We start from the raw sequence: 57,671 nt of genomic DNA, 5'->3' as shown, positions 1-57,671 counted from the left end.
CTATGGGATCGCCGGAGCATTGATCTTGATTGTCTACGGCATTCTTCCGACATTCCAGTCCTTCCCTTCCTTCGGCCGTGTATACGCCGCTTATGGCGGGGTATTCATCGTGCTTGCGGTCCTGTGGGGATGGCTTGTTGACCGGAAAACACCTGATCTGTATGATTGGATCGGCGCATGCATTTGTCTCATCGGTGTCTGCGTCATCTTATTTGCGCCGCGCGGATAACAAAATGGCCTGCTTATGAAGCGGGCCATTTTTGTTTAATCCTCTTTTAAGCTTGTCAGCTGCACTTCATGCTCATCTTGCGGTTCGTCAAGCGGATAAATTCTTGCTGTTCCGTTTTCTTCATTCACGTGCTGAATGTAAATAGGAACACCGTTGTACGTTACTTTTTTCATATCGGGAGATTCTACAATTTCTTTCGCCCTTTGTATATTCATCGTAACACCCTCCTTCAATACATAATGTTTCCATTTCCTGAAGGAAGTATGCTTTATGATTCAGCGGACAAATTGAATTTTTTCAGGCGTTTGTAGAAAGTGCTTCGCGGGATCCCGCTGATTTTGGCGGCTTGAGAGACGTTTCCTTTTGCGGATTCAAGCGCTTTGATCATCATATCCTTTTGGATTTGCTCACGAAGTTTGAACACGCCGGCAGCAGCGGGCTGTTTTTCTGCAGTGCTGACCGGCAGTCCAGCGGCTTCCAGTAAAGCGGAAAGCGGCTCATCCCCAAGCCGGCCGTCCGGAAATCTGATGGAAAGACGTTCAAACACATTAAATAGCTCACGGATATTTCCCGGCCACTTCCAATGCTTCAGCACCTCACAAAAATCAGAAGGAAGTTCGCCTGGCCAATGATTCTTCTGTTTGTAGTACTCGAAGAGGTCCGGAATATCCTCGGGGCGATCGCGCAATGGAGGAAGTTCAATTGGATAGACATGAAGGCGGTAAAACAAGTCCTCTCTGATTTTTCCGCTTTCGGCAAGCTCGCGTAAATCACAATGTGTGGCGGCAATGACTCTGATATCAACCGGAATTTCTTTTGCCCCGCCTATTGGCGTAATCTTGCGTTCCTGAAGCACGCGTAAAAGCGCAACCTGCATCGAGTGGGAGATTTCTCCGATCTCATCTAAAAATAAGGTGCCTTGATTCGCTTTTTGAAAGGCGCCTTTATAGCCATTTCGCTTCGCTCCCGTAAAAGCGCCTTCCGCATAGCCGAACAGTTCGCTTTCAATCAAATCAGACGGAATCGCTCCGCAATTGACAGCAACAAACGGACCGTGCCGTCTCTCACTGTTCTCATGAAGCGCGCGAGCCGCGACTTCCTTCCCCGTACCCGTTTCACCCGACAAACAGACCGTTGCATCCGTCGCAGCTGCTCGTTCAAGGTGCATCAGCATCGCTTGCGATCGGCCGCTTTGCCCGATCACTCCATTGAATCGAAACGCCTTCTTTTTCTTTTGTTCCGAAAGATAAAAACAAGTGCCGCCATCTCCTATGGTGACAGCTTTTTCGATTGAATAGCCCCGTTCCTTCAACTCGTACAGGTGCCGGCCCTGCCAATCCGGCATTGAGGTTCGAATCGGCATGCTCGCACTGATGATGTGCTGCTTGGTATTACAGAGCACCATCGGCACACTGGATGCAGCTCTCTCCCCAAAACGGCTGATCAGCTCCAGCTCTTTCTCACGGCTTTTAGCTGCGAGTTCCCGTTCAGCGGCATAGGCAATCGCCGTGGCAATACCAAGCATATGAGGATGCGCGCCTGCCGCCGGGCATGATATGTCAATTACACCCGCAAGGCTGCCATCCTCATGGTGAATCGGAGCGGCTGAACAGTTCCAAAGATGGGAAGCGATAGAGTAATGCTCTGACCCTTGTATTGCAACCGGCTCGCTGATGTGGAGCGCCGTGCCAATCGCATTTGTTCCGACAGCCGTTTCTGTCCAGCATGCCCCTTCGACGAAATTGATGCGTTTGGCTTCATAGAGCGCGCGGGGATGGCCGTCCAATGCCAGTACAACACCATCTGAATCAATTAACAGCGCCATCATTTCCATTTCTTTTATGGCAGGCAGCAGTTTTTCGAGGTAAGGCTTTGCGGTCGTCAGAAAGAATGAATGCTTTTTTGACTGCTGATCCAGCTCCGTTTGCTGTAAAACCCTCGGGCCTTTTTCTAAATAAGGATTGACCTCAGCTTTTTTGCAGCGATGCCATGACTCGGCGATCCGTTTTCTTATTCTGGCTTCGTCAAGCACACCGTCTTTCACAAAACGTTTCCAGGTTTGCAAATCATTTGGGACCGAATTCATTTCCTTGATCGCTCCTCCCTTACACGCCGTTTTCATCTATTGTAGGGGAAAAATAAAGCGCTTTCAACAATAAAAAAGCAGGCGCTTATAACCACTCGCCTGCTTTTCCTCTTATTATGCATGTACTGCAAGCCCGATCGTGCTTAGCAGCGCCTCGTGCAATGTTTCCGATAAAGTCGGATGGGCGGCGATAAAATGCTCCGCCATATCAGCCGTCATCTCACCATTCATGATCGCTGCCGCCTGGCCGATAAGCTCGGTTACATCCGGACCAATCATCGAAACACCTACAATTTCGCCGAATTCCGGTTCAGCTATGATTTTGACCTTTCCTTCCGCTTGCTGTTTAATGAGCGCCTTTCCGTTTGCGGAGAAAGGAAATTCTCCAATCTTCACATCCCCGTATACGCTTCTTGCCTGTCGTTCTGTCATTCCGATACACGCGATTTCCGGGGACGTGTAGATGCAGCGCGGCACATGTTTCTCATTGATTTTGACATCCCTTCCAGAAGCATGAGAAGCAGCGATGATGCCCTCATGGAATGCGGCATGCGCCAGCTGGATGCCTCCTATTGCATCTCCGCACGCGTAAATATGAGACACGCTCGTCTGCATGTGTCCATTCACAGGAATGCCTGTTGGAGAAAAATCAACTCCCGCCTGCTCCAGCTGTAATCCGTCAAGACGGGGTTTTCTGCCGATCGCCACCAGTATATAATCGGCCTTCGTTTTAAACTCACGCTGGCCGCTTTTCCATATAGCCGTTTTCGCTGTTTGATCCACCCGCTCTAACCTGGATGAAATATGCACTTCAACACCGTCTTCCTCAAGCTTTTCTTGAAAGAGACGGGCGATATCTTCATCTTCAGCAGGGACCAGCTGTCCCGCTGTTTCAATGATGGTCACCTTCGATCCCAATCTGGCAAACAGCCCTGCATACTCACACCCGATGACACCGCCGCCGACAATGACAAGTGAAGACGGAATCTCGGAAAGAGAAAGCGCGTCTTTGCTGTCGATGATCCATTCGCCGTCAAAAGGAGCGAACGGCAGCTCGATTGGCTCTGATCCTGAGGCAATCAATACTTGGTCCGTCTCTCTGATTTCTTTTGCGTTTTGTCCTTCGATCAAAAGCTTTCTTTCAGAAAGAAAGGAGGCTGTTCCCTTTACAACCTGTATTTGATTTTTCTTCATTAGGTACTGAACGCCTTGAACAAGCTGTCTGACAACCTGCTGTTTGCGGTTTTGCATTTTACTCCAATCGACTGATATCGCACCTGCGGGGAGTTCGATTCCAAAGCTGCCGGCATGCTTGATTTTATCAAGAACGTTTGCGCTTTCTAGCAAAGACTTCGTGGGGATGCAGCCTTCATTCAGGCAGGTCCCCCCAAGCTTGCCTTTGTCAATGAGCAGCACGTTTCTGCCCTGCTGTGCCGCGGAGACCGCAGCCGCATAGCCTGCAGGTCCGCCGCCGATAATGGCTAGTGTCATGTCGTTTTCACCTGCTTTTCCTATAAAATTAATGCCGCGGGTTCTTCCAAATATGTTTTAATCGCCTTCAGGAATGCAGCTGCTGGAGCGCCGTCACACGCTCTGTGATCAAATGTCAGGCTGAGCGGCAGGATCGTGCTTCTGACGATCTCCTCCCCTTGGTACACCGGTGTGTCATAGCTTGCTCCGATGCCAAGAATGCCTGCTTCAGGCGGATTTAATATCGGTGTGAAATGCTCAACGCCAAAAGCGCCAAGGTTTGTAATGGAGAAGGTAGAGCCTTGCAGTTCTTCGCTTCCCGCACGTCCCTCGCGTGCTTTTTTGGCATTTTCTGAGATGGATTGAGCCAGTTCAATCAGCGATAGCTTTTCAGCATGGCGGATGACAGGCACCACTAAGCCATTTTCCAAGGCTACAGCCATACCAAGATGCACATGAGGATGTGTGATGATGCGCTCATTTTGATAAAAGCTGTTCAGCACAGGGTGAGCTTGCAGTGCGAGAACGGCGGCTCTTGAGACAAAATGAGTGATTGTCAGTTTTGTGCCGTACCGTTCTTCCGCAGCTGGTGAAAGCTGTTTTTGAAGAGTGGCAAGCTTAGTGATATCAGCCTTCATCGTAATCGTCAGCTGCGCGCTGTTTGCCAAGCTTTCCTGCATTCGGGCAGCGATGACTTTTCTCATGCCTGTCACCGGAGTTTCCTGCGCTTTCTGATCAGAAACAGGTTTTGCCTGAGCTTTTTTCTGTTCAGCCAGCGCCTTTGTCACGTCATCCTTCACGATTCTTCCGCCTGGTCCGGTGCCTTTCAGCTGTTTCAGGTCTAACCCCGCTTTTTCCGCTATTTTTCTCGCAACTGGAGATATTTTCAATCGATCTTTTTTGGAGGCTGCGGGTTTGTTTTCTTGTTTGACGGGCTGGACGGCTTGCGGCACGCTGTCTTCAGCAGCAGGCCTGCTTGCCTCTTCCTGCACCGACTCATTGGCGTCCCCGATGTAGCAGATTGCTGTGCCGGGCGGAACCTCTTCACCCTCTTTCACTTTGATGTCGATCAGCGTTCCTTTTTCAGGCGCTTCGATCTCCATTTCAATTTTCTCCGATTGAATGCTGGCAATGCTTTCTCCCTTTTCAACCGGATCGCCTACTTTTTTATTCCATATCGATACTTCCCCTTGTTTCATCGCCATTCCTAATTTTGGCATCACTACTTTTACTGCCATTTGTGTCCCCCCTTTAGTTCATTGCCGGCTCGCCAAGCAATTCAAGCGTGACGCTGACAATTTTATCTGGTGTCGGCAAATATTGATCTTCAAGAACCGGTGAAAACGGCACTGGTGTATGCGGTGCTGTAATCCGTTTAATCGGCGCATCAAGCAAATCAAAGCCTTTGTCTGCGACAATCGCTGCAATATCCGTGGCAATGCTGCATCGCGGATTGGCTTCATCAATGATGATCAGCCGGTTTGTTTTTTCCAACGATGTGAAAATCGCATCCTCATCCAGAGGAGACAGACTGCGGGGATCAAGCACCTCAGCTTCGATGCCTCTCTCTGAAAGCTGTGCAGCTGCTTCAAGCGCGGTATTGACCTGCTTGCCGACTGCAAATAGCGTGACATCATTGCCTTCACGTTTGATGTCCGCCTTTCCGAGCGGAATTGTATAATAATCTTCCGGCACCTCGCCCTTCATGTTGTAGGACGTCTTGTCTTCAAAGAAGAACACCGGATCATTGTCTTCTATTGCTGCAAGCAGCAGACCTTTGGCATCATACGGGCTGGATGGAACAACCGTCTTCAGTCCCGGGATGCTGGTGAAAAGGCCATACAGCGCTTGTGAATGCTGGGCAGCGGCCCGAAATCCCGCTCCGTATGTGGTGCGGACGGTAATCGGCACTTGCGCTTTACCGCCGAACATATAGCGGAATTTCGCCCCTTGGTTGATCACCTGGTCAAAGCATGTGCCGATAAAGTCATTAAACATTAATTCTGCAATCGGTCTCAGCCCGGTTGATGCCGCAGCCATAGCCGCACCCATGTAGCCCGCTTCAGAAATCGGTGTGTCCAGCACTCTTGTGCGCCCGAATTCCTGTACGAGCCCCTTTGTGACTCCTAATACACCGCCCCATGCTTCATCATCCTGCAAATGATCGACAGCCGCTCCGCCGGCAACATCCTCACCGATCAAAAGCACATTTTCATCTCTTCTCATCGCAAGCTTCATTGCTTCATTGATCGCGTCTGACATGCTTATGACTCTCGCCATCTCTTACATTCCTCCTTTTTCATATGACACGTACACATCTGTCAGCAGCTCCGAATCTTTTGGATATGGGCTGTCTTCGCTGAACGAGACGGCTTTTTCAATCGATTCGCTGACACGCTGTTCAATGTCTGACAGTTTATTAGCATCTGTTTCTTTTAAAAGGTAGTTTTTAAAGCCTTGAATGGCATCTTTTTCTTCAAGGTGCTCAACTCTTTCATCCTTCGTTTTATAGGTCTGGGCATCCCCTTCGAAATGGCCGTAGTTTCTGTAGGTTATACATTCAATCAAAGACGGGCCTCCGCCGTTTCTTGCTCTTTCTATCGCTTCCTCGGCTGCCTGGTAAACTGCTAAAATATCTTTCCCGTCAACTGTCACCCCCGGCATGTTATAAGCAGCCGCCCGATCGGCGATTGAATCACAGGCTGATGCGTACTCAAATGGGGTAGCTTCACCATAGCCGTTGTTTTCAGCAACAAACACGACAGGAAGGTTCCATACAGCCGCTAGATTCAGCCCTTCGTGGAAGGTGCCTTGGTTATTTGCCCCGTCTCCAAAAAAGCAAACGCTTACATTTTTAGTCTGTTTATATTTAGCCGTGAGCGCTGATCCGCACGCGAGCGTAAATCCGCCTCCGACGATTCCATTTGCCCCTAACATGCCTTTATTAAGATCCGCAATGTGCATAGAACCGCCCTTGCCTTTGCACAATCCGGTCGCTTTCCCGAAAATTTCCGCCATCATGCCATCCAGATCACAGCCTTTGGCGATACAATGTCCATGTCCCCTGTGTGTGCTTGTAATGCTGTCGCCATCATGTAAATGAGCGCACACCCCAACAGCCACGGCTTCCTCACCGGCATATAAATGAACGAATCCGGGAAGCACTCCCTGGGCGAACAGGTCATGCACTTTGTCTTCAAAGCCCCTGATCTCCAGCATCTTTTGGTACATCCACAGCGCTTTTTCCTCAGTTAATGACAAGCCTTCACGTTTTAACAATTCCATTTTGTGCGCCTCCTTCTATTTAGGGTTCACAATTATAAAAGCAAGAAGTGTGCCAGTATTTGAAGCCCGTCAAATCAGCTTTTTCATTTTTACACTGGAGACAGTTTGAGACGGGTGTCTCGTTTTGTCTCAAACTGATCCATTTGTCTCGTTTTACAGCATACAAAAAAGACCGGGCATCACCCGGTCTTTGACAATGATCGACGTATTTATTTCCTTGGAAATGATGTTAACTTCCTAGTTCCTCTGCATCGTTTGATTGAATAGCTGCTTTTGAAAGAAAATCAATTGAATATTTGACATATCCGATACCGCCGTCCCCGTCCTTCTGCATACAGTCTATCGTGCCGTTTGAGTATGTATATCCCTTTTCATTAAGCGTTTTTCTGACCGTTTCCGCCATCTTTGCGGCATCTGTTTTTGATAACCCGCTGGCGTCTAACTGAATCGTCATGCTCATAGGCGCTTTTTCAGCCAGCTGTTTGTTCCATTTTGTATCTAACGTGAACTGTCCATTTTCGATACTCAAAGCAGCATCAGCTTTTATAAGTCGAGGAACCGCTTTTTTCAGATCTGCTTCGATTGCCTTCGTTGCTTCTTCATTTACATGTTTTGCTACTGATTCGGTATACGCTTCTTCAATCCCATCGCACGTTACTTTAGGATGTAGAAATCCCTTCGTACACATTGGGTAGCGATGAGATTGGGAGGTTGCTTCGAATACATATTCAGAGGTTTTAGCGTTATATACCCCATTCGTGATCTTGATTTCTTTCTTCGGATAGGTTTGTTTCACATAAGAGACTAGCTTCTGCTCTGCAGCATTTTTCGAAAATGGATCACCAAACCATACATGATAGATATATAGTCCGCATCCGAATAACGCAATGGCAAGCAAGCCAAACACAAGTTTTTTCATGTTCCCACTCTTTTCTTCATATGTACGTGCTACAGTTCATGCTTTTCTTCAACAGCCCGGTTAAGCGCTTGAAGCATATAGCCAATGCCTTTGTACGATGACAGCGGCCAGCTGATATGCTGATGCTCACCGACGACGGCGTTGAGAACGTTTCGATATTTTTTCCCGCCAAGCATGACTAGCTCTTCAATATCAGAAAAGTCCTTTTCGTAAAATTGGCGGCCCAGCTCCTCCGCTGTCATGATTTCCGGATGACCGGTGCCAAAAGTGACATCGTAATTTTCCGATACGATATCATCAGGGCGAAGAAAGCCGTGCTTCGCCGACAAAATCACCCACTCATCGAAAAATGCTTTCGCATACCGCTCGCACGCCTGATGAAACGGGCTGAGATAAGCGTCCGCCGCTCTTACCGGCCCGGCATCAGGCTGGACATCCCAGATTTTTTTCTTGCCGCAGGGGATGATGCATAGCCGTTTCATGTTTCTCTCCCCCTTTATGAGATATGTTCACTAAATGCACCATTATTTTCTTACAATAACGCTGAGTAAAAGCTGCGTACAAAAAAGACCCGGAAATCGGAATTGTTTATTTTACCGAACATCCAGGTTTATTTTAGTCAAGAATGGTGTGAAAATCCCTTTATTTTGTTAGCCTTTTTTGAATCAAGCACTGCTGTTACTCTATCCCATCAAGATACTTCCTCTCAAATTCATCGAGCAATGCACGCACTTCATCTGTTGACTTTGTGTTCATGCATTGATTTCTTAATTCACTTGCTCCTCGGAACCCGCGAAGGTAAATCTTGAAAAAGCGAGGAAGAGGTTTGTACGGACGTGCTTCTAATGCTGAATACTTATCATGGAGATCCAGATGCAGCCTTAAGAGATCAAGCAATTCCTTGCTGCTATGCTCTTTCGGCTCCTTTTCAAAAGCGAAAGGATTCGTAAAAATACCGCGCCCTATCATAATTCCATCGACGCCGTATTGTTCAGCAAGTTTCAAGCCAGTTTGACGGTCAGGAATATCCCCGTTTATTGTTAACAATGTATCTGGTGCTACCTCGTCACGAAGTTTCTTAATCTCCGGGATGAGCTCCCAATGCGCATCTACTTTGCTCATTTCTGCTCTTGTACGCAAATGAATAGAAAGATTGGCAATATCCTGTTTCAAAATGTGTGTCAGCCACTCGCGCCATTCGTCTACATCCGTGAAACCAAGTCTTGTTTTTACGCTTACAGGCAACCCCCCCGCTTTTGCTGCTTGTATTAACTCTGCTGCAACTTCCGGCCGGCGAATAAGACCGCTTCCCTTACCGTTCTGTGTCACATTAGGCACAGGACAGCCCATATTGATATCTAGGCCTTTAAATCCTAACTCTGCCATGCCAATACTCATTTTACGGAAGTTTTCAGGCTTATCTCCCCATATATGGGCCACCATTGGCTGTTCATCCTCTGTAAAAGTCAAACGGCCGCGTACGCTATCCTTCCCATCCGGGTGGCAATAGCTCTCTGAGTTTGTGAACTCTGTAAAAAATACATCCGGTCTGCCTGCTTCACTTACTACATGCCGGAAAACAACATCTGTCACATCTTCCATTGGTGCCAATACAAAAAATGGCCGTGGTAATTCACGCCAGAAATTATCTGTCATCATACATTCAAATCCTTTCATGATGGGATACAGTCAAACCTTTATCCCAAAATTAAAAACTGACCATGCTTTCTTTTTACACTTATAGCATGCGAAAGCATTTCTTATCAAACTATAGTAAATTTTGAACATTTCACTTTTTAATCGATAAAAAGTGAAACAGCAAACTGAAATAGAATAGATAAGATAGAACACCTTAATCGAATTAACGTAATGAAGTGTCGCTATAATTATCCCCATATAGTTCATCAACTTCTGAACCTTATAATCGGTTCGAGAGAGAAAAAAGTGTGATGATTATCTACACCTATTTTTTATATCTATATTGTGGTTTATTAATATTACCGCTGACCTTCATCTTTCTTAGTGGCCTTACTTTTGAACTTTTTGGATAAAAAGTATTCCAACCTAAATAGAATATCATATGAGTTCTCCCTATTACAAAAGCAAAATAATTGTACTGTTATTGAAGATAAGATATTTAACGCTACACCATATCCGTATCTCAATATCATTTGTGGAAAAACTAATTTCAAGAGATAGCCTGATTAAGTAAATTGAGTTGGGATGGCATATCTGAGTACTCGAGAGAATGAAAAAGCTTTAACTTACCGCTTGAGGGTGAGGACGGTAATCCTGATCCAGAACCAATAAAATAGACTGCTGACTAAGTGTCGCAGTCTCACTCATAAGATAATTAAGAAAGTGTACATTTTCTTTCATCATTAAATAAGGCATTGCTTTAATTTCGAATATCCTTTGTGATCCCTGTGATTATTTGTATAATAGTGAAAACTCCCAAGAAAACAGTAATAATATTAAACCATGGATGATCATAGAATGAAAGATATGTTTGAAAGAAATCCAGTTCAACTATGTTTGCTGGGAACCCATTCATTTCTCTATACTTAGGGCCCCATCCCGTTAATTCTACAACATTAAAATAAAGCTGCGAAACTAAAAATGCCAAAAACGTTTGAAACCAACTTCTTTTATATAACGGTCGTTTTTCGCACACTTTATCCATCTAATTCCATACCTTTCCTTACATTTCCATAAACAATATTTCACACATAATAACTGCAAGTCAATATACGATTTTACAAATTATGAAAATACATCTTTTATTTTACATTATTCTACTCATGAAATTCAATCATACTTAAGCTAATTTTTTCGGGATAATTACTGCTAATTAGAAAAATATATATTTAATGTTTTGCTTATATTTTATTTTTTAGAAGGGGGACAAATTATATACAATCTTATTATTTAATAAAATGCATAAAGGAAATAGAGTATAAAAAATGAAGAATTTCGATGGTTTTCATATTTGTAATTGTATCCAGTCAGCCTATAAGCTCACGCTGAAGAATCAAATTATGATGAAGATAATACACAAGACTTTTATGGGCGTTGATATGAACGTAATTAATTTAAGTTTATCTACTTTCTTATCAAAAAAAGATAAAGAAGATAGAGATCGCTAAGTAAGTCACTAGTGAATTGAGAAAGACAGTCAGAACTAGGGCTGCACATGAAAAAGACCCGGAAGTCGGCAATGTTCATTCTACCGAAATCCAGATCTGATTAGGACTTAATGAGACGATTTTAATACAAGCCTCGCCACTGCTTCAACATGAGCCGTCTGCGGAAACATATCGACAGGCTGAATATAGTCCACGCGATAGTCCTTCGAGAGCGTCTGCAAATCCTTCGCAAGCGTGGATGGATTGCAGGAAACGTAGACGAAGCGTTTCGGTTTGACTTTTTTGATCGTGTCCAGGAACGTTCTGTCACAGCCGGTTCTTGGCGGGTCTACGATGACGACGTCCGGGCGGAAGCCTTCTTTCGTCCATTTCGGGAGCCAGTGCTCGGCTGTTCCTGTTACGTATGTGGCATTTGCCATGCCGTGTTTTTTGGCGTTTTTCTTGGCATCGTCAATTGATTCCTTGATGACGTCCATGCCGCGGACTTCCTTCGCTCCGTCCGCCACCCACATGCCGATAGTGCCGACGCCGCAATACGCATCTACGACTTTTTCTTTTCCGGTCAGCTGCGCCGCTTTTTTCACTTCGTCATACAGCTTGACGGTCTGTTCGGGATTGAGCTGGAAGAAAGCGCGGGCGCTCAATTCAAAGGATACATCGCCGAGCACTTCTTGGATCACTGTTTTTCCGGCGAGCGGTTTCGTTTTCTCACCGAAAATCACTGAGGTTTTCTCCCCGTTTACATTCTGAATAATGGATTTGACCTCTGGCAATCGCTTTTGAATGGCTTTGACGATTTCTTCCTTGTGCGGAAGCGTTTCTTTTGCGGTTACAAGTACGACCTGCACTTCGCCTGTTTCAAAGCCGACTCTCGTCACGATCGTGCGAACGTCACCTTTTCGTTTTCTTTCATTATAAACAGACACATTGAAGTCCTCTAAAATGCGGCGGACAATGCCTGTTGTTTTGTTGGTTGCCGGATGCTGAACGATACAGTCTTTAATCGGAACGATGTCATGAGAATCAAGGCCGTATAAGCCGGCGATGATGCTGCCGCTTTGCGAGCGCCCGATCTGGAATTGGCTTTTGTTGCGGTAATTCCACGGATTGTCCATGCCAATCGTTTCTTTAATTTCCATGTTCTCTACTTTAAACTTCGTATGGCGTTCAAGAGACTGAATGACGATGTCGCGTTTTTCCCGAAGCTGCTGGCTGTATGCAAGGTGCTGGAGCTGACAGCCGCCGCATTGTTCGTACACGGGGCAAGGCGGTGCCACCCGGTGCTCAGACGCTTTGCGGATTTTCTTAATGCGGCCCTCCGAAAACTTAGGCTGGACCTTTGTGGCCTGCACCACAACCTCTTCACCAGGAAGCGCGCCGGGCACGAAGACGACTTTTTTCTTAAAATAGCCGACACCTTCTCCGTTAATGCCGAGACGCTTAATCGTCAGCGGAAAGGTTTGTCCGACCTTCAGTTCGACGGGCGCCTGTTTCTTTTGTTGGTTCACGTTTTTCTCTCCGTTTCTATATGAAGCTTTCTGCGGATGGCAGAAAGTGAAATGTTTTTTCACATCTAACTAGTATAACACGTTTGCAGGTTTTCCTTCATTGTCAGATGAATTATTCAATACTCCTCCACAAATATAAAGACGCATAGCTTAAATAAGGCTCCCACTCCTTGCTCATCGCCAGCATGACATCCTTTGCCGGCTTATCGTCCAGCTGAAAATGGCGTTTGATGGCATTCTGGAGGCCGATATCGGCAAGCGGGAATAAATTGGGACGGCCAAGTCCGAACATGAGGACGTTTTGCACGGTCCACGGGCCGATGCCCCTGATTTTGATCAGTTTTTTCATAATGTCTTCATCCGCCATATGCGTCAGTTCTGACAAGCTGAGTGCGCCTTCTGCGATCATCCTTGATGTATCAATGGTGTATTCCGCTTTTCTCATGCTGAATTGCAGATCACGCAGATCCTGATAATCGAGTTTTGCAATCGTTTCCGGCTTTGGATAGCACCACACGCCATCCTTCTGCTCGCCAAATGCATGAACAAACCGTTCTGTTAGCGTGTAAGCGAAGGACAGATTAAGCTGCTGGTGGATGATGCATTTCATCATGCAGTTGTACACACTGTAGTCCAGAACAAGCGGTGTCCCGGCATGCTCTTCAAAAATGGCGGACAGACTCGTTTTTGAAAAATGATCCAGAACGTGCTGCAAATGATGTTCCCATTGAAAAATCCGCTTGATTTCCTTCATCATCTCATCCTGATCCGTTTCCCCGCTAACGTGAAACTCAGGCTCGTCAGCATAGCCTAACGCCTGTACTTTTACAATACATACGTCTCCCGCATGATTTCTGATCGGCACGCGGACTTCTCTCGCCTCTCGATCGACAGCATTGAGGGGGTCTAAAGACAGCCTGTCCAATACGCGGTCAAAATGATACGGCGGCGTGACAGATACTTTTTCCTTCCACATGTGATCCACCCTTTTTCCGTTTTTGTTCAGTATAACATGCCGCTGGAAACAGGCAGAGAGTAGCGTATACTTTTCTCATAAAGACCGCATGATATAATGGCAGGTGGAGGGTTGTTTATGATCAACATTACCGCAATCACAACAGAGCATCAGCTGCTGAAAAATATACCGATTGAACGAGTGGAACAGCCTGATATTGCATGGTACTGGGTTGATTTTTACGGCCCGGAAGATACGGAAACGGCGTTATTGAGAGATTTTTTTCATTTTCATCCGCTTGCCATTGAGGATTGCTTCCAGCACATGCAGCGGCCGAAGCTTGACCATTATGACGGCTATCGTTTTTACGTGATTCATGCGCTGAATAAGGAAACACTAGAGACGGAGGAAGTCGATATTTTTCAGGGCGAACAATTTATCGTTACCTTTCATTTACACGAAACGCCCGGTATCGCCAAAGTCCGGGAGCGTTTGTATGCTTCACCGGACATATTGAAAAAAGGGCCTGGGCATATTTCTTATATGATCATGGATCAGCTTGTCGATGAATATTTTCCCCTCGTGTATAAAATTGAGGACCGGCTGAATGAAATTGAAGAAAGCCGCCCCCACAAAACGTATGGAACGCTGATGAACGAGGTGTTTGAACTCAGAACAGACCTATTGCATTTGAGACGGACGATTATCCCGATGCGTGATTTGCTCTATCGGATTTTAAGCCTTGACCATGTGAAAGAGCAGCGGGAAACGAAAGCCTACTTCAGTGACATATACGATCATTTGTTAAAGTTGTCTGAAATTGTGGAATCCAACCGGGACATGACGTCCGATTTGCGTGACAGCTACGTGACGCTAAACTCAAACCGGATGAATGCGATTATGATGACACTGACGATCGTGTCGACCATTTTCATCCCGCTCACCTTTATTGCCGGTGTATACGGTATGAACTTCGACTTCATGCCGGAGCTGCATTGGAAATACGGATATTTTGCTGTACTTGGCCTGATGGCCGCGCTTGTGATCGGGATGCTGATTTGGTTTGTACATAAAGGATGGTTCAATATTTTTAAATGAGGGCAGCGGGAAGCTGTTCTTTTTTGTTGTAAGCCGATTGCTATGCATATTCTGTTTATATTGTTTATAATGGAAAAAATATTCAGGGAGTGATCAGATTGAAAATTGCTGTCATCGGACTCGGCAATATGGGACAGCCCATTGCCCGAAATGTTCTTCAAGCAGGCTACGAATTGACTGTATATAACCGGACGAAACAAAAGACGGAAGAACTTGTCACAGCAGGCGCACAGGCAGCTGATACGCCGCGGCTGGCGGCAAAGTCCGCTGATATTGTCATGACAATGCTTGCAGATGATGATTCTGTCAGCGCCGTGACATTTGGAGAAGACGGGCTGCTTGAAGGATTAGCAGAGGATGGCATTCACATCTCGATGAGCACGATCAGTGTTGAATTCTCAGAGAAGCTCGCAGCGGCTCATGCAGAGAAAGGACAATCCTTTCTCGCCGCTCCCGTCCTTGGCAGACCGGATGCCGCAGCCAAAGCCGCGCTTCGCATCATAACAGCAGGACCGGCGGAAGCGAAGCAAACCGCCAAGCCTCTGCTCAATAGCCTCAGCCAGCAGGTATTTGACGTCGGCGAAGAAAGCAAGATAGCAAATGCAGCGAAAATCAGCATCAATTTCTTACTCGTGTCTATGCTGGAGGCGTTATCTGAATCTTTCTTAATGATGGAGAAGTACGGCTTAGAACAAAAACAATTTTTAGAAATTGCCAGCGCGCTTTTCGGCTCCCCTGTCTACCAAAATTACGGAACCATCATGGCCGAGCAGAAATTTGAGCCGGCCGGTTTCAAAATGTCATTAGGGCTGAAGGATACCAATCTGGCACTCGCCGCCGCAAAACAGGTTTCTGCAAATCTTCCTCTTGCCGAGCTGGCCAAGAGCCATTTTGAAAGCGGGATTGAACAAGGCTTCGGAGATCTGGATTGGGCCGCACTGATTAAATGTATAAAATAAAGAAAAGCCTCTCCGTTTCAGGAGAGGCTTTTCTCATTACAAGGACGGCATCTTCATTTCTTTCTCAAACATCAGATCATCAATGCTTTTAAAAGTGTAGCCTTGTTTTTTCAGGTCTGTGATCGCATCATCCAGTGCTTCAGCATTGTCCCTTGATACAGTGTGAAGCAAGTAAATAGCTCCCGGGTGCGCCTGCTTGATCATATGATCGTAAGCATATTTCTTCCCCTTCTGGTTATTGATTTTCCAATCAACAAAAGCGACCGACCAGAAAACGGTTTGATAGCCGAGGCGTTTCGTTTCTTTCAGTACGTACTCACTAAACACGCCGCGCGGCGGGCGCAAGTACAGGTTGTCCTGCTTTCCCGTAATTTTATAAACCTCTTCGTTGACTGAATCAAGCTCATCCTGAATCTGATCAGCTGTTTTTGTCGTTAAATCCGGATGGTGAAAGGAATGGTTGCCGATAATATGGCCCTCATCTGACATTCGTTTAATCAGCTGAGGCTGGTCCTTTACGAAATGCCCGGTGACAAAAAACGTTCCTGTTACGCGATGTTTTTTTAAGACATCAAGCACTTTTGGCGTATAGCCATTTTCATACCCGTTATCAAACGTTAAGTAAATCGTTTTTTCCTTTGTATTCCCTAAATAAAACGCATCATATTTTTCAATTAAGCGGTTCAGCTGCTTCCCGGCATCTGGCGGCTGATGATTGACACTTCGTTTAAAGCCCCAATTAATCGGCTCATTCGGCACCGCTTCCGCCTGTGCTGCACCTCCGGCAAGCAATACGGCGGCGCAGCATATTGAACACATCCACTTCATGGCCAGCGCTCCTTCTGCATTTTTTCTTATTTTACAGATAGGGGCTTTGTTTTATACTGTTGCTTTATGCCAATAGAAAAAACCGCGCGGCGCGCGGTTTTATTCCCAATCTTTTTTAAAACGTTCGTATTTGGCTTCCAGGTCATCAAGCATGCTGATGAGCCTGTCTATATCTTCAACGTCGGTTGCTTCAGGGTCTAATGAATCGATGACGTTCATAAACATGTCAAGTCTGTTCTTTAAATAATCAATCTGCTGATCTTTATTGTTTACGGCGTTCCCCATGCTGTTCCTCCATTCATTTTTTATTATGGTAGCTTATTTTTTGCGGTTTTTCAATTGCCGCGCTACTTGCGATCTTGGCAAATCAGGTCTAAAATTAACTGTTGGCAGCGTTAGTATGCCCATTTATAAAGGAGTTAGATAGTCATGACACAAAACACGAAGCTGCGTCCGATTACGCCTGAGTTTGACCCTTGGGAAGCCTATATGGATGTTGACCAATACGGAGACATGCAGCTGACAAACGTTGAATTCACAACGACGACACTTTGCAATATGAGATGCGAGCATTGTGCTGTAGGCTATACATTGCAGCCTAAAGACCCGAATGCTCTGCCAATAGATCTTCTGTTAAAACGGCTGGAGGAAATCCCTCGCCTGCGCTCCATCAGCATTACAGGCGGAGAGCCGATGCTATCGTTGAAATCAGTAAAGGAATATGTCGTTCCTTTATTGAAATACGCCCATGAACGGGGTGTGCGGACGCAAATTAATTCAAACCTGACCCTCGACATCGAGCGGTACGAATGGATCATTCCGTATCTCGATGTGCTACATATTTCTCATAACTGGGGTACAGTTGAAGATTTTGCTGAAATCGGCTTTGCCATGATGGACAGAAAACCGACCTTCGAACAGCGCGCGCGCTATTTTGAAAAAATGATCGAAAACAGCCGCACGCTCGTGGATGCCGGAGTAATGGTATCTGCGGAAACGATGCTGAACAAACGAACTCTTCCGCATATTGAGCATATTCACCGCCAAATCACAGAAGATATGAAATGTCAGCGTCATGAGGTCCACCCAATGTATCCAAGCGATTTCGCAAGCGCTCTTGAATCCCTCAGCCTGAAAGAGATGAGACAGGCCATTCACCGCTTGCTGGATATTCGTGATGAAAATACGTGGATGCTGTTCGGAACGCTGCCGTTTTATGCCTGCAGTCCGGACGAAGACGACCAAAAGCTGCTTCGCCGGCTTCGCTCGGCAAAAAACGTTACCGTGCGAAATGACCCTGACGGCCGTTCTCGCCTGAATGTAAACATTTTTGACGGAAACATTATCGTGACCGATTTCGGCGATACTCCGCCGCTTGGCAATATTCAGACGGACAGCCTCCCTTCCGCCTATGAAAAATGGAGAGAGACCAAGCTTGCACAAGAACTGAGTTGCCACTGCCCGAATGTCCGGTGCCTCGGACCGAATGTTCTTGTCAAAAACACTTATTATCAGGATACAGATTTCACAAAACGTCAAGCCAGGAGTTAGATGCGGATGGAAGAAACACTTACGGAGATTTTCCAGAATAAAATCGTCGATATTCTCCTCGTTGCCGTTATCCTTTGGATTGGTGTCTTTATCATCAACCGGCTGGTACAGCTGTTTTTTAAACGGACGGACTTTATTGAAGAAAAAAAGGAAAAAACGATTGAAAGCCTTGTCCGTTCTGTCACCCAATATACGGCGACGATTGGTTTTATCTTTTACGTTATTTCTTTATTTGTGCATGATTTCGGCAAGATATTAGCCGGAGCAGGCGTAGCAGGTATCGTGATCGGTTTTGGCGCCCAATCTCTGATCAAAGATGTGCTGGCCGGCGTCTTCTTAATATATGAACGCCAGCTGCACAAAGGCGATTATGTCACCGTCAACAACTTGTTTAACGGGACAGTGGAGGAGATCGGCCTTCGCTCGCTGCAAATCCGGGAATGGAGCGGCAAACTGCTCACCATCAGCAACGGCGAGGTCAGGCAGATAGAGAACTATAATATCCATTTTATGCGGATTATCGAATCCTTTCTCATCAGCTTTAAAGAAGATCCAGACCGCGTGTACAGCGTGTTGGAAGAGGCATGTGACATGCTGAATGAAGAGCTTCGTGATTCATTGAAGCGAGATGAATTCGGCAATCCGGCAGAACCGTTTCAAGTCCACGGCATCACCGCTTTGAATAAAATCAATCGCGGCGTCGAATTTACGGTGAAAGGCATGGTGAAGGATGATGATTATTTCAGCGCCAGCCTTGCAGCAAGACGAATACTCGTTCGCCAGCTGTACCAAAACAATGTGCAAATGCTTGAGGAAGCGGTCCGAATTGAGAGAACCCAATAAACAAAAAAACTGATTCCGAGTCGGAATCAGTTTTTTATTTATCTGATCAGTGAGGAAAGCTGAAAGCCAAACGTGACATGATCTTGAACCGGAATCCATGCGCCGATTCCCTGTGACGTGACATTTTTCACGACGAGTTTTCGTTTATTTCCTTTCAGCACTAAGTACACTTCTCCATAAGTCACTTTTCCTTTTTCATTCACAGCCGGTGCATATGCATGTAGATAACCGATTTTTTTAGGAGCGACTTTATAAATCTGATCCCGTTTTGTGCCAGCCCCGATGACCGTCTCAAATGCTAGCGGAAGGTTCGTTTTCTTCATCGCTTTTTGCATCATCATGCTTTTGACATCTTCAGCATTCGGAACTTTAGCTGTCAGGCCGCCCTTCACTTTGTACTGCTGTTCCTGGGCATAATGCATTTCAGCCGTTTCTTTCCCGCCGCGGTTATCCGCACGGTTTGTATTGATTTTTTTATATTCCCAGTTTGCGACTGTTTCATTTGATTCATAGCCGAGCGCCCATTTCCCGAGAAATATTGTCGCACGGTACCCTACTGCAAGCGGTGTGCCGGATATGTTGGATTCATTCAGCATTTTGATGAGATGCGGGTTTTCAATCTCCACCTCAGAATGATCGAGCAATTCCTTTGCCAGCTTGCTCGGCTGAAGCATTGGCTGATCCTGTGAAGCATTCGGATACGTGTTTTCCTTTGAAATGCTTGCGACAGAATTAGGAACCTTAAACTGCTTTTTCGCGTGGATAGGCTGAACGCCGAAAAAACTAAAGAATAACAACACAATAAGTGTGGAATGAAATAGCTTTTTCATCATATCACTCTTTCTATGGCATTTTCCCTTAGTCTTTTCATCCCGCTTTGTTGTTATCCAACATTTTTTCAGGTTAAAGAAGGAAAAAGCCGATCGCCATAATGACATATGCGGCAAGCAGTGTCGCCCCTTCAAACCAGTTGGAATCCCCGTCGTTCGAAATAGCGATCATCAAGAGAACCGCTGATACCATCGCGACGAGCTCCGGCAATGTAAAGACAAGCGGCATGCTTGTCGGAAAAAAGATAGAACAGATGACGAGCACCGGTGCGACAAACATAGCGATCTGCAGCGTAGAACCGACTGCGATTTCAACCGCTACGTCCATTTTATTTTTGAAGGCCATAATAATCGCTGACGCGTGCTCCGCCGCATTTCCTACAATCGCCACGATGATGACCCCGATAAACAGCTCGCTCCAGCCGAACTGCTCAGCCACCGAGTGGAATGTGTGGACAAGGTTTTCGGATATGTATGCCACGACAATCGTTGCCGCAAACAACACAATCGTCGCAACCTTCCCTGACCATTCCGGCTGTTCCTCCTCTTCATGCTGGGCGGCATTGTTTGGCTGATAAACTCCGCGGTGCGTGACGAGTTTAAAATACAGCGCCGCGACATATAACAGAATCATGATAATGCTGATGCCAATGCTTAAATTGAGCTTGCTCGCGTCTCCCATTCCAATAGAAAATACTTCGGGAATCACGAAGGCGACAATGACGGCAAAAATCAAAAGCCCTGAATTATGGCGCGCATCATGAATATTAAACTCTTGGCGCTTATACTTTAAACCGCCGACAAAAAACGATAGGCCCGCGACCAGCAGCAGGTTTCCCAGCACTGAACCGGTTAAAGAGGCAAGTACGATTCCTGTCAGGCCTTCCTTTAATGCAAAAAGGGAAATAATCAGTTCAACCGCATTCCCGAAGGTGGCGTTCAACAAACCGCCTATGCGGGGTCCTGCAATAATGGACAGTGATTCTGTCGCCCTTCCCATATAGCTTGCAAGCGCGATAATTGTCACGCAGTAAACGGCAAAAAGAACCGCGGAAGGCCAATGCATCAAACTGCCAATCACAGAAAGCGGAACACCGGCCGCCACTAAAATAAAAAAGATACGATTCATGGTGAAATGGCTCCTTTTTTATGACTTGTTTTATTTTTATTCTTCTCAAAAACCTTCATGATTACACGAGGGCAAATGTTTAGCGTGATATAGGCTTTTTTCAGGTTGCCTGCTTTTGGAAAACGTTGTACGATCAACATAGATTCCACATAAGGAGAACGACACGATGTCACGATTTCATTTCTTTATCCTTGTCTTGCTCGTTTCCATTTCCGGGTTTTCACAAGGCATGCTGCTGCCTGTCATTTCCATCATTTTTGAAACAAATGGAGAATCCGCTGCTGTCAACGGCCTGCATGCGACCGGACTGTATATCGGCGTTCTTTTGGCTTCGCCGTTTATGGAAGCGCCGCTCAGAAAACTCGGATTCAAGCCGCTGATCGTCATGGGCGGGAGCATTGTCATTTTAAGCTTATTCGGATTTATTTGGCTTCAGTCAGTTTGGGTCTGGTTCCTGCTTCGCCTGTTTATTGGAATCGGCGACCATATGCTTCACTTTTCTACGCAAACGTGGGTAACCTCCATGTCATCAAAACAAAATCGCGGAAAAAACCTGTCTATTTACGGGCTTTCCTTTGGCCTTGGATTTGCCGCGGGTCCGTTCATGGTGCCGCTTGTCAAGCTGAGCCCGTCGCTTCCTTTTATCGTGTCCGGCTGCATCAGTCTGTTTGCGTGGCTTTTTGTTTTCTTTCTACAAAATGCATACCCGCAAACCAGTCCTCATGAAACCAAAACTGACAATAGTTTCAGGCGGTTTTATCAGGCCATGCTGTTTGGATGGGTTGCCTTTATGCCTACATTTGGCTACGGGTTTCTGGAGACGGCGCTGAACGGAAGCTTTCCCGTTTACGCGCTCCGTTTGGGGATATCAGTAGACGCAGTAGCGATCATCCTTCCCGCATTTGCAATTGGAAGCATTATCTTTCAGTTTCCGCTCGGCATCCTCAGCGATAAATACGGCAGGCGGAATGTGCTGCTGGTGATTTTACTGACTGGGGCTCTTTGCTTTTTCATCGCCGGTGTATTCCCTTTGCCTTACGTGATCGGCGGCTGCTTTTTTATTGCAGGAATGGCAGTCGGATCAACCTTTACACTTGGCATCAGCTATATGACAGATCTTCTCCCGCCTCATCTCCTGCCGGCGGGAAACCTGCTTTGCGGCATTACATTCAGTCTTGGCAGCATTCTCGGCCCAATTGCCGGCGGCTGGTATATGCAGACATTTGAAAGCGCAAACTTGTTCTACTTCATTACTCTTACGCTTAGCGCTGTATGGCTGGCCCTTGTGCTGGGCAAACCGAAAAGCTGGTCACCGGCTGAAATCTATTCTTCATCTTCCTAATCAAAAAGCCTCCCGACATGATGTCAGGAGGCTTTGATGCTAATGGTAGCCGTTTTGTCCGTTGGCGCTTCCGCTTGTTTTATGGCTCGATTTGCTTTTTGAATTTTGTTTGTTATGGCTTCCGCCTTTTTTCGTATGCTTGGTCATCACGATATCCCCCCGACTTCTTTTTGAACCGAAGTTCGTTTATAGGATGCGCTAATGGTAGGGATTTTCATCAGGAAGCTTTTTACGTTTATGTAAAAGAGCGTTGATTTCTCCGCCTAGGATAATTAAGATACCGCTCAAGTAAAACCAAATCATCAGAACGATGATTCCCCCGATGCTCCCGTAAGTGGCGCTATAGTTCGCAAACGTGCTGACGTAAAACGAAAACAATGTGCTGACAATGATCCAGCCGAGGGTCGCAAAGACCGCACCCGGCATGACAAACCGGAGAGACAGCTTTTTGTTCGGTGCAATCACATACAGCGCGGAAAAAACAATCAAAAGCACAAGAGGGCTGACACCCCAGCGAATGGCGGCCCAGACGGATAAAAACAGATCCGACGCCCCGACAAAGTCAGAAGCGAGCCTTCCAATCTCCCGGCCAAATACCGGCAGAAGCAAAGCCACTAAAATCGTAAATACCATGGCAATCGTCAAAAAAATCGAGGTTAGACGAACAATGATAAAAGAGCGGTTTTCTTCCACATCATACGCGTGGTTTAACGACCGGACGATCGCGTTCATTCCATTAGACGCAGACCATAATGCGGCGATAATCCCGAAGGACAGCAAACCGCCATTTCGATTATTTAAGGTTTGATGGGTAATGGATTCAACGAGAGACATCGCACTGGCGGGAGCATATTGTTCTATGACTCCTAAAACATCATCGGTAGAAAGCGGAAGATACGCGGTGAGCGTCAGCATAAAAATCAAAAACGGAAACAGTGACAATAGAAAAAAATACGCCAGCTCCGCTGATTTGCTTTGTCCTTCGTGAAGGGTGTATCTGCTGAAAAGCTCTTTTAAAAAACTCATGTCGCCTCACCTCGCATGTTTGATCATTTTTTTGAAAAATGCTCTTTCGTTTCTTGCACAAGTTCCATCACTTGCGGTGTTGTTTTCTTCAGCTCTTTCACCTGCTGATTCACAAAGTCGACTTCCTTTGAAAGCGTTTGGGCGAGCTTTTTGGCCTCATCCACTTTTGTGATGACAGTGTTTTTTAACAGCTCCGGATTGCTTTTATACAGTGAAAGTTTATGCTTGCATGTCAGCCATCTCATGCCGCACGCCTGTCTTGTCGGCTTATGGAGCAGTGATAACGCCGCGCCTGCCGCAGCTCCGAGAAATATCCCTTTCAGCATTAAACGTTCGTTGTTCATGCAAATTCTCCTTTCACTCACAATTGTTTTTCTTTTTGAATCGACGCAAGCAGATGCTCACAGCCCGATTTGATTAATTGGCAAACCTCTTCAAAATTCCCCGTGTAGTAAGGATCGGGAACATCGGCTAGATCTGAATCTTCAACATAGTCCAAAAGCCTTTTGATATGCGGGGTGTTTTTAAATCCCGCCATGCTTCTGAGACTTCCGATATTTTCTGCATCCATTGCAATGATGTAATCAAAATCGGCCAGATCCTGTTCGCTGACTTGACGCGCCAGCATGCCATCAAAGCTGATTCCTTCTCTTCGCAATATCTCCTGCGTTCCCTCATGCGGGGGGTTGCCGATGTGCCAGCCGCCAATACCGGCTGAGTCCGTCTTGATTTTCCCCGCTAATCCTTTTTTGGCTGCCAAGTCCCGAAAAATCGCTTCCGCCATCGGAGACCGGCAAATGTTTCCTAAACAAACAAATAACACGCTTATCATGTTGTGCAACCTCCCTATTCTTTGCCCCTATTTCTCTAAAAAGAAACCTTCATGAATATCTTAGTAGGATGTTCATTTCCTTTTCAACTGATGTCTTCACTTTTTTGGAATAAACAGCCTGCTTTTAGAATAGGGTTTTTTTCTGAAGGAATTCTGTTAGAATAAAACATACCTATATTGCGCAAAGAAAGGATGGAATCATTTGTCCAGCCCAAATACAGAAACATTAACTCAAATGATTGAAGAGATTTCCCAAAAGCTGAACATGCTGAACGTCGGCGTGATCAAAGCGGAGGCTTTCAGTGATGAGAAGATCGAAGACCTCACGTACCTTCACCGCATGGTGATGAAAAAAGAATCATTCAGCCCAAGTGAAATGCAGGCAATTGCTCAGGAACTAGCCTCGCTTCGCAAATAATGGAGACTGGCCGGAAACTCGGCGAGTCTTTTTTATCATTGCCTCAAAACCAATTTTCCTTAACAGGCGCCATTTATATCTGCTTAATTTTTGCATTCGAAGAAACAGGCTGCCAAACATGATACTCATGACAGTGTTCGAATAAGTTGTGAAGGAGTACAAGCATGAAAACGTCACATATCAAAACAGCATCCGGAATGTATATCAACTACTTCTTTCTGGGGATGGTCAATATCATTCTCGCATCCAATATGCCCTCTTTAACAAAACAATGGAATACCGATCCGACCGGCATCAGTTATGTCATTGCCGCTATCGGGTTTGGCAAACTGCTGACATACGGCATTTCCGGGGTTTTATCTGATAGAATCGGCAGAAAGCCGCTTGTTGTCGCTTCTGCGGGAATTATGGCCGTCTTTTTAGTCGGTATTCCTTTATCACCGAGCTATGAGCTGGCGTTTGTGTTCGCCTTATTAGCGGGAGTTGCAAATTCAGCGATGGACGCAGGAACATATCCCGCCCTGACCGAACTCTTCCCGGCTGCTTCCGGTTCGGCGAATGTCTTGGTCAAAGCCTTTATGTCTGTCGGGGCAGCCCTTTTGCCGCTTTTGATCACATTTTTAGCAGACCACAGCATGTTTTACGGATTTGCTTTTTATCTGCCGGCAGCGGTCTATCTCCTGAATATTATTTATTTATCAACGCTTTCGTTTCCTAAAAAACATAAGAAACCAACTGATAGCGGCCAACAGGAATCTTCCGTTTTCTTGTCTGAACCTGTTTTTCAGAAAGAAGGCACCGCACTGATTATCATCGGTTTTACATCCACGGCTTTATTTACGGTTTCTCAAATCTGGCTCCCGAGCTACGCGCAAAAGGCAGCCGGGTTAGCTGAATCAGCATCCGTACAATTGCTGAGCTATTATAGTATAGGGTCTCTGGCATCTGTTTTATTATTAGCCGTTTTGCTGAACAGATGGGTCAAACCTGTCTTCATAACGCTCTTATATCCTATTATTACTTTATGTACGCTCGCAGTTATGCTGACGGTTCATACCCCAGTTGTGCTGGACATCACTGCCTTTTTCTTAGGCTTTTCTACTGCAGGTGTGTTTCAAATGACCATTACGTTAATGACAGAGCTGTTCTGGAAGCGAAAAGGAACCGTTACCGGAATTGTAGCGACCGCTTCAAGCCTTGCATCGATTCTGCTTCCGATTGCAACAGGCCTTATCGCAAAAGCTGGAGGCATCGCCCATATTTTCATATTCGACTTCGGCATTGCGGTCATCGGAACGGCTGCAGCGGCTTTCTTGTATTACAGGTACAAGAAGCTGACAGGCGCTCAAGCCTAAGCAACAAAAAAACGGACGCCCGTGAGCGTCCGTTTTTTCTTATTTCTCAAGCAATGCCAAAGATTCGCGGTTAAATGCCGGGATATCATCCGGTGTGCGGCTAGTGACCAATTGATCTTGGCAAACAACCACTTCCTTGTCCACAACGTCGGCACCGGCGTTTTCCATGTCAACACGAATGGACGTATAGCCTGTTGCTTTTCGGCCGTCGAGCGCTTTCGCATTGATTAAAAGCTGCGGGCCGTGGCAAATGGCGAATACCGGTTTTTTGTCAGTCATAAACGCTTTTGTAAATTGGACGAAACGATCGTCAGCGCGAAGCTGGTCTGGCGAAAATCCTCCAGGAATCAAAAGCGCATCAAAGTCTGAAGGGTTTACGTCGTCAATGGAAGCGTCAACTGTCACTTCCGCTTTCCCCTGCTTGCCTTTTACTGTTTTTCCTTTTTCAGTTTCGATGACAGTCAGTTCATGTCCCGCTTCTTTAAAAGCTTTCGTAGGCTCAGTGTACTCGCTGTCCTCAAAGTAATCTGTCAAAACAACTGCAATTTTTTTCCCCATGGTTCATAACCTCCCGCTTTAGATGTCTACATAAAACACTCTACCCCAGCCACAATAAAATAAACATTTTGCGAATATGGACAAGCGATAAGCATAAATACCCAGCATTTGTCGTTTGAAGCTGCTACATAGTACTCATTTTTCTCCCTTTTACAATAATCATAAAGAAACACCTACAAATAGTTACAAAATATTCTTACAATAGGAGCTGTAACACAAATTTCGTTGAAAGGTGGAGAACTGGTGAGAATACAGAAAAGACGAACACACGTCGGAAACATTCTCCGTATTCTTTTGCCCCCAATTATGATACTTAGCCTAATCCTCCCAACACCACCCATTCATGCAGAAGAAAGCGCGGCTCCTCAGGTGCATCTGAGTATTTTGGCCACGACTGATATTCATGCCAATATGATGGATTATGATTACTACAGCGACAAAGAAACGACGGATTTCGGGCTGGCAAGAACGGCGCAGCTGATCCAAAAGCACCGCGAGCAAAACCCTAACACCCTGCTTGTGGATAACGGCGACTTGATTCAAGGGAACCCGCTGGGTGAATACGCGGTGAAATATCAAAAAGACGACATTATCTCCGGCGCGAAAACCCATCCGATTATCAGCGTCATGAATGCGCTGAAATACGACGCCGGGACGCTTGGCAATCACGAATTCAACTACGGACTCGACTTTCTCGACGGCACAATCAAAGGAGCCGATTTCCCGATTGTCAATGCCAACGTCAAAACAACTAGCGGCGAAAACCGTTATACGCCGTATGTGATAAAAGAGAAAACGGTCACTGATGAAAACGGCAAGGAGCAGAAAATAAAAGTCGGCTACATAGGCTTTGTCCCCCCGCAAATCATGACATGGGACAAAAAGAATCTTGAGGGGCAGGTTCAGGTGCAGGATATCGTAGAATCCGCCAATGAAACAATCCCGAAAATGAAGGCGGAAGGCGCAGATGTCATTATTGCTCTCGCCCACACCGGCATTGAAAAGCAGGCGCAATCATCAGGCGCAGAAAACGCCGTGTTTGACCTTGCCACTAAAACGAAAGGCATTGATGCGATTATCTCGGGCCATCAGCACGGGCTCTTTCCTTCCGCGGAGTATGCAGGTGCTGCTCAATTCGATGTGGAAAAAGGAACGATTAACGGCATTCCTGTCGTCATGCCAAGCAGCTGGGGCAAATACTTAGGCGTGATTGACCTCAAACTTGAAAAGGCGGACGGCTCATGGAAGGTTGCAGATTCCAAAGGCAGTATTGAATCTATTGCCGGCACCGTCACATCCAGAAACGAAACCGTTACAAACACCATTCAGCAAACACACCAAAACACACTGGAGTATGTTCGAAAGCCAGTCGGCAAAACCGAAGCAGAAATTAACAGCTTCTTTGCCCAGGTCAAAGATGATCCTTCCATTCAAATCGTTACTGATGCGCAAAAATGGTACGCCGAAAAAGAAATGAAGGATACCGAGTACAAGGACCTGCCGATTTTATCAGCCGGAGCGCCGTTTAAAGCAGGCGGCAGAAACGGAGCCAATTACTACACAAACATTCCGGCCGGAGATCTTGCGATTAAAAATGTCGGTGACTTGTATCTTTACGATAATACTGTTCAAATCGTCAAACTGACAGGCAGCGAAGTGAAGGACTGGCTGGAGATGTCAGCAGGCCAATTCAATCAAATTGATCCATCTAAAGGCGGCGATCAGGCCTTGCTGAACGAGAATTTCCGCTCCTATAATTTTGACGTGATTGACGGCGTCACATATCAAGTCGATGTGACAAAACCGGCTAAATACAATGAGAACGGAAAAGTGGTTCATGCGGATTCATCCCGGATCATCAACCTTTCCTATGAAGGCAAGCCGATCAGCCCAAGCCAGGAATTTCTTGTGGTCACCAATAATTATCGTGCGTCCGGAGGCGGCGGGTTCCCTCATCTGACGAGCGATAAAATTGTCCACGGCTCTGCGGTTGAAAACATGCAAGTGCTGATGGATTACATTATTGAACAAAAAACAGTCAATCCAAAAGCAGACAACAACTGGTCAATCGCGCCTGTTTCCGGTGCGAATGTGACGTTTGAATCCTCGCTTTTGGCCAAGCCATTTGCTGATAAAGCAGACGACGTCGCTTATGTAGGCAAGTCTGCGAATGAAGGCTATGGTGTGTATAAGCTGCAATTCGATGATGATTCAAATCCAGATCCACCTAAAGACGGACTGTGGGATCTGACTGTCATGCACACGAATGACACGCACGCCCATCTCGATGACGCAGCGAGACGAATGACGAAAATTAACGAAGTGCGCAGCGAAACAAACCACAACATTCTCCTTGATGCGGGAGATGTGTTTTCCGGTGATCTGTATTTCACAAAATGGAACGGTTTGGCCGATTTGAAAATGATGAATATGATGGGCTATGACGCCATGACCTTCGGAAACCATGAATTTGACAAAGGCCCGACAGTGCTTTCTGATTTTCTAAGCGGAAACAGCGCGACCGTTGATCCAGCGAACCGCTATCACTTTGAAGCGCCGGAATTTCCGATTGTCAGTGCAAACGTAGATGTGTCAAATGAGCCCAAACTGAAATCATTTGTCAAAAAGCCGCAAACCTTTACGGCAGGTGAAAAGAAAGAGGCCGGCATCCACCCTTACATTTTGTTAGACGTTGACGGGGAGAAAGTCGCCGTATTCGGACTGACAACGGAAGATACGGCCACCACCTCAAGTCCGGGCAAAAGCATCGTATTCAATGATGCCTTTGAAACAGCACAAAACACCGTCAAAGCGATTCAGGAAGAAGAAAAGGTAAATAAAATTATTGCTTTAACCCACATTGGTCATAACCGTGACCTTGAGCTCGCCAAAAAAGTAAAAGGCATTGACTTGATCATCGGCGGACACACTCACACCCTCGTTGACAAAATGGAGGTCGTAAACAACGAAGAACCGACGATCGTGGCGCAGGCAAAAGAATACGGCAAATTTTTGGGGCGCGTTGATGTCGCGTTTGATAAAAACGGCGTTGTGCAAACCAACAAATCAAATCTGAGCGTGCTGCCAATTGATGAACATACAGAAGAAAACGCAGAAGCAAAACAAGAGCTCGATCAGTTCAAGAGTGAATTAGAAGACGTCAAAAATGAAAAAGTCGGCTATACGGATGTGGCGCTTGACGGCCAGCGTGAGCATGTGCGTACGAAAGAAACGAATCTCGGAAACTTCATCGCGGATGGTATGCTGGCAAAAGCGAAAGAAGCAGCCGGCGCCAGAATAGCGATAACAAATGGCGGCGGCATCAGAGCCGGCATTGACAAAGGGGATATCACACTCGGCGAGGTGCTCAACGTAATGCCGTTCGGCAATACGCTTTACGTGGCCGATTTAACCGGAAAACAAATTAAAGAAGCCCTTGAACAAGGCCTAAGCAATGTGGAAAACGGCGGCGCTTTCCCTCAGGTAGCCGGAATCGAATATACCTTTACATTAAACAACGAACCTGGACACCGTGTGTTAGACGTGAAAATTGAATCGCCTAACGGAGACAAAGTTGCTATAAATACGGATGATACCTACCGCGTGGCAACAAATAATTTTGTCGGCGCCGGAGGAGACGGATATTCTGTCTTTACACAAGCCTCCCATGGTGAAGACCTTGGCTACGTTGATTATGAGATTTTCACCGAACAGCTGAAAAAACAAGGAAACAAGGTCTCTCCTAAAATTGAAGGACGGATCAAAGAAGTATTCCTGCCGACAAAGCAGAAGGATGGCACCTGGACACTTGATGAAGACAAATTTGCGATTTACGCTAAAAATGCCAACACGCCGTTTGTCTATTATGGAACACATGAAGGATCACAAGAGAAGCCTATCAATCTTAAAGTGAAGAAAGATCAGGTCCAACTTTTGAAAGAAAGAGAGTCAGATCCTTCATTGACGGTGTTCAACTACTGGTACAGCATGAAGATGCCAATGGCGAACCTTAAAACCGCAGACACTGCAATCGGAATCAAGTCGACGGGAGAGTTGGATGTGTCATTGGCAGATGTATATGACTTTACAGTAAAGCAAAAAGGAAAAGAGATAAAATCATTCAAGGAGCCCGTTCAGCTTTCGCTTCGCATGTTTGATATTGAAGAAGCCCATAATCCTGCCATTTATCACGTCGACAGAAAAAAGAAAGCTTTCACAAAGACAGATCACGGATCAGTTGACGATGATATGGTGACAGGATATACAAACCACTTCAGCGAATACACGATCTTAAATTCCGGAGAGAACAACAAACCGCCGGCATTCCCGTCAGATCAACCGACAGGCGGGGATGACGGCAATCATGGCGGCGGCTCCGACAAACCTGGCGGAAAACAGCCGACTGACGGGAACGGAGGAAATGATACGCCTCCTGGCACTCAACCGACTAACGGTTCGGGCGGGTCAGGAACAGACGGCCCGGCTGGCGGCCTGCTTCCCGACACAGCCACATCCATGTACTCGATCCTATTGGCCGGATTTCTGATTAGTGCACTCGGCACGGCATTGTACTTACATCAGAGGAGAAAACAGAATAGAGCGAATCAGGCATAAAAAAGAGCTGCTCGCTATGCGAGCAGCTTTCTTTATTTAAACCCACTTCACAACATCTTCAACAGCAGATCTTGTTTTCGGACGAGGGTCTCTCACTCGGTAGCCGAATGCCACCATCACAGAAATATCAAAGCTTCCGTTTTCCAGAAGCCCTTCTTCTTCAAGAATGCGGTGAATGTGATCATACTGGAAACCTTCGATCGGGCAGGAATCAACACCAATTTGCGCAGCGGCAGTCATCATGTTGCCAAGCGCAATATAGGTTTGTTTTGATGCCCAGTCAAACAATGTTCTGTCACTTTCAAGCAAATGCAAATCGTTTTTCTGGAATTCTTCTGTTTTGCTTAGATAGCCTTCATACACGTCTTGAGGCATTTGTTTTACTTCTTTTAAATGACGTTTGATGTAGTCCGCATTATATTTCATATCCTTCGCTGTACGTGCGAGAATCAGGACGAAATGGCTTGCGGTCGGCAGCTGCTTTTGCGCGCCCCATGTGTATTCGCGAAGCTTCTCGCGGAATTCCGGATTTTGGACGACGACAAATTTCCAAGGCTCAAGGCCGAGTGAGCTTGGAGACAGTCTTCCTGTTTCTAAAATAAATTCAAAATCGCTGTCTGACACTTTTTTATTCGGATCAAATTCCTTTGTCGCATGTCTGAAATGGTATGCATCCAAAATGTGTTTCTTTAGATCTGCCATGTTAAACACCTCTCCTTTAGGTTACTCTCATCTCTATTGTAGCCATTATGATAAAAAGTAAAAGTACGCACATTTTTGTTGGATAGTATCAATTTTGATACCAAACAAAAAAGCGCGCTGCCGCAGGCAGGCGCCTCTTTCACTTTCCCCGCCGCGCAAAATCGACAAACCGGAATTTGTCGAGGCGGTGTCTGCTTTCCGTATATTGAAACAAACTGGTATCCTCCAAAAAGACGTAGTTTCTCACCACAACCATATGGTCATAGCCGCGTAAATCGAGCAGCTCTCTGTCCTCGTCCGTACACGGCTCGGCGACAATTTCTTTTTGGGCGTAACTGATCGAAAGACCGAGTTCTCCTTCTATATATTCATATATGGAGTTTTCACAAATTTCTTTCGTCAGGTGAGGGACATGCTTTCTGAAAAAGTAATCCTTGTCCAAAATCACATGTTCCCCGTCAATCTTTCTAGACCTGATAACTTCCCAGATGTCGTCATCCGGATTGGCCCGGAGCTGCTTCTGGATCAGCTCTGACGGAGGCTCCAGCCCGAATTTGTGTACAGTTGTTTTCGTTTCTTTGCCGAGCGTTTGCGCGAGCTCCTTGAAGCTGACAAGACCCGAAACGGGAAACTGCATTTTTTCACGGTTGAGAACGATGGAGCCTTTCCCTCTGATTTTCTGAATATAGCCGTTTTGCGCGAGCATATGAAGCGCCTTTCGGACCGTTTCTCTTGATGTATCATACTGTGCGGTCAACTCATGTTCTGACGGAAGAATCTCCTCCGCTTTCCATCGGCCGCCTTCGATTTGCTGTGCGATGTCTTTATAAATTGTGATGAATTTATTCACCTTCATTATGGACCACCCAGCTTAGTTTAACACGGTTTCGTTAAACGATAAACAATGGACTCATACGGACGGAGCGTCATGTTCTGCAGCTCTTCCCTTGCTTCATCGTTCGTCAACAGCACCTCTGCCTTCCATTCGTCAGGCGCTAAAGAGTCCGGCACTGTAAAGGCCGCCTCTGTCCCGTAAAAATTATTGATCACGAGCAGCTTTTCATTGCGGCCGTGTCTGAGATACGCAAAAATGCTCGGGTCATCCTTTGCGATTAACTCATACGTCCCCTCTGTCACGATGTCATACATTTTGCGAATCTGAATTAATTTTTGATAATGGTAAAACACCGAATTTTGATCCCTCAGCGCCGCTTCAGCATTGATTTCCCGATAGTTGCCGGCAACCGGTATCCATGGTGTGCCCGTTGTAAAACCGCCATTCTCCGTAGCATCCCACTGAACGGGGGTTCTGGAATTGTCACGGGATTTCGCCTGTAAAATCGCTGTGATCTCTTGATCAGCCATTCCTTTGTCCTTCAAGGCGTGATACATGTTCAGCGATTCCACATCCCGATAGGAGCTGATGTCAGTAAACTTCGGATTCGTCATCCCCAGCTCCTCGCCCTGATAAATATAAGGCGTGCCCTGCATCATATGAATGGCCGTAGCAAGCATTTTCGCCGATTTCACCCTATACGCGCCATCATCTCCATATCTTGATACAACGCGCGGCTGATCATGATTGCACCAGAACAGAGCGTTCCATCCCCCTCCTGCGTGCATCCCCGTTTGCCAATCGGATAGGATCTCCTTCAGCTTTAAAAAGTCAAACGGCGCCAAGGCCCATTTTTCGCCGTTTGGATAGTCAACCTTGAGATGATGGAAGCTGAACGTCATGTCTAGTTCCTTATTGGCAGGATTCGTGTATCGGATGCAATGGTCTACCGTCGTTGAAGACATCTCACCGACCGTCATGCTGTCATAATGTGAAAACACCTTTTCGTTCATTTCATGCAGATATTCGTGCACCCGCGGCCCGTCAGTGTAATAGGCACGGCCGTCTTCTCCGGCTTGCGCATCCGGAAAGCGCTGGTCTTTAGAAATCAGGTTAATGACATCAAGCCTGAAGCCGTCTATCCCCTTTTCAAACCAAAAATGCATCATGTCATAGACATGCTTTCTGACCTCTTCATTTTCCCAATTCAAATCAGCCTGCGTCACATCAAACAGATGCAAATAGTATTGTCCCGATGCTTCATCAAACTCCCATGCCGGGCCGCCGAATTTCGATTCCCAGTTCGTCGGAAGAGAACCGTTTTCCCGCGGGCTTTTCCATATATAAAAATCACGGTATGGGCTGTCGATTGAAGAAATCGCCTCGCAAAACCATTTGTGCTCTGTTGACGTATGATTGACGACAAGATCCATGACGACTTTCAAGTCTCTTTTATGCGCTTCGGATAGTAATCTTTCAAAATCCTCCATCGTTCCATATTCAGGATAAATCGAGTAATAATCACGAATATCATACCCATTATCCTGCTGCGGAGAATCATAAATCGGCGTCAGCCAAAGCACATCCACCTGAAGTGTTTTTAAGTAATCGAGCTTTTCGATGATGCCGTTTAGATCACCTACTCCGTTTCCTGTCGTATCGTTAAAGCTTTTCGGATAAATTTGATAAACCACAGCTTTTTTCCACCATGGCGTTTGTTCTGTTTTCATCTGTTTCCACCACCGATTTTTAAATGATAAACGGGAAAAGGGAACGATAAACACGTCCCGTTCCCCATTGGTTATTTATGTTTGAATCTTGCATACGCGTATGTTCCGGCAAACGGTACGATCAATACAATGGCCATCCCGATAGCAAACGCGCCCCAGTACTGGCTCATGATTGAGAAAATCCCCGGCACACCGCCGACACCGACGGAGCTGGCCAGCACACCTTGAGAAGAAATATACATTCCGGCCAGCCCAGAGCTGACCATTGCGATGATAAATGGGAATCTGTATCGCAGATTCACCCCGAAGATGGCAGGCTCTGTAATGCCAAGATAAGCAGAAATCCCTGACGTGAGGGAGAGGCCTTTTTGTTTCTCATCCTTCACGATAAACATCATGGCCAGCGCGGCCGAACCTTGGGCGATATTAGAAAGCGCCAGCATCGGCCATAAAAAGGTGCCGCCGAGCTTTGATCCGATGAGCTGCAGGTCAACGGCAAGAAACGTGTGATGCATACCGGTAATCACGAGCGCTGAGTAGAAGCCGCCATATAACAAACCGCCAAGTGCGGCAAAAGAATCGAACACCGAGATAAGTCCTGAAGTCAGCACATTCCCGATCGCAAATGTAACCGGACCGATCAAAATAAAAGAGGCAAATCCTGTTACGAGAAGCGTAATCGGCGCGACAACGAGAAGCTGTATGCCCTCAGGTGTGCGTTTTGTTAAAAACATCTCAATCTTCGCCAGCATATAAGAAGCAAGCAAAATGGGGAGCACCTGGCCCTGATAGCCGACTTTCTGCACCTCTAGGCCGAGTAAATTCCATACCGGGATCTTTCCGCTTTGTTCTGCGGCGCCATATCCCCACGCATTCAGCAAATCAGGATGCACGAGCATAACCCCGAGCACAATGCCAAGAAGCGGATTGCCGCCGAATCGTTTGACGGCAGACCATCCGATTAACGCAGGCAGGAACGTAAAGGCTGTTCCTGCAATCAGGTTAATCATATTAGCAAGATCCGCCCACTGCGGATAGACCTGCACAATCGATTTTGTACTGAAGAAAATGCCTTCCGCCGTTAAAATGTTATTGATCCCCATTAAAAGACCCGCCGTGACAATTGCAGGCAATATTGGAATGAAGATATCTGCAAGCGTTTTCACAGCACGCTGCAAAGGATTCATATTTTTTTCTGAAGCCTTCTTCACATCATCCTTAGTTGACTCGCCAATCCCCGTTTCCTTGACCAGTTCAGCATATACTTTGTTGACAGTTCCCTGGCCAATGACGACCTGAAACTGTCCGTTTGTCGAAAATGAGCCCTTTACCACATCAATTTGATCAAGCGCCTGTTGGTCAACCTTGCTTTCATCTATTAATGCAAAACGCAAACGTGTAACACAATGAGTTGCCGCTGCAATATTTTCAGCACCGCCGACTGCTTCGACAATCTGACGTGCCGATTTGTTCAGTTCCCCCATGCCAACCCCTCCGTATCCGTTTTTATAACTTGTATATACAACTTATGATTATATTGTATTCCTGTATATACATGTAGTCAACCATTTTTTATAGCGCTTTCATCCTAGTCCGGAATATATGAAACAGACAAGGTTACCCTAAAAGTCACAAACCCTTATTGAATAAGACATAAAAAGCAGGGTAAGCTTCTATGAATAAACGCGACAAAGCGCTTCAGCTCATCAAAGAGCTTGAAGACAATCAGGACAGACCGAACTCTCCCGATTTGAAGGAAAGACATCGTATTTAGACAATTTGACTTTGGAAATGGGCTGTGCGGATTTATTGTTTATGAAGAAACATTGAAGAGTTTATAACAGAATCGACCATCAGAGGATCAAGAGAGGGCTTCACTGAAAGCCTCAGGGTATAATGTTCATCGCGGCGTCTGCCCGCTAGCGATTTCTTTCCCGCCATAAAGCTGAGGCTCTCCGTGAAGAGGGAGTGCGCCTGCCGAAAACCGTTGGCCAGACGGTCAGCATCCTCGGCGCTCTTGTTATTGGGACAGTACTGATGCGGAAATTGTGTCTGCCCCATGGTGATGATTGTATCTTGGATCGTTCAGCCCTGATCATCACGGCCTTTTGGATTTCCGTCATTATAGTGAAGTATCGTGGTACAGCCTATCGCTCTTACACTCAAAAAACGACACGAAAGCCATGTATACACCAACCGGCAGCTTTTGGTTCTTCTTACATACAAATCAGCTAATCGACTTTAACAGAATCAAACCAATCATTAATGTAGTGATATCTCTTTTGCTGCCTTTACTCATTTATTTGATCATAAAAAGCAAAGCATTGTTCGGCGCAAAAGCAAAACACTAGGAATTTTTAGCTTCTTTTGTTGGATAAACAGGCTTCTTTTTCGTTTTTCTTATATCTTTCAGGTAGTACTGTTCAGATGTAAAGAATTCGGTGTACAGCGCTTTTACCTTTCTGCTCAATAACAAGAGCGCAATCACATTCGGGACAACAATAAAAACCAATGCTAAGTCCAATACGCCCCAAATGGCTTTTGCTCCGCCTGCGGCACCTATGATAATAGCCGCTAAATAAACGAATTTAATCACATGTCCTGCCAGCCGCCCGAACAAAAATTCAGCTTGCTTTACGCCGTAAAAAATGACAACCATAATGGTTGATACAACAAAGAAGACGAGAGAAACTGAGACGAAATACCCTCCTCCAGAACCAAAATAGTGCTGAAATGCGGCCGTTGTCAGTGCTGCCGGGTCATGTGAGGCGTTCTTCCCTGTCCAGACACCAGATGCAAGGACGATAAAAGCGGTAGTCGTACAGATGATCAAGGTGTCAATGACAATGCCGATCACAGACCAAAAACCTTGCCGCACTGGGTGATCAGTCATAGCTGCCGCGTGTGCAATCGGGGCTGTGCCCATTCCGGCTTCATTAGAATACAGCCCGCGGGCAAATCCCCAGCGAACGGTTTCAGCCAGAGCAGCACCAGCGAACCCTCCAACTGCTGAAGAAGAAGTAAACGCATTTGAAAAGATAAGAGAGAAAAACGCCGGCACTGATGATAGATTCATGAGAACAATCAGGAGACCGGCTCCCGCGTATGCCCCTGCCATAAGAGGCACGACAAACTCTGTTACTTTTCCGATCCGCTTTACTCCTCCGATCACCACTAACCCGATCAAAAACGCTATGCCGATTCCTGCGTATATTTTATTGAAAGAAAACGTCTCGGCAAGCGAGACTGAAACCGAATTTCCCTGAACCATAATGCTCGGGATCAGCTCCACGATCAGCGCAACAGAGAAGAATACGCCGAGCCATTTCATGCGCAGCCCTTTTGTTATGTAATACATCGGTCCCCCAACGAATTCACCCTGCTCATTTTTTTCTCTGTAATGAACAGCAAGAACACTCTCAGAAAACTTAATCGCCATAGCAAATAAGGCAATAAGCCACATCCAAAAAACCGCTCCGGGCCCTCCAAACATAATAGCGGCAGGCACGCCGACAATGTTCGCCGCACCGATCGTTGAACTGAGGGCCGAGGTCAATGCCTGGAGCGGTGTGACCGTCCCCTCTCCCTTCGGCTTTTTTCCTACGCTGCCGATTGTCTGTTTGAAAATGTATAAAGGATAGCGAAATTGAAAACCTTTCAGCAAAATAGTGAAATACAACCCCGTCCCCGTCAGCAGAATGATTAGCGGCGGCCCCCACAGCCAATCAGATATATGCTCTATCCACTCTAATAGTCGTTCCATCCCATCACCCTTTTTTCGTTTATGAGTCATTTCCCATAGATGGAAAAACATAAACCTTTAGACATAGAACTTGGAATATAAAAAGGATGGCTTCTCTCAATCGCCATCCTGCAGACAAGACAAATCAGCTGGAAGAAGGTCTGTTTCGTCCAAGCCGGTCATATACTTTATTCTTATAAAAAGCGGATGCTGGCTTTGAAAACATGTCTTTTTTGTCAACAAGCTTATCAAGCAGCAATTGCTTTTCAGATTTTGTTCTGATTAATTGCTCTCGTTCTTTTTCGTCATAGCACTTTTCGATTAAATGGTCGATGGTCATAAGCTCTTTTTTGAGCGCACCCTCGTCCTCAGCCATTCCCGCATTTTTCAACATACGGTAGCCCATGCGCAGCGATTCCGGCAAGTGTGCCGCGTCATCCTTCGGCAGCGGTTTTCCCATTCCCGGGAGGTTTTGAAAGTCCCCGTCTTTGATGGCGCGCTTAATTTTATCTTCAGACACAATATGGGAAAAATCCATCCTTCCACCTCTTTTCATCTATTCCGTCTATTTTATCATATAATGATCATTGTACCATTTTATTCCTTTATTTCTAGAAAGATACCTTGTTTTACATTTGGTCATTTCAAAGCGAAACGTTGATTCGACGGCGTTTTTCGCCACTTTCTCCATCATACGATTTTCACTTTTCTAATCTGCTGATTCGTGTTATATTGGATACGTTCGTTTTTTCTATCGTTTCGCTCGAACTGGATCGGAAAAAAGGAGTGTAACAATGAAAACATTTATAAAAGAAAGAGGACTGGCCTTCTTCTTCATCGCGGTCGTCCTGTTATGGATCAAAACGTATGTCGGTTATGTCCTGAACTTCAACTTAGGAATAGACAACACGATACAAAAAATATTGCTTTTTGTGAATCCTCTTAGCTCAAGCTTGTTCTTTCTTGGCTTTGGACTCTTGTTCAAGAAAAAATTACAGCGGACAGCCATTATAGTGATTCATTTTTTAATGTCTTTTTTACTGTACGCAAACATTGTGTACTACAGATTTTTCAATGATTTTATTACAATTCCGGTCATTATGCAGGCTAAAACAAACGGCGGCCAACTCGGTGACAGCGCATTTTCGCTGATGAGACCGACTGACGCCTTTTACTTTATCGACACGATCATCCTGATCATCTTGGCGATCAAAGTGAACAAGCCTGCCGAAACGTCAAGCAAAAAATCGTTCCGAATTATTTTAGCGTCTTCGATTCTTGTGTTCTTGATCAACCTGGCAGTTGCGGAATCAGACCGTCCTGAATTGCTGACAAGATCATTCGACCGGAACTATCTTGTGAAATACTTGGGAACATACAATTTCACAATTTATGACGCTGTACAGAATATCAAGTCCAACAGCCAGCGCGCGCTTGCCGATTCCAGCGACGTGACGGACGTAGAAAACTATATGAAAGCCAATTACGATGTGCCGAATAACGTGTATTTCGGCAAAGCGGAAGGAAAAAACGTCATTTACGTTTCACTTGAATCTTTGCAGTCATTTATCATCGACTATAAAATTGACGGCAAAGAAGTGACACCGTTCTTAAATAAACTGGCACATGATAACGAAACGTTCTACTTTGATAACTTTTTCCACCAAACGGGACAAGGTAAAACATCTGATGCTGAATTTATGATGGAAAACTCTCTGTACCCGCTGGCTCAAGGTTCAGTTTTCGTAAACAAAGCGCAAAACACGCTGCAATCCGTTCCGGCGATTCTGAAGTCTAAGAATTACACATCTGCCGCGTTCCACGGGAACACGCAGACGTTCTGGAACCGTAACGAAATGTACAAAGCGGAAGGCATTGATAAATTCTTTGATTCTGCCTACTATGACATGAACGAAGAAAACACGAAAAACTACGGCATGAAAGACAAACCGTTCTTCAAAGAATCAATGCCGCTGCTGGAAAGCCTGCCGCAGCCGTTCTATACGAAGTTCATTACCCTGTCCAACCACTTCCCATTCGGAATGGATGAGGGGGATACAGACTTCCCGGCTGGAGACTTTGGTGACTCTGTCGTCGATAACTACTTCCAGTCAGCCCATTACCTTGATCAGTCCATTGAACAATTCTTCAATGATCTGAAAAAAGACGGGTTATATGATAAATCAGTTATTGTGATGTACGGAGACCACTACGGCATCTCTGAAAACCACAATAAAGCGATGGCGAAAGTGCTTGGCAAAGATGAAATCACTGATTACGACAATGCCCAGCTTCAACGGGTGCCGCTCTTTATCCACGCTGCCGGCGTGAAGGGCGAGAAGGTTCATAAATATGCCGGAGACGTCGATGTGGCTCCTACCATTCTGCATCTGCTCGGAGTGGATACGAAAGACTATCTGATGTCCGGGTCTGATATTTTATCGAAAGAACACCGTGAAGTGATTCCGTTCCGAAACGGAGACTTTATTTCACCAAAGTACACGAAAATATCCGGTAAGTATTACGATACGAAAACCGGCAAAGAACTCGATGAATCCGAAGTCGACAAGTCAGAAGACTCACTCGTCAAGAAGGAACTTGAAATGTCTGATAAAATCATAAACGGAGACCTGCTGCGGTTCTACGAGCCGAAAGGTTTTAAGAAGGTAAACCCTTCTGATTATGATTACACAAAACATGACGAAGATTCTTCCGAAACGTCAAAGGATAACGAAGATAAATAAGAAAAAGCGGAGAGGTTGCCCTCTCCGCTTTTTTATTTGACGGCAGCTCTCAATTCCTCAGCTGCAAATTCCACATTCGGCCCAATAATGACTTGAACCGATTGCCCGCCAGATTTGACAACCCCTTTTGCGCCTGCTTTCTTCAAAAGCGCTTCATCCACCAAAGCGGTATCCTTCACAGTCAGTCGCAGCCTTGTGGCGCAATGATCAATGGTTTGAAGATTTTCTTTTCCGCCGAGCCCTTTCAGCATGATGTTTTCATTTACATCCTGAACCGTATTTTCATCCAGCACTTCATCCACATCATCATCTTCCCGTCCCGGCGTTTTTAAATTCAAAGCCTTAATCAGTACATAAAACACGATAAAGTATACTGCCGCATAGCATATACCTACAAAAAGCAGAAGCAGCGGTTTTTCTGCGATTCCGTAGCTGAGCACATAATCGATAGCTCCGGCTGAAAAAGAGAAGCCGGAGCGGATGCCGAGCCAGTTGACGATAAATAAAGATAACCCGGTTAAGATCGCGTGAACAGCGTATAAAAGCGGAGACAAAAACATAAATGCAAACTCAATCGGCTCCGTAATCCCTGTGATAAACGCCGTTAATGCAAACCCAATCATCATTCCCGCCGTCGCTTTCCGTTTAGACGGCTTCGCAGTCACAACCATAGCCAGACACGCCGCTGGAAGACCGAACATCATGATTGGAAAGAATCCGGTCATATATGTGCCCGCTGTCGGATCTTTCGCGAAAAAGCGAGCCAGATCCCCTGTCACTCCGTTATATTCTCCGAATTGGAACCAGAAAATATTGTTCAGTACGTGGTGAAGGCCAAGCGGAATTAACAGCCTGTTGAAAAGGCCGAATATGCCCGCTCCGATGCCGCCGAGCCCGAGCATCCACTCTCCAAATGAGTTTATGCACGATTGAATCGGCGGCCAGACGACTCCGAATATGCCGGCTAAAATGATCGTAATGATGGCAGTTATAATCGGCACAAGCCGTCTGCCACTGAAGAACCCGAGATATTCAGGCAGCTTGGTATCCTTGAAGCGGTTATAGGTGTAACCAGCAATTAAACCGGCAATAATTCCCCCAAACACCGCCATGTTATTTGTTTTGTCAATTGTCTTTGTCGCCGCGTCAAGCATCAGATACGATATCGCCCCTGATAAACCCGCGGCCCCATTGCTGTCCTTCGAAATGCCGATAGCAATTCCGATCGCAAAAATAAGCGGCAGATGATCAAAAACCGCCGTCCCCGCCTGATAGACAAACGGGATATTAAATACATCCTCTCTGCCAAGCGCAAGGATGATTCCAACCGCAGGCAGAACCGCAATCGGGAGCATAAATGACTTCCCGAGTTTTTGTAAAAATGAAAGCATACCCATCCCCCTCATACCCTTTTTTTTTTCAAATATACCATATAAGATATCTAGTGATCTATACCAATTTTCCCAAGGCATTTCTTTTTTCCCAGGTCCGTGTGTTTCCTATTTTTAAGACAGTTGTGGTAAGCTTAATCTAGATTATTTAAAAAGAAAGCGGGAATGACAGATGATTGTAACAAACGATCAAGAATTAGAAGGCCTGAAAAAAATCGGAAGAATCGTCGCGCTTGCGCGTGAAGAAATGAAGCGAAAAGCAGAGCCCGGCATGAGCACAAAAGACCTTGACCTTATCGGAAAAGCTGTGCTTGATGAGCATGGCGCCGTTTCAGCTCCTGAGAAGGAATACGATTTTCCAGGTGTAACATGCATCAGCGTAAATGATGAAGTGGCTCACGGCATACCAAGCACTTCCAAGATTTTGAAAGCAGGGGACCTTGTCAACATCGACATCTCCGCTGAATTTGGCGGGTTCTATTCCGACACAGGCATCTCATTTGTACTCGGTGAAGGAGAAGAACGCCTTCATAAGCTTTGCCAATGCGCGGAAGACGCTTTTCAAAAGGGGCTTCAGCAGGCAAAAGCAGGCAAGCGCCAAAACCAGATCGGAAGAGCCGTTTATCATGAAGCACGCTCTCAAGGCTTTACCGTCATCAAAACACTGACCGGCCACGGAATCGGCCGCAGCCTGCATGAAGCGCCGAACCACATCATGAACTATTATGACCCGTTTGATAACGCGCTTTTCAAAAACGGCACAGTGATCGCGCTTGAACCGTTTATTTCTACGAAAGCGGAAACGATTGTTGAAGCTGGAGACGGCTGGACGTTCAAGACGCCGGATAAAAGCATGGTTGCCCAAGTTGAACACACGATCGTTATTACAAAAGACGAACCGATTATCCTGACGAAGCTGTAAAACACATTCCGGACTTCCGGCAGGTTTAGCCTCCTCGAATTGCAGGTAAAACAACATTATTCTGCACGAGGAGGACTTGCAATGAACAGAGATCAAGAAAAAATCCAAATTGAAAACGAAATGAACGCGATGCACGGCACAACAAAAGAAGACATTTTAAAAGACTTTGAGGAATTTAAAGACTACTTGAAAAAACAAGTCAATCGAGGCAAAAAGCTGGGATTGGATGACGGCAAGCTGGTGAAAAGCGCCGCGATCCTGGGAGACTACCTCGCAAAGCATGAAGAGCCGCAAAACGGTGAAGAAATGCTGCTGCAAGAGCTTTGGAGCATTGCGGACGAAAATGAGAAAACACATTTGGCACAGCTTCTGGTCAAATTGGTTGATAAACAATAAAACATGAGCCGGGCGATATATGCGCCCGGCTTTCTTGATATTGTCACAGCCCGGCTCTTCCAGATATGCTACACTACTATTATGTCTGTGAAAGGAGCCTCTATCTGCATGTGGTTTATAATTTTTGGCATCATTTTTTTCATTGAAGGCATCTTAATAACCGTTTACGGCGTAAAGAAAAAAAACGGGATGCTCACATATATCGGCATTGTTTTCGCCATTATGACATTTGGCGTTGTTATGCTCAAATTGACCGGCCATTAAATCATATTCGGCTTTTACTCCGCATATACATACAGAAGAACATTCGCATATCTAGTGCGAAAGGCTCAGTTTTCCCCACATCTCTTTTCAGCATCTTTTTATAGATGTTACAATGCCAATCGTTTCGAAATCAGATAGGGAAAGGAGTTTTCTGACATGCATTACGGCAGTAAAGGCTGGTATGTGGCAGAACTAAAAAAGCAGGGGATCACGCACCATGAGGGAAGAAAGCTTCAAAGCTATAAAACCTATTTTCTTGCCAACCTGCTTGAAACAAAGAAAAAACAATCTTAAAGATGTCAAAGCCGCGCACGTTGATATGCGCGGCTTTTTTCTATTCAACCGGCAGCAGCCTGGCCTTTTTTTTCATAAAGGACGCTCTCCAGCTTTTCGATAGGGCATCCTCACTTAAAATCCGGTCAATGGCAGTGAGATTTTTTACATCATGGTAGTTGATGCGGTTGGCGAACTGGACGGAGATGCCTTTCTCTCCTCTGGACAGCAATTCAAGCTTGGCGCCTGGTGACACCCTGCCCTCCTCCAGCACGCGAAAATAATACCCTGTATAGCCTGTTTGCTGAACCTTCAGCACCATTTCTTTCTCGCCAAACTTTTTCGCCAGCTTTACACACGGCTGGCGCGGCTGGCTGACCTGAACAACAGCTTCATCAAGCTTGAACACATCCCCTATGCAAACTGTCTCCTCAGTCAGGCCCGCGACCGTCAAATTTTCTCCAAATGCGGCGCTTGGCAGCGGTCTTGAGAGGAACTCTTCCCAAAACGGATAATGCTCCGCCGGGTAGACGCAAACAGCCTTATCAGGTCCGCCGTGGTTGACGATGTCCGCCTGTCCGTCTCCTTCAAAATTCTCGCGGTGCAGCATAACGGCGGAATCAGCCGGTCGCTTCATGATGCCGGTTTCGATCTTCTTTCCGTCATATTCAAGCGTCTGCGGTTTTCCCAGATTAAGAGAAAGAACTGTATAGCGCTCTGGTTTCATGCGAACACATCCCCTTTACAGGCTGTAAAATAATTGATTATCATAAAAAGAAAAGGTGGTTTTTACATGCTTCAATACCGAATCATTGTAGACGGCCGGGTTCAGGGTGTGGGCTTTCGCTATTTTGTTCAAATGGAAGCTGATAAGCGAAAACTGGCCGGCTGGGTCAAAAACCGTGATGACGGGCGTGTTGAGATGTTGGCAGAAGGGCCGGAAAACGCCCTGCAATCGTTTCTTGAGGCTGTAAAGAAAGGAAGCCCTTTCTCAAAGGTTACCGACATCTCTGTCACTGAATCCCGCAGACTCGAAGGCCATCATCGATTTTCCATTGTTTACTCATAAGGCTTTTCCTGATAAAAGTAATTCGGCTTAACGATTGAGTTGTCATAGGATCGGTGGAAGATATGAGTGGCGGCGGGTGAGATCGGCGGAATCAGCCACGTCCAATCCCCCGTCAGCTTTCTGCCCGCTTCTTCCTCCTGTTCTTCAAACCGTTTAAACTGGCTTGCGGCTGTATGATGGTCAACGATGCTGACCCCCTGCTTTTTATACGAATGCAGCACAGCCTTATTCAATTCAACAAGCGCTTGATCCTTCCATAAATCCGTATTGTAATCAGCGGCGATGCCGATCACGGACGCTACTTTTTTGAGCTTGTCGTACCGCTTTTCATCTGCGAGGTTTCTCGCTCCGATCTCCGTGCCCATATACCAGCCGTTAAACGGCGCGGCATTATAATGAATGCCGCCAACCTCAAGCTTCATATCAGAAATGATAGGCACGCCGTACCACTTCAGCTCCAAGTCAGAAAACGCATCGATGTCAGGATGTGTGATTGGAACCTCGATCACAAGTGAACGCGGCAGCTCATACCAGACCGGCTGCTCGTCGCCTTTCATGCGAAAAATGAGCGGCAGCAGGTCAAAATCCGTTCGCTCTCCGCGCCAGCCGAGCTCTTCGCAGGCTGCTGTCAGGGAACGGGAAGCCGGGTCGCCGATTCTTTCTCCGTCTGACTCATATCCGGCATACCGGACCAGCTGATGATTCCAGATCTCGACTTGCTTTTCACCCTTCTCTTCCGGAGGGAAAATCGTAATGGTCGGTCTGATTTTCCCATTATTGGTGGCGGTTTCAATATGGTGAAAGAGGGCGTCACGCACTTCCTCCTTCGTCCGGACGTCTCGTCTGTCGATGACATTCAGCGAATTCCAGAACAACCTGCCGATGCAGCGATTGCTGTTTCTCCAAGCCATTTTCGCTCCGTGCTCCAGCTCTTCCTTCGTATGTACATAACTTCCGGTCCGGTCAATTTCACTTTTAATGTCAGCAAGACGGTCTTTCACTTCCTCCTCCTTTCCCAATTCCTGATAGCATGCGGCAATAAACGCTTTCGCTTCGTTCCAGAGTATTTCTTTTTCTTCCAACAAACTCTCCCCTTCACTTCACTTCATGCTTTTCATTGTATCGTTTTTAAGCGGCAAGACAATGATTTTTCTGCAACTTCTTGGAAAACAATAAAAAACACCCGCGTAGTGCGGGTGTCAAATAGACGATAAACGGTTTGCCAATTCAGTTAAGTCACGACGAAAGTTTTTGCCGGTCATCGGTATGCCGTGCCCGGTCAATAACGCTTCCGGTTCAAGAGCGGCCAGCTTTAGAATGGACTCCGCGGCCGTCTCTGTGTCAGGCGTAAAATAGGCCGGCGGCCCGTGAAGCTCCTGTTTTTGAATCAAGACGTCAGCCATTTTCTCTTGCTCCACCGTAATAACAGCATCACCTGCCACAAGCACGCGGCCGTCATCGCGGAATAACGAAATATGGCCCGGCGTGTGTCCCGGTGTCGCGATCCACATCCACTCGTCAAGAAATGGAACTGAGCCGTCTTCCGGCAGTTCATGCACCTGTGAGGAAATATCGATGGAATGCCGCGGAAACAGCGGCGACAGCTTGGCGACCAGCCCGCTCTTGCTGTCAGGACGAGCTGGAGGATACCCCTCTTTGCCTGTTACATAAGGCATTTCCCTCGAATGGACATAAACAGGTACATCCCAATGCTCAAGAATCTCTTCGATTGCTCCGATATGGTCAAAGTGCCCGTGTGTAAGGATAACCGCCTTCAGCTGAAAACCTTCACCGAATCTTTGCTTGGCTTCATTGACAATCATGCCGGCTGATTGGGGCATACCGGCATCAACTAAAACAAATGAGTGAGGTTCAGAAGGCAGCTGAATAAAATAGACATTCGCAATTTGCACAGTCAGGCCGTGCACCCCTTTTGCCGCTTCGAACCCCGTTCCGCTTCTGACTGAAGTCAGCGGCATATAAGGATCACCCATAATGACACCTCCGGAATGTTGTATGCCGTTAGTGTGTGTCATTACGCCTGAATTATCATACGGAAATAGAGATCGCACCAATCAATAGAGCGATAGCCGTCATGACGATCACTGCGAGAACCGCCCATTTTAATGCGAATTTTTGGTGGTCGTCAATAGAAACCCCGACAAGCCCGACAAGCAAATGAGTGGATGGCACAAGCGGACTCAGCATATGAATCGGCTGGCCGATAATAGAGGCTCTGGCAATTTCAACTTTATCCACGCCGTATGCGACTGCTGTTTCTGATAAAATCGGCAGCACCCCGTAGAAATACGCGTCATTCGGCATCAAGAATGTAAAAATGCCGCTTGTTAAGGCCACAATCGCCGGGATCAATCCACCCATTTGTTCCGGTATCATGGATACGAGCGAGATCGCCATTTCATCAACCATTTTCGTGCCTGTCAAAATCCCCGTGAATACCCCGGCCGCAAAAATCATTGAACCAATAGCCAGCACGTTGCTGGAATGCGCCGCGATGCGCTGTCTCTGATGCTCGAGATTGGGATAATTCACAATCAGTGCAATACAGAACGCAATGACAAACAGAACGGTTAAACTGATTTTACCCGATACTAAACATCCTATTAAAGAAAGCGTCAACAATAAATTGAACCACCAAAGCTTCGGCCGCTTCCACTCATCTTCAACCGCAGCCGCCGGTTCATTGGCATTGGCCGGCTGTTTCAGTTCAATCACACCAAGGCGTTTTCGTTCCGCTTTTCCAAGCACATACGCAACCGCCACCATGCAAAGCATCCCGCTTGCAATGACAGGAATCATCGGCCCTGTAAGCTCAGCCGGATCAACCCCCAGCGCGCTAGCCGCCCGCGGCGTCGCGCCACCCCATGGAATCGTGTTCATGATTCCCATGCCGACGCCCGCGATTCCGGCCAGGATAATTGGCCGGATGCCAAGCAGCAAATAGAGCGGAAGCATGGCGCTTGTCGTAATCATATACGTTGTCGAACCGTCGCCGTCCAATGCGACGAGCATCGTCAGAACCGCTGTCCCGACAACAATTTTTAAAGGGTCCCCTTTGACCATGCTTAAAATTTTGCCAACCATTGGATCAAACAGGCCTGCATCAATCATAATTCCAAAATATAAGATCGCAAACATAATCATGACAGCTGTCGGCGCGACTTGCTGAATCCCCGAAATCATCATGTCCCCAACTTCAGTAAATCCAAATCCGGCGATCAGCGCAAACACAATCGGCGTTAAAACCAATGCTGTTAAAACAGAAAGCCGTTTTGTCATGATCAATGCCATAAACACAAGCATCATGAGAAAGCCTAAGATTGCTAACACATTCATTCCCCCTTAAATGAATCCGCTTACATTTTTATCCCTTACTCCCCTTTTGTCTTGCCTTTTTGCCATCGTATGGGAAAACCAACCGCAAGTAAATAATTTGGTTTTTTTGTATTTTTAATTTTTTAAAACCGTTTTGTTCTTTTTGATCATTTTCCGGCATGAAAAAGATCCCGGATGCCGGGATCTTAATTTCCTGTCATTATGCTTTGATAAAAAGCGGATTGCTGTTCAAGAAACCGCTTCGTTTCCCTGCTGTTCAAATAAAAGCTTTCCCAGTCCTGTTCGTTTATTTTCCGCCTCCATTCAGGTGAGGAGGTGACCTTCTTGAGCGCTTGATCCCAGTAAGAAATCTCTTCCTCGGACATATTTTTCGGGCCCAAAATCCCTCTCCAATGAGAAAAAACAAACGGGATTCCCTGCTCCTTCCACGTCGGTACCTTTGGAAAACCGGGAAGTCTTTTATCAGATGTTACAGCGGCTAACGTGATATCGCCGTTTCGTTCATATGGTTTCGCTTCAGAAAGGGTCATGGAAGCCGCTTCTATCTCATGTCTGATCAGCGCCTGAATGAGCTGTTCACTGCTGTCATACTGTAAAAATTGAATGTCAAAAGGGTCAATGCCGTACATATCGGCCGCTCTGGCGAACGAGAGCTGATCATCATTGCCAAACCCCGGGGCAAAGCCGATTTTCACCTTGCCGGGATGCATGTTGATCTCATTTAGCACATCCTTGCCGTTTGTTAACGCTGATCCTTTTGGCAATGCAACTGTCTGCCATTCCTTGGAGAGAATGGCGAGCGGCGTAAAATCGGACATTTTTAATTTGCTTTGCCCGAGAAGGTCATTGCTCAATATTAGGCTGGACGTCATGCTGATGGTTTGTTTGCTGCTGTTGTTGACATATTTCCAGCCTTTCTCTCCCCCGCCGCCTGGTTTATAGACGATATGAACATCCCCCTTCACAATCTGCTTCTTGCTCAGAACAGATTGAATCGCCTGTGCTGTGACATCCCAGCCGCCGGAAGGCTCAGCGGGGACAACAATTTCTATCGGCCCGTCCGGCAGGCGCGGCGCAGCCGCCTGCCTGATATCACCCTGCATAAAGATCAACAGAAAAATCAATAGGATTATAGATTGTTTCATATCTATTTCGCCGCCAAATAATATTTTCTCTCCGGCCTGCCGATAATCCCGTATTCAAGCTCGGCTCTTGCTTCTTCCTTTGACACAAGGTACTCGGCATAACGGCGGGCAGTTGTTCGTGACGCCCCCATTTTTTCCCCGAGTTCCTCCGCTGTCAATCCTTCTGACGCCGTCCGAAGCGCTTCCTTAATTTTTCGCAGTGTAATCGAATTAATGCCAGTCGGCAAATTCTCTGCCGGCAAAGATGTCTTCACACCGTTTCCAAAAATATGATCGATCATGGACTGGCTGACCTCCGGCTGAGACATGAGCAGCTTTCTTTTTTCTTTATACTGAAGCAGCACCTGCCTGAACTTGTCAGCCGTTACGGGTTTGATCAAATAGTGGGCAATCCCCGCCCTTAGCGCTTCCTGCAAATGACGGGTTTCTGTTGCCGCTGTGATAATCATAATGTCCACTTCAGGAAATCGGCTTCGTATTTCAGGAATCAATGCGGTCCCAAGCTCGTCCGGCATATAAATATCCAGCAGAAGCAAATCAGCCTTGTGTTCCTTCAAAAGCGCCATTGTCTCTTTGGCGTTGGCCGCTTTGCCGATAATCTTGAATCCATCAAGCTGTTTAATCAATCTCTCATGGATTTGCGCAACTCGAAAATCATCCTCCGCAATCGCGATGTGAATCAAATGGATTCCCCCCTTGTTTCTCCTTCGGTATAAACACAGTGAAAACCGCCCCGCCGGTTTTTTGATTCGCCAGTTCGATCCAGCCGCCCAGTTCACGCACTGAGTCTTTCACATTGGCCAGACCGTAGCCTCTCTTCATCCCCTTTGAAGAATAGCCTCTCTCAAACACAGCTTCCATCTTATCTGGCGGCACACCCGTCCCTGTATCTGATACTTCGATGACAATGTCACGGCCCATATCCGTGATAAAAAACAAAACCTCCTTCACGCGTTGCTCCGCTACAGCTTCGAAAGCGTTATCAATTAAATTGCCGATAATCGTAATAAGATGGGACAAGCCGATATGTTCAGGAAGAGGCGCGAGTGAGCTGTTTTCATCAATCACCAGCTTGACCTTCTTTTCCGATGCCTTGCTTATTTTCCCTAACAAAATCGCCTGCACCTGCTGCGAATGGATGTTATGGAATAAAAGATCATGCTGCTCATTTTGTATCGCGTATTCCTCTTTAATCAAATCAATGGCTTCATCATATTCCCCAAGCTCAAGCAGCCCTAAAATCGCGTAAAGCTTATTTGAAAACTCATGAGTCTGCGCTCTTAGATCCTCTGAATATTTACGAACCTCTGTCAATGTGTCAATCAGCTTCTTCAGCTCTGTTTTCTCCCTGAAGCTGACGACAATCCCATGCGCCTGCCCGCCTTGATTCATCACTTTTGTATTGATAATAAACACCTGATCGTTGACGCTTACCTCCTGATTCGGCGGTATTTCACCTTGTTCAAGCACAGACATCAGCCCGGCTCCCGGCATGACTTCATCTATGGGAAGATGGATCACAGGCTCGGGCAGCCTCAGCATCTCGGCCGCCGACACGTTCATCATGGTGACGACGCCTTCACGATTGGTGGCAATGATCCCTTCTCGAATCGCCAAAAGCATTGCGTTCCTCTCACGATATAGCGCCGCGATCTCATGCGGTTCAAGCCCAAGCGTATCCTTTCTGATGCTTTTGGCCAGCACGGCGGCGCCGGCAAATCCGAGCAGCAGCACAAGCACGGCAATCACGCTCAAATTTCTTAAATGTTTTTTGATGCTTTGCTCTGTCTCCGTTTGCAGAAAATCAACAGACACGCTGCCAATCACTTGGCTGTATCCCTTCTGCTCTTTCATAATCGGCGCGCTCCCTCTGATTACTCTCCGTCCATCCGCTTTTGTTGCAGAAACATGCGAGCCCCCAAACAAAATCTCTCTGCTGCGCTCCAGCTTCTCTACACCGCTTTTTCCAGAGGCGCTGCGAATGTCTCCTTTTTCGTCCAAGATATAAATGGCATACGCGCCAGTCTGTTCTTTCATTTGTTCAATGACGTCTTGCGTCTCAGCGGCATGTCCGCCTTTTCTCTCAATGAGCTCTTTAGCCGGCGGCATATAGGAAATGGTTCTCGCCGTTTGAACCGCCAGCTGCTCCGCCTGCCTCCGTTCTTCCTGTGTATGCTGAACGGCTAACGTAATGGTCAGCACACCAATGACAAAGACCAGCAGAGCCGCAATCAGCCCCATTATTTTTGTTTGCAGGGAAAAATGGAACCGCTTTTTCACCAAGCACCAGCCGTCCTTTCTACCTAGATCATACCATTTTTATAGGGAATTTTCTCATTTTTCAAAATCAATGAGTAAGCCGCCTCTGTCTTTTTTCAGGAAGAAATCATTCCAACACAACATTTCGATATACATAGAGTAACCGAATGATATGGTGAAGGGCGGAGGTTAGGGTGAAAACGAGTATTATTGTACTGACTTATAATCAATTGGCTTTGACAAAACAATGCTTGGAGAGCATATGGAAGCATACGAATCATAACAGTATAGAGATCATTGTTGTAGATAACGGCTCTCATGACGGGACACGAGACTATCTTAAAAAGATGTCTTCGATTAAAACAATTTTCAACGAAGCAAACGAAGGTTTCGCGAAAGGCTGCAATCAGGGTCTTGAAAATGCTTTAGGGGACAATATTCTTTTTTTAAACAATGACACTATCGTAACAAATCAGTGGCTGGAGCCAATGATCAAGCTGCTTTATCAAGATGAAAAAAACGGCATGGTCGGGCCTGTTAGCAATTATGTCAGCGGCGCCCAGCAAATTCCGGTTGATTACACCAGCATAGCAGAAATCGAGCATTTTTCTCAGGGCTACTGCAGACAACATCAAGGCGAATCAAAAGCCGCTTTACGGCTGGTCGGTTTTTGCCTTCTAGCAAAAAAAGAAGTCCTGGATAAAATCGGCGGTTTTGACGAACGTTTTGAAGGCGGTTCATTTGAAGACGATGACTTATGTCTGCGCGCCCTGCAAGCAGGATATCAGCTAAAAATCGCCCTTGACTCGTTTGTGCATCATCACGGGCATGCCACATTTTCCGGCAATTCGGATTTAAGCATCAGCCGGTTATATCAGGTCAACCGCCAAACATTCATAGATAAATGGAAGCGGGATGTAACGGCTTTTATCGATCCTCAGCCAGACCTAAAGGAGCTCGTGCCTTCCGCTTCCCGTTCCATCCTCCATATCGGCTGCGGGGCAGGAGCTGCTGGTGCAGAGCTTCTGAATCGGCAAACCTGTACATTGTACGGCGTTGAAGAGGATGCGATATTACGGAGCATAGCAAGCGCCTATTATGAACAAGTCATTGCGGCTGATACGAAAGCATGCGAACTTCCTTATCCGAAGGCTTTTTTTGATGCGGTTTTGATAGGAGACCTTTTGAACAGCTCGGCGCATCCCCAGCAAACAATTGAGGCCCTTTCCGTTTACCTCAAGCCTTCTGGCTCGTTGATTTGCAGCATCCCGAACACAGCTTATGCAGACACGCTTTACTCATTATTATGCGGAACACCTTTACACACTCACTTCATTACACCTCAAAACGTAAACACGCTTTTTCCAAAACATCTTTATGAGCTAAAATCTATCACTCCCCATTCCGCCGTACCTGAACCGAAGATCCAGCTGTTTTTACAGGAACTCAAATTTCTCGCCCGACAGTTTGGCCTGCCTGTGGATCACTTGTCAACACATGCTCATATTGACTGCATGTTTGTCCATGCCATCAAGAAAAAACAAAATGAAACGGAGGCCACGATGTGATTTCGATAAGTCTGTGTATGATCGTGAAGGATGAAGAAGCTGTTATTAGTCGCTGCTTAGATTCTGTCAAAGAGATTGTGGATGAGATCAACATTGTGGATACCGGCTCAACAGATCAGACGAAAAACATTGTTGCCCGCTATACAGACCGAATTTTTGATTTTGAATGGATTGACGATTTTGCGGCGGCCCGAAATTTTTCGTTCCAGCAGGCGACATCCGACTACATTTTATGGCTTGACGCCGATGACGTATTTACAAAGAAGGATCAAGAGCTGTTAGTGGATTTAAAAAGGACGCTTGACCTGAACATCGACGCGGTCTCAATGAAATACCATCTGGCATTTGACGAAGCAAATAATGTCACATCCAGCTTAAGAAGGTATCGGCTTGTCAAACGGGAAAAGGGCTTTAAGTGGATCGGCGCGGTCCACGAGTACTTGGAGGTATACGGCAATCTTCACCACAGTGAAGCAGCCGTTTCTCACATGCCGCTTAGCCATGACGCAGACCGTAACCTCCGGATTTATGAGAACATGGTCTCTGCTGGAAAGGATTTTTCACCAAGAGATTTATTTTACTATGCAAACGAATTATGTGATCACGGAAAAATAGAAAAAGCGATTGAATACTATTTGCGGTTCCTGCAAACAAAGCAGGGATGGGTCGAGGATAATATCAGAGCGTGCAATAAATTAGCAGATTGCTATCATTCATTGGGACTGAAGGAAAAAGAACTAAGCTGGGTGCTCCACACGCTCGTATACGGACCACCCAGAGCGGAAACATGCTGCAGGCTGGGCTACTCTTTTTTTGAGAAAAATGATTTTCAAAGCGCGGTCTACTGGTATGAAAAGGCAATTGAAAATAAGGGCTCAGAAAGCCTGGCTTTTCAAAACCGCGCATGTGCGACCTGGCTTCCACACCTGCAATTAGCCGTCTGCTACGATAAACTCGGCCAGCATCAGCTTGCCTATCAGCATAATGAATCTGCATTACAATACCGTCCTCATGATTCAAGAATGCTAGCAAATCAAAAATACTTTGAAAATATCCTGAATATGCAGGCTGGCTCCGGGGGTGAAGATCATGGAAATCAATAAAAAGCCACAAGCTAATTCTATGAAAGAATATCACCTAAAAGATAATGAATATTACAAAGGGATTAATTGGAGACTTTTTAATTTAATACAACCTCATGCAAAAGCCATTCTTGAAGTCGGGTGCGCTGAAGGTTTGTTTGGCGCAGCTGTTAAGGAAAAAATCAATTGCTCCTATTACGGGATCGAATCCTATCCGCCCGCTGCCGAAAAAGCCGCGCGCCACATTGACGAAGTGATAACAGAAGACATCGAAACACTGAAGCTGCCTTTTCAAAAAAACACATTTGATTACCTCATCTTCGGAGATGTGTTGGAACACTTAAAAGACCCGTGGGCAGTTTTACGTAACCTCAAGCCTTATGTAAAAGAGACAGGAAGCATTTTGGCAAGCATCCCAAATATCAGCCATATCTCGATTTTTGAAAGTCTGCTGTCCGGAAAATGGACGTATACACAGGCCGGCCTGCTTGATAAAACTCACTTCCGTTTTTTCACTCTGCACGAAATGAAAAAGATGTTTCATGAAACAGGCTACAAGATCAGCCTAATTGAGCCTATTCCCTTCACGACTCACTATTATGAAAAAATGATCAGGAAACTGGCTCACGTCAGAGCATGCATGGGGATTTATCACACAGATTTCGAGGAGGAAGCCAGAGCCTATCAATATATCATAAAGGCCGAGAATAGATGAACCCGCATGTAAATCAACACTCAATCAGCTTCATTACATGTGTGAATGATGACACCCTTTATGATCTCTGTCAGCGGCATATCCAATCTCTTTCTGTACCGCCGCATATGAAAGTAGAATTGATCAATATACGCAACGCAGACAGTATGGCCTCAGGATACCAGAAGGCCATGCAGGACTCAGATTCAAAATATAAAGTGTATTTACATCAGGACACATTTATCATCAACCGAACCTTTATTTATGATCTCCTTTATGTCTTTCAGCAAAATGATGGCCTAGGTATGATAGGTGTCATCGGAGCTGATGAAGTGCCGCAAAGCGGGATTTGGTGGGAGGCTTCTAAAAAAGCCGGAAAAGTCATTGAATACCGCAGTACGTACAGCTATTTATCATTTGATGAAATTGATGAAACTGTGAAAACAGTTCAAGCATTAGACGGTTTATTGCTGGCGACTCAGTATGATGTTCCATGGCGAAAAGAGATTTTTGACGGGTGGCATTTATACGATACATCTCAATGCTTTGAGTTTAGAAAAAAAGGATATGCAGTCGGCATCCCTCATCAGAAAGAGCCATGGGTTTTACATGCATGCGGCAATGAGTTTGATTCTGACCAGTATTCTTATTATCTTGAAAGGTTTATTGATGAATATTTACCTTAACAGTTAGAAAACGCATAAGGACCTAAGTCCTTATGCGTTTTGTTTTATACATACCTCACACCATTTGCTGCTCGAGTATCTGCGTAAACTGTTGTTACATTTGACTGTGCTGTAATAATGACACTAATAGTATATACGTTGTTACCCGTACTAGTTGCAGTATCAACGTAAGTCGTGGAAATTACAAAGCTTTGTGCCCCTGCGCCTGTTCCCGATCTAAAGAAAGGAACTTCTGTTAGCAATGTTCCGTTTCTCCTTAGTCTAGTAGAACCACTAATCGTATAATTCGCTGTGGTGTTCGCAATAACATCTGCTGATAAGTCAATCTTTACTCTTTGACCACTTGTTATAGGAACAGTAAATGTGAGTATTGTTACTTCCGAATTCAATGGAGGATATAATTGCAGCTGTGTTGCCGTTTGGTCAAAGAAAACTTGTGAGGTTGGGCCGGTTTCTCCTGTTGGTCCTGTTGCTCCTGTTGGTCCTGTTGGTCCGATTGATCCCGTTGCTCCTGTTGGACCGGTTGATCCGGTTGATCCGGTTGGTCCCGTTGATCCGGTTGGACCTGTTGATCCCGTTGCTCCGGTTGGTCCTGTTGATCCGGTTGGTCCCGTTGATCCGGTTGGTCCCGTTGATCCAGTTGGACCGGTCACTCCAGTCGCTCCTGTTGATCCCGTTCCTCCTGTTGATCCCGTTACTCCGGTTGGACCTGTCGCTCCGGTTGATCCGGTTTCTCCAGTTGGACCTGTCACTCCAGTGGCTCCTGTTGACCCTGTTGATCCTGTCACTCCAGTGGCTCCTGTTGATCCGGTTTCTCCAGTTGGACCTGTCACTCCAGTGACTCCAGCTGATCCTGTCGCTCCTGTTGCTCCAGTTGCTCCTGTTGGTCCTGTCGCTCCAGTTGATCCTGTCGCTCCAGTTGATCCTGTCGCTCCGGTTTCTCCCGTTGCTCCAATTACTCCTGTTTCTCCTGTTGGTCCTGTCACTCCAGTGGCTCCTGTTGATCCCGTTGCTCCGGTTGGTCCGGTTGGTCCTGTTGCTCCAGTTGCTCCTGTCTCTCCTGTTGATCCGGTTGATCCTGTTGCTCCTGTTGATCCTGTTGGACCTGTCACTCCAGTGGCTCCGGTTGATCCCGTTGCTCCTGTTGATCCGGTTTCTCCTGTTGGTCCGGTGGCTCCGGTTGATCCCGTCGCACCTGTAGAACCCGTTGATCCGGTCGCTCCGGTTGGTCCTGTCACTCCGGTTGATCCGGTCACTCCCGTTGCTCCGGTTGCTCCGGTTGATCCCGTTCCTCCTGTTGATCCCGTTACTCCGGTTGGACCTGTCGCTCCGGTTGATCCGGTTTCTCCTGTTGGTCCTGTCACTCCAGTGGCTCCAGTTGATCCCGTTCCTCCTGTTGATCCCGTTCCTCCGGTTGGACCTGTCGCTCCGGTTGATCCTGTTGATCCCGTTGCTCCGGTTGGTCCGGTTGGTCCGGTTGCTCCTGTCACTCCAGTGGCTCCTGTTGATCCGGTTGCACCAGTTGATCCTGTTGACCCAGTTGCTCCTGTTGAACCAGTTGCTCCGGTTTCTCCAGTAGCTCCTGTTGATCCTGTCGCTCCGGTTTCTCCTGTTGATCCCGTCGCTCCAGTTGATCCGGTTTCTCCTGTTGGTCCTGTCACTCCAGTGGCTCCTGTTGATCCCGTTCCTCCTGTTGATCCCGTTACTCCGGTTGGACCTGTCGCTCCGGTTGATCCTGTTGATCCCGTTGATCCCGTTGCTCCGGTTGGACCTGTTGATCCTGTCGATCCCGTTTCTCCAGCCGTTCCGGTTGGTCCTGTTGCTCCGGTCA

General features: G+C 46.3%; 55 protein-coding genes and 4 pseudogenes (1 of these 59 running past the window's edge). 22 read left to right on the top strand and 37 right to left on the bottom strand.

Annotation, left to right across the window (positions count from 1 at the left end; all coding sequences use genetic code 11):
* Window positions 1-229 carry the 3' portion of a YnfA family protein gene (locus ACQXR1_RS19610; RefSeq protein WP_083252904.1) on the top strand. 101 nt of this gene lie to the left of the window's left edge, so the window shows 229 of its 330 coding nt (coding positions 102-330); its start codon lies off the left edge, out of view; the stop codon is at window positions 227-229.
* A gap of 35 nt (window positions 230-264) precedes the next feature.
* On the opposite strand, the gene ACQXR1_RS19605 is transcribed toward ACQXR1_RS19610, so the two are convergent.
* From ACQXR1_RS19605 to ACQXR1_RS19550, 12 genes are all read right to left on the bottom strand, one after another.
* Complete coding sequence (locus ACQXR1_RS19605) at window positions 265-444, bottom strand: small acid-soluble spore protein H (protein ID WP_014663227.1); 180 nt, start codon at window positions 442-444, stop codon at window positions 265-267.
* A gap of 53 nt (window positions 445-497) precedes the next feature.
* Window positions 498-2,315 (bottom strand): acetoin dehydrogenase operon transcriptional activator AcoR, encoded by a 1,818-nt coding sequence (acoR, locus tag ACQXR1_RS19600; RefSeq protein ID WP_071581274.1) that lies wholly within the window; start codon window positions 2,313-2,315, stop codon window positions 498-500.
* A 114-nt stretch (window positions 2,316-2,429) separates the two neighbouring features.
* Window positions 2,430-3,806, bottom strand: coding sequence for an acetoin dehydrogenase complex dihydrolipoyl dehydrogenase (gene acoL / locus ACQXR1_RS19595; RefSeq protein ID WP_430772722.1), 1,377 nt, complete (start codon window positions 3,804-3,806; stop codon window positions 2,430-2,432).
* A 20-nt stretch (window positions 3,807-3,826) separates the two neighbouring features.
* A complete protein-coding gene (gene acoC, locus ACQXR1_RS19590; protein ID WP_430772721.1) occupies window positions 3,827-5,023 on the bottom strand; it encodes an acetoin dehydrogenase complex dihydrolipoyllysine-residue acetyltransferase in 1,197 nt (398 codons plus the stop codon).
* 13 nt (window positions 5,024-5,036) lie between these two features.
* On the bottom strand, window positions 5,037-6,065 hold the full coding sequence (acoB, locus tag ACQXR1_RS19585) for an acetoin:2,6-dichlorophenolindophenol oxidoreductase subunit beta (RefSeq protein WP_014663223.1): 1,029 nt from the start codon (window positions 6,063-6,065) through the stop codon (window positions 5,037-5,039).
* Window positions 6,066-6,068: 3 nt separating this feature from the next.
* A complete protein-coding gene (acoA, locus tag ACQXR1_RS19580; protein ID WP_430772720.1) occupies window positions 6,069-7,070 on the bottom strand; it encodes an acetoin:2,6-dichlorophenolindophenol oxidoreductase subunit alpha in 1,002 nt (333 codons plus the stop codon).
* Window positions 7,071-7,299: 229 nt separating this feature from the next.
* A complete protein-coding gene (locus tag ACQXR1_RS19575) occupies window positions 7,300-7,989 on the bottom strand; it encodes a hypothetical protein (RefSeq protein WP_069322455.1) in 690 nt (229 codons plus the stop codon).
* 29 nt (window positions 7,990-8,018) lie between these two features.
* Complete coding sequence (locus ACQXR1_RS19570) at window positions 8,019-8,471, bottom strand: DUF6884 domain-containing protein (protein WP_430772719.1); 453 nt, start codon at window positions 8,469-8,471, stop codon at window positions 8,019-8,021.
* Window positions 8,472-8,667: 196 nt separating this feature from the next.
* On the bottom strand, window positions 8,668-9,645 hold the full coding sequence (locus ACQXR1_RS19565; protein WP_095432336.1) for a tRNA dihydrouridine synthase: 978 nt from the start codon (window positions 9,643-9,645) through the stop codon (window positions 8,668-8,670).
* 742 nt (window positions 9,646-10,387) lie between these two features.
* On the bottom strand, window positions 10,388-10,672 hold the full coding sequence (locus ACQXR1_RS19560; RefSeq protein WP_103750004.1) for a YfzA family protein: 285 nt from the start codon (window positions 10,670-10,672) through the stop codon (window positions 10,388-10,390).
* Between the two features lie 570 nt (window positions 10,673-11,242).
* On the bottom strand, window positions 11,243-12,643 hold the full coding sequence (gene rlmD, locus ACQXR1_RS19555) for a 23S rRNA (uracil(1939)-C(5))-methyltransferase RlmD (protein WP_243572386.1): 1,401 nt from the start codon (window positions 12,641-12,643) through the stop codon (window positions 11,243-11,245).
* A 112-nt stretch (window positions 12,644-12,755) separates the two neighbouring features.
* Window positions 12,756-13,619: a DNA-3-methyladenine glycosylase family protein gene (locus tag ACQXR1_RS19550; RefSeq protein WP_430772718.1), complete on the bottom strand. Its 864-nt coding sequence runs from the start codon at window positions 13,617-13,619 to the stop codon at window positions 12,756-12,758.
* A gap of 117 nt (window positions 13,620-13,736) precedes the next feature.
* Here ACQXR1_RS19550 and corA point away from each other — a divergent pair, with 117 nt between their 5' ends.
* Together corA and ACQXR1_RS19540 are read left to right on the top strand one after the other, a co-directional pair.
* Complete coding sequence (corA, locus tag ACQXR1_RS19545; protein WP_095432315.1) at window positions 13,737-14,696, top strand: magnesium/cobalt transporter CorA; 960 nt, start codon at window positions 13,737-13,739, stop codon at window positions 14,694-14,696.
* Window positions 14,697-14,794: 98 nt separating this feature from the next.
* Window positions 14,795-15,655: an NAD(P)-dependent oxidoreductase gene (locus tag ACQXR1_RS19540; protein WP_069839972.1), complete on the top strand. Its 861-nt coding sequence runs from the start codon at window positions 14,795-14,797 to the stop codon at window positions 15,653-15,655.
* Between the two features lie 36 nt (window positions 15,656-15,691).
* Here the strand turns inward: ACQXR1_RS19540 and pdaA are convergent, their stop codons facing one another.
* Together pdaA and ACQXR1_RS19530 are read right to left on the bottom strand one after the other, a co-directional pair.
* On the bottom strand, window positions 15,692-16,483 hold the full coding sequence (pdaA, locus tag ACQXR1_RS19535) for a delta-lactam-biosynthetic de-N-acetylase (protein WP_069149179.1): 792 nt from the start codon (window positions 16,481-16,483) through the stop codon (window positions 15,692-15,694).
* Between the two features lie 99 nt (window positions 16,484-16,582).
* On the bottom strand, window positions 16,583-16,768 hold the full coding sequence (locus ACQXR1_RS19530; protein ID WP_003223132.1) for an SE1561 family protein: 186 nt from the start codon (window positions 16,766-16,768) through the stop codon (window positions 16,583-16,585).
* Between the two features lie 144 nt (window positions 16,769-16,912).
* On the opposite strand from ACQXR1_RS19530, the gene yfkAB reads away from it, so the two are divergent.
* Together yfkAB and mscC are read left to right on the top strand one after the other, a co-directional pair.
* On the top strand, window positions 16,913-18,034 hold the full coding sequence (yfkAB, locus tag ACQXR1_RS19525; RefSeq protein WP_103031741.1) for a radical SAM/CxCxxxxC motif protein YfkAB: 1,122 nt from the start codon (window positions 16,913-16,915) through the stop codon (window positions 18,032-18,034).
* The gene (gene mscC / locus ACQXR1_RS19520) at window positions 18,035-18,877 is read left to right on the top strand and encodes a mechanosensitive ion channel protein MscC (RefSeq protein WP_082033036.1); all 843 of its coding nucleotides are present in this window, start codon (window positions 18,035-18,037) and stop codon (window positions 18,875-18,877) included. It begins immediately after the preceding gene.
* A gap of 38 nt (window positions 18,878-18,915) precedes the next feature.
* Here the strand turns inward: mscC and ACQXR1_RS19515 are convergent, their stop codons facing one another.
* Window positions 18,916-19,710 carry a YfkD famly protein gene (locus ACQXR1_RS19515; RefSeq protein WP_014663209.1) on the bottom strand — a complete coding sequence of 265 codons (795 nt, stop codon included), beginning with the start codon at window positions 19,708-19,710 and terminating at the stop codon, window positions 18,916-18,918.
* Window positions 19,711-19,780: 70 nt separating this feature from the next.
* Complete coding sequence (gene cax / locus ACQXR1_RS19510) at window positions 19,781-20,836, bottom strand: calcium/proton exchanger (RefSeq protein ID WP_014663208.1); 1,056 nt, start codon at window positions 20,834-20,836, stop codon at window positions 19,781-19,783.
* A 166-nt stretch (window positions 20,837-21,002) separates the two neighbouring features.
* Here cax and ACQXR1_RS19505 point away from each other — a divergent pair, with 166 nt between their 5' ends.
* Window positions 21,003-22,178 carry an MFS transporter gene (locus ACQXR1_RS19505; RefSeq protein WP_430772717.1) on the top strand — a complete coding sequence of 392 codons (1,176 nt, stop codon included), beginning with the start codon at window positions 21,003-21,005 and terminating at the stop codon, window positions 22,176-22,178.
* Between the two features lie 198 nt (window positions 22,179-22,376).
* On the opposite strand, the gene ACQXR1_RS19500 is transcribed toward ACQXR1_RS19505, so the two are convergent.
* From ACQXR1_RS19500 to yfkJ, 3 genes are read right to left on the bottom strand one after another with little or no spacing between them, the layout of a single operon-like run.
* Window positions 22,377-23,204, bottom strand: coding sequence for a YihY family inner membrane protein (locus tag ACQXR1_RS19500; RefSeq protein ID WP_014663205.1), 828 nt, complete (start codon window positions 23,202-23,204; stop codon window positions 22,377-22,379).
* Between the two features lie 23 nt (window positions 23,205-23,227).
* Window positions 23,228-23,548: a hypothetical protein gene (locus tag ACQXR1_RS19495; protein ID WP_003233665.1), complete on the bottom strand. Its 321-nt coding sequence runs from the start codon at window positions 23,546-23,548 to the stop codon at window positions 23,228-23,230.
* A 17-nt stretch (window positions 23,549-23,565) separates the two neighbouring features.
* Window positions 23,566-24,036 carry a protein-tyrosine-phosphatase gene (yfkJ, locus tag ACQXR1_RS19490; protein WP_040083737.1) on the bottom strand — a complete coding sequence of 157 codons (471 nt, stop codon included), beginning with the start codon at window positions 24,034-24,036 and terminating at the stop codon, window positions 23,566-23,568.
* A 202-nt stretch (window positions 24,037-24,238) separates the two neighbouring features.
* Between yfkJ and ACQXR1_RS19485 the strand changes: the two genes are divergently transcribed.
* Both ACQXR1_RS19485 and ACQXR1_RS19480 read left to right on the top strand, forming a co-directional pair.
* Entirely contained in the window at window positions 24,239-24,454 is a 216-nt protein-coding gene (locus ACQXR1_RS19485; protein WP_069149174.1) for a DUF1128 domain-containing protein, read from the top strand.
* 164 nt (window positions 24,455-24,618) lie between these two features.
* The gene (locus ACQXR1_RS19480) at window positions 24,619-25,809 is read left to right on the top strand and encodes an MFS transporter (RefSeq protein ID WP_227099693.1); all 1,191 of its coding nucleotides are present in this window, start codon (window positions 24,619-24,621) and stop codon (window positions 25,807-25,809) included.
* A gap of 39 nt (window positions 25,810-25,848) precedes the next feature.
* Here ACQXR1_RS19480 and yfkM read toward each other — a convergent pair whose 3' ends face one another.
* Window positions 25,849-26,367, bottom strand: coding sequence for a general stress protein 18 (gene yfkM / locus ACQXR1_RS19475; protein ID WP_151256877.1), 519 nt, complete (start codon window positions 26,365-26,367; stop codon window positions 25,849-25,851).
* 243 nt (window positions 26,368-26,610) lie between these two features.
* Here yfkM and ACQXR1_RS19470 point away from each other — a divergent pair, with 243 nt between their 5' ends.
* The gene (locus tag ACQXR1_RS19470; RefSeq protein WP_430772716.1) at window positions 26,611-30,981 is read left to right on the top strand and encodes a multifunctional 2',3'-cyclic-nucleotide 2'-phosphodiesterase/3'-nucleotidase/5'-nucleotidase; all 4,371 of its coding nucleotides are present in this window, start codon (window positions 26,611-26,613) and stop codon (window positions 30,979-30,981) included.
* 36 nt (window positions 30,982-31,017) lie between these two features.
* Here ACQXR1_RS19470 and ACQXR1_RS19465 read toward each other — a convergent pair whose 3' ends face one another.
* The 4 genes from ACQXR1_RS19465 to treP form a co-directional block, all read right to left on the bottom strand.
* Window positions 31,018-31,683 carry an NAD(P)H-dependent oxidoreductase gene (locus ACQXR1_RS19465; protein WP_430772715.1) on the bottom strand — a complete coding sequence of 222 codons (666 nt, stop codon included), beginning with the start codon at window positions 31,681-31,683 and terminating at the stop codon, window positions 31,018-31,020.
* Window positions 31,684-31,822: 139 nt separating this feature from the next.
* On the bottom strand, window positions 31,823-32,539 hold the full coding sequence (gene treR, locus ACQXR1_RS19460) for a trehalose operon repressor (protein ID WP_014113038.1): 717 nt from the start codon (window positions 32,537-32,539) through the stop codon (window positions 31,823-31,825).
* 20 nt (window positions 32,540-32,559) lie between these two features.
* Entirely contained in the window at window positions 32,560-34,248 is a 1,689-nt protein-coding gene (gene treC / locus ACQXR1_RS19455) for an alpha,alpha-phosphotrehalase (RefSeq protein ID WP_430772714.1), read from the bottom strand.
* A 71-nt stretch (window positions 34,249-34,319) separates the two neighbouring features.
* Entirely contained in the window at window positions 34,320-35,732 is a 1,413-nt protein-coding gene (gene treP, locus ACQXR1_RS19450; RefSeq protein ID WP_430772713.1) for a PTS system trehalose-specific EIIBC component, read from the bottom strand.
* 191 nt (window positions 35,733-35,923) lie between these two features.
* Here treP and ACQXR1_RS19445 point away from each other — a divergent pair.
* The 3 pseudogenes from ACQXR1_RS19445 to ACQXR1_RS19435 form a co-directional block, all read left to right on the top strand.
* Window positions 35,924-36,071, top strand: a pseudogene (locus ACQXR1_RS19445) (hypothetical protein); the annotation flags it as partial.
* 124 nt (window positions 36,072-36,195) lie between these two features.
* A pseudogene (locus ACQXR1_RS19440) lies at window positions 36,196-36,279 on the top strand (spore germination protein); the annotation flags it as partial.
* Between the two features lie 45 nt (window positions 36,280-36,324).
* Window positions 36,325-36,599: pseudogene (locus tag ACQXR1_RS19435) on the top strand (endospore germination permease); the annotation flags it as partial.
* Here ACQXR1_RS19435 and ACQXR1_RS19430 read toward each other — a convergent pair.
* The 3 genes from ACQXR1_RS19430 to ACQXR1_RS19420 all read right to left on the bottom strand — a co-directional run bounded on the left by ACQXR1_RS19430 (window position 36,596) and on the right by ACQXR1_RS19420 (window position 38,684).
* Window positions 36,596-38,011: an alanine/glycine:cation symporter family protein gene (locus ACQXR1_RS19430; protein ID WP_326275147.1), complete on the bottom strand. Its 1,416-nt coding sequence runs from the start codon at window positions 38,009-38,011 to the stop codon at window positions 36,596-36,598. The pseudogene ACQXR1_RS19435 and the gene ACQXR1_RS19430 sit on opposite strands and share 4 nt — an antisense overlap.
* Before the next feature lie 124 nt (window positions 38,012-38,135).
* The gene (locus ACQXR1_RS19425; RefSeq protein WP_430772712.1) at window positions 38,136-38,528 is read right to left on the bottom strand and encodes a DUF1992 domain-containing protein; all 393 of its coding nucleotides are present in this window, start codon (window positions 38,526-38,528) and stop codon (window positions 38,136-38,138) included.
* Window positions 38,529-38,555: 27 nt separating this feature from the next.
* Entirely contained in the window at window positions 38,556-38,684 is a 129-nt protein-coding gene (locus ACQXR1_RS19420; protein WP_080478180.1) for a hypothetical protein, read from the bottom strand.
* 100 nt (window positions 38,685-38,784) lie between these two features.
* Between ACQXR1_RS19420 and ltaS the strand changes: the two genes are divergently transcribed.
* Window positions 38,785-40,734 carry a lipoteichoic acid synthase gene (gene ltaS / locus ACQXR1_RS19415; protein ID WP_014663191.1) on the top strand — a complete coding sequence of 650 codons (1,950 nt, stop codon included), beginning with the start codon at window positions 38,785-38,787 and terminating at the stop codon, window positions 40,732-40,734.
* A 32-nt stretch (window positions 40,735-40,766) separates the two neighbouring features.
* Here ltaS and nagE read toward each other — a convergent pair whose 3' ends face one another.
* A complete protein-coding gene (gene nagE / locus ACQXR1_RS19410; protein WP_014663190.1) occupies window positions 40,767-42,125 on the bottom strand; it encodes an N-acetylglucosamine-specific PTS transporter subunit IIBC in 1,359 nt (452 codons plus the stop codon).
* 172 nt (window positions 42,126-42,297) lie between these two features.
* On the opposite strand from nagE, the gene map reads away from it, so the two are divergent.
* The 4 genes from map to ACQXR1_RS19390 all read left to right on the top strand — a co-directional run bounded on the left by map (window position 42,298) and on the right by ACQXR1_RS19390 (window position 44,001).
* Entirely contained in the window at window positions 42,298-43,047 is a 750-nt protein-coding gene (gene map, locus ACQXR1_RS19405; RefSeq protein ID WP_003223067.1) for a type I methionyl aminopeptidase, read from the top strand.
* An 81-nt stretch (window positions 43,048-43,128) separates the two neighbouring features.
* On the top strand, window positions 43,129-43,443 hold the full coding sequence (locus tag ACQXR1_RS19400; protein ID WP_014663189.1) for a DUF3243 domain-containing protein: 315 nt from the start codon (window positions 43,129-43,131) through the stop codon (window positions 43,441-43,443).
* 108 nt (window positions 43,444-43,551) lie between these two features.
* Window positions 43,552-43,707, top strand: a complete 156-nt coding sequence (locus tag ACQXR1_RS19395) for a hypothetical protein (protein ID WP_014663188.1) — start codon at window positions 43,552-43,554, stop codon at window positions 43,705-43,707.
* Between the two features lie 156 nt (window positions 43,708-43,863).
* Entirely contained in the window at window positions 43,864-44,001 is a 138-nt protein-coding gene (locus tag ACQXR1_RS19390) for a YflJ family protein (RefSeq protein ID WP_003239885.1), read from the top strand.
* Window positions 44,002-44,041: 40 nt separating this feature from the next.
* Here the strand turns inward: ACQXR1_RS19390 and ACQXR1_RS19385 are convergent, their stop codons facing one another.
* Complete coding sequence (locus ACQXR1_RS19385) at window positions 44,042-44,707, bottom strand: MOSC domain-containing protein (RefSeq protein WP_430772711.1); 666 nt, start codon at window positions 44,705-44,707, stop codon at window positions 44,042-44,044.
* Between the two features lie 66 nt (window positions 44,708-44,773).
* On the opposite strand from ACQXR1_RS19385, the gene ACQXR1_RS19380 reads away from it, so the two are divergent.
* On the top strand, window positions 44,774-45,049 hold the full coding sequence (locus tag ACQXR1_RS19380; protein WP_040083751.1) for an acylphosphatase: 276 nt from the start codon (window positions 44,774-44,776) through the stop codon (window positions 45,047-45,049).
* On the opposite strand, the gene nosA is transcribed toward ACQXR1_RS19380, so the two are convergent.
* From nosA to yflR, 7 genes are all read right to left on the bottom strand, one after another.
* On the bottom strand, window positions 45,040-46,131 hold the full coding sequence (gene nosA / locus ACQXR1_RS19375) for a nitric oxide synthase (protein ID WP_151256871.1): 1,092 nt from the start codon (window positions 46,129-46,131) through the stop codon (window positions 45,040-45,042). The genes ACQXR1_RS19380 and nosA overlap by 10 nt on opposite strands.
* A 117-nt stretch (window positions 46,132-46,248) precedes the next feature.
* Window positions 46,249-47,043 (bottom strand): MBL fold metallo-hydrolase, encoded by a 795-nt coding sequence (locus ACQXR1_RS19370; protein WP_151256870.1) that lies wholly within the window; start codon window positions 47,041-47,043, stop codon window positions 46,249-46,251.
* Window positions 47,044-47,098: 55 nt separating this feature from the next.
* Entirely contained in the window at window positions 47,099-48,400 is a 1,302-nt protein-coding gene (gene citM, locus ACQXR1_RS19365) for a citrate transporter CitM (protein WP_069149163.1), read from the bottom strand.
* Between the two features lie 34 nt (window positions 48,401-48,434).
* Complete coding sequence (locus tag ACQXR1_RS19360; protein ID WP_052438176.1) at window positions 48,435-48,566, bottom strand: hypothetical protein; 132 nt, start codon at window positions 48,564-48,566, stop codon at window positions 48,435-48,437.
* Between the two features lie 25 nt (window positions 48,567-48,591).
* Window positions 48,592-49,551, bottom strand: coding sequence for a tripartite tricarboxylate transporter substrate binding protein (locus ACQXR1_RS19355; protein WP_136655026.1), 960 nt, complete (start codon window positions 49,549-49,551; stop codon window positions 48,592-48,594).
* A gap of 2 nt (window positions 49,552-49,553) precedes the next feature.
* Window positions 49,554-50,234 (bottom strand): two-component response regulator CitT, encoded by a 681-nt coding sequence (gene citT / locus ACQXR1_RS19350; RefSeq protein WP_014663181.1) that lies wholly within the window; start codon window positions 50,232-50,234, stop codon window positions 49,554-49,556.
* The gene (gene yflR, locus ACQXR1_RS19345) at window positions 50,206-51,834 is read right to left on the bottom strand and encodes a two-component sensor histidine kinase CitS (RefSeq protein WP_430772710.1); all 1,629 of its coding nucleotides are present in this window, start codon (window positions 51,832-51,834) and stop codon (window positions 50,206-50,208) included. Before yflR ends, citT begins: the two co-directional genes overlap by 29 nt.
* Window positions 51,835-52,004: 170 nt before the next feature.
* Here yflR and ACQXR1_RS19340 point away from each other — a divergent pair, with 170 nt between their 5' ends.
* Genes ACQXR1_RS19340 through ACQXR1_RS19325 form a run of 4 tightly spaced genes read left to right on the top strand, consistent with a single transcriptional unit; the run spans window position 52,005 to window position 55,840 of the window.
* Window positions 52,005-53,378, top strand: a complete 1,374-nt coding sequence (locus ACQXR1_RS19340) for a glycosyltransferase (RefSeq protein WP_430772709.1) — start codon at window positions 52,005-52,007, stop codon at window positions 53,376-53,378.
* Window positions 53,375-54,481 carry a tetratricopeptide repeat-containing glycosyltransferase family 2 protein gene (locus tag ACQXR1_RS19335; protein ID WP_243572398.1) on the top strand — a complete coding sequence of 369 codons (1,107 nt, stop codon included), beginning with the start codon at window positions 53,375-53,377 and terminating at the stop codon, window positions 54,479-54,481. The genes ACQXR1_RS19340 and ACQXR1_RS19335 overlap by 4 nt, the downstream gene beginning before the upstream one ends.
* Entirely contained in the window at window positions 54,468-55,175 is a 708-nt protein-coding gene (locus tag ACQXR1_RS19330; RefSeq protein WP_430772708.1) for a class I SAM-dependent methyltransferase, read from the top strand. The genes ACQXR1_RS19335 and ACQXR1_RS19330 overlap by 14 nt, the downstream gene beginning before the upstream one ends.
* Window positions 55,172-55,840 (top strand): glycosyltransferase family protein, encoded by a 669-nt coding sequence (locus ACQXR1_RS19325; protein WP_430772707.1) that lies wholly within the window; start codon window positions 55,172-55,174, stop codon window positions 55,838-55,840. The genes ACQXR1_RS19330 and ACQXR1_RS19325 overlap by 4 nt, the downstream gene beginning before the upstream one ends.
* Window positions 55,841-55,884: 44 nt before the next feature.
* On the opposite strand, the pseudogene ACQXR1_RS19320 reads toward ACQXR1_RS19325, so the two are convergent.
* Window positions 55,885-57,671 (bottom strand): annotated as a pseudogene (locus ACQXR1_RS19320) (hypothetical protein); the annotation flags it as partial.

This window comes from Bacillus sp. ATD, from assembly GCF_050585765.1.
Taxonomy (GTDB): Bacteria; Bacillota; Bacilli; order Bacillales; family Bacillaceae; genus Bacillus; species Bacillus stercoris.
The sequence above is the reverse complement of the archived record's forward strand: the minus strand, read 5'-3'. Positions and strand labels throughout refer to the sequence as shown.

Coding starts and splice junctions, on each gene's coding strand:
- ACQXR1_RS19605 (WP_014663227.1), bottom strand. CDS start 444: ATGAATATACAAAGGGCGAAAGAAATTGTAGAATCTCCCGATATGAAA.
- acoR (WP_071581274.1), bottom strand. CDS start 2,315: ATGAATTCGGTCCCAAATGATTTGCAAACCTGGAAACGTTTTGTGAAA.
- acoL (WP_430772722.1), bottom strand. CDS start 3,806: ATGACACTAGCCATTATCGGCGGCGGACCTGCAGGCTATGCGGCTGCG.
- acoC (WP_430772721.1), bottom strand. CDS start 5,023: ATGGCAGTAAAAGTAGTGATGCCAAAATTAGGAATGGCGATGAAACAA.
- acoB (WP_014663223.1), bottom strand. CDS start 6,065: ATGGCGAGAGTCATAAGCATGTCAGACGCGATCAATGAAGCAATGAAG.
- acoA (WP_430772720.1), bottom strand. CDS start 7,070: ATGGAATTGTTAAAACGTGAAGGCTTGTCATTAACTGAGGAAAAAGCG.
- ACQXR1_RS19575 (WP_069322455.1), bottom strand. CDS start 7,989: ATGAAAAAACTTGTGTTTGGCTTGCTTGCCATTGCGTTATTCGGATGC.
- ACQXR1_RS19570 (WP_430772719.1), bottom strand. CDS start 8,471: ATGAAACGGCTATGCATCATCCCCTGCGGCAAGAAAAAAATCTGGGAT.
- ACQXR1_RS19565 (WP_095432336.1), bottom strand. CDS start 9,645: ATGACAGATAATTTCTGGCGTGAATTACCACGGCCATTTTTTGTATTG.
- ACQXR1_RS19560 (WP_103750004.1), bottom strand. CDS start 10,672: ATGGATAAAGTGTGCGAAAAACGACCGTTATATAAAAGAAGTTGGTTT.
- ACQXR1_RS19550 (WP_430772718.1), bottom strand. CDS start 13,619: ATGTGGAAGGAAAAAGTATCTGTCACGCCGCCGTATCATTTTGACCGC.
- corA (WP_095432315.1), top strand. CDS start 13,737: ATGATCAACATTACCGCAATCACAACAGAGCATCAGCTGCTGAAAAAT.
- pdaA (WP_069149179.1), bottom strand. CDS start 16,483: ATGAAGTGGATGTGTTCAATATGCTGCGCCGCCGTATTGCTTGCCGGA.
- ACQXR1_RS19530 (WP_003223132.1), bottom strand. CDS start 16,768: ATGGGGAACGCCGTAAACAATAAAGATCAGCAGATTGATTATTTAAAG.
- yfkAB (WP_103031741.1), top strand. CDS start 16,913: ATGACACAAAACACGAAGCTGCGTCCGATTACGCCTGAGTTTGACCCT.
- mscC (WP_082033036.1), top strand. CDS start 18,035: ATGCGGATGGAAGAAACACTTACGGAGATTTTCCAGAATAAAATCGTC.
- ACQXR1_RS19515 (WP_014663209.1), bottom strand. CDS start 19,710: ATGATGAAAAAGCTATTTCATTCCACACTTATTGTGTTGTTATTCTTT.
- cax (WP_014663208.1), bottom strand. CDS start 20,836: ATGAATCGTATCTTTTTTATTTTAGTGGCGGCCGGTGTTCCGCTTTCT.
- ACQXR1_RS19505 (WP_430772717.1), top strand. CDS start 21,003: ATGTCACGATTTCATTTCTTTATCCTTGTCTTGCTCGTTTCCATTTCC.
- ACQXR1_RS19500 (WP_014663205.1), bottom strand. CDS start 23,204: ATGAGTTTTTTAAAAGAGCTTTTCAGCAGATACACCCTTCACGAAGGA.
- ACQXR1_RS19495 (WP_003233665.1), bottom strand. CDS start 23,548: ATGAACAACGAACGTTTAATGCTGAAAGGGATATTTCTCGGAGCTGCG.
- yfkJ (WP_040083737.1), bottom strand. CDS start 24,036: ATGATAAGCGTGTTATTTGTTTGTTTAGGAAACATTTGCCGGTCTCCG.
- ACQXR1_RS19480 (WP_227099693.1), top strand. CDS start 24,619: ATGAAAACGTCACATATCAAAACAGCATCCGGAATGTATATCAACTAC.
- yfkM (WP_151256877.1), bottom strand. CDS start 26,367: ATGGGGAAAAAAATTGCAGTTGTTTTGACAGATTACTTTGAGGACAGC.
- ACQXR1_RS19465 (WP_430772715.1), bottom strand. CDS start 31,683: ATGGCAGATCTAAAGAAACACATTTTGGATGCATACCATTTCAGACAT.
- treR (WP_014113038.1), bottom strand. CDS start 32,539: ATGAAGGTGAATAAATTCATCACAATTTATAAAGACATCGCACAGCAA.
- treC (WP_430772714.1), bottom strand. CDS start 34,248: ATGAAAACAGAACAAACGCCATGGTGGAAAAAAGCTGTGGTTTATCAA.
- treP (WP_430772713.1), bottom strand. CDS start 35,732: ATGGGGGAACTGAACAAATCGGCACGTCAGATTGTCGAAGCAGTCGGC.
- ACQXR1_RS19430 (WP_326275147.1), bottom strand. CDS start 38,011: ATGGAACGACTATTAGAGTGGATAGAGCATATATCTGATTGGCTGTGG.
- ACQXR1_RS19425 (WP_430772712.1), bottom strand. CDS start 38,528: ATGGATTTTTCCCATATTGTGTCTGAAGATAAAATTAAGCGCGCCATC.
- ACQXR1_RS19420 (WP_080478180.1), bottom strand. CDS start 38,684: ATGATGGAGAAAGTGGCGAAAAACGCCGTCGAATCAACGTTTCGCTTT.
- ltaS (WP_014663191.1), top strand. CDS start 38,785: ATGAAAACATTTATAAAAGAAAGAGGACTGGCCTTCTTCTTCATCGCG.
- nagE (WP_014663190.1), bottom strand. CDS start 42,125: ATGCTTTCATTTTTACAAAAACTCGGGAAGTCATTTATGCTCCCGATT.
- map (WP_003223067.1), top strand. CDS start 42,298: ATGATTGTAACAAACGATCAAGAATTAGAAGGCCTGAAAAAAATCGGA.
- ACQXR1_RS19400 (WP_014663189.1), top strand. CDS start 43,129: ATGAACAGAGATCAAGAAAAAATCCAAATTGAAAACGAAATGAACGCG.
- ACQXR1_RS19395 (WP_014663188.1), top strand. CDS start 43,552: ATGTGGTTTATAATTTTTGGCATCATTTTTTTCATTGAAGGCATCTTA.
- ACQXR1_RS19390 (WP_003239885.1), top strand. CDS start 43,864: ATGCATTACGGCAGTAAAGGCTGGTATGTGGCAGAACTAAAAAAGCAG.
- ACQXR1_RS19385 (WP_430772711.1), bottom strand. CDS start 44,707: ATGAAACCAGAGCGCTATACAGTTCTTTCTCTTAATCTGGGAAAACCG.
- ACQXR1_RS19380 (WP_040083751.1), top strand. CDS start 44,774: ATGCTTCAATACCGAATCATTGTAGACGGCCGGGTTCAGGGTGTGGGC.
- ACQXR1_RS19370 (WP_151256870.1), bottom strand. CDS start 47,043: ATGGGTGATCCTTATATGCCGCTGACTTCAGTCAGAAGCGGAACGGGG.
- ACQXR1_RS19360 (WP_052438176.1), bottom strand. CDS start 48,566: ATGCCGGAAAATGATCAAAAAGAACAAAACGGTTTTAAAAAATTAAAA.
- ACQXR1_RS19355 (WP_136655026.1), bottom strand. CDS start 49,551: ATGAAACAATCTATAATCCTATTGATTTTTCTGTTGATCTTTATGCAG.
- ACQXR1_RS19330 (WP_430772708.1), top strand. CDS start 54,468: ATGGAAATCAATAAAAAGCCACAAGCTAATTCTATGAAAGAATATCAC.
- ACQXR1_RS19325 (WP_430772707.1), top strand. CDS start 55,172: ATGAACCCGCATGTAAATCAACACTCAATCAGCTTCATTACATGTGTG.